This is a genomic window from Streptomyces sp. NPDC107654 (assembly GCF_055639035.1).
Genome location: NZ_JBVKBI010000007.1, coordinates 1 through 41,951, shown reverse-complemented (window position 1 = coordinate 41,951; position 41,951 = coordinate 1). Strand labels below are relative to the sequence as shown.

Sequence of the window (41,951 nt, the reverse complement as noted above, 5' to 3'; positions counted from 1 at the left end):
TGACCATCGCCTCCCGGTACTCGTCCCAGTCGGGGTGTTCGCCGGCGATGTTGCGGTAGTACTCGACCAGGGGCTCCACCGAGTCGGGGGCGTCGACGACCTCGGCCGTGCCGTCGACCTGGACCCAGGGGCCGTTCCAGTCGTCGCTCAGGACGACCAGGCTGACGCGGGGGTCCCGCTTGGCGTTGCGGGTCTTGGCCCGCTCCGGGTAGGTGGAGACGACGATCCGGCCGGAGTCGTCCACCCCGCAGGTCAGCGGGGATGCCTGCGGGGAGCCGTCGGCCCGGCGCGTGATCAGCAGGGCGCGGTGACGGGGTCGTACGAAGTCCAGCAGCTCGTCCAGCGATACACGGGTGTTGGTAGCGGTGTTCGGTGCCATGACAGCACCCTAGGGGCAGTGGCTGCCCCTGTGGGTGACCCTGTCGTGCCTACGCCTGGGGGAGCGAGTCCCCCTGGACCGCCTGGATGTCCAGCTCGACCCTCAGCGTGGTGCCGATGGCCGCGATGCCCGCCTGGAGGACCTGGTTGTAGTTCATCGCGAAGTCCTCGCGGTGCAGTTCGGCGGTGGCCCGGAACGCGGCCCGCGTGCCGCCCCAGGGGTCGGCGCCGGTGCCGAGGTAGGCCAGGTCCAGGTCGACCGGTCGTACGACCCCGTGCATGGACAGCTCGCCGTGGACCGTCCAGCGGTCCGAGCCGGCCGCCGTCACACCGGTGGAGCGGTACGTGATCTCCGGGTGGCGCTCGACGTCGAGGAAGTCCCCGGACTTCAGGTGCGCGTCGCGCATGCCGTTGCCGGTGTCGACGGACGCGGCCCTGATCACGGCCTCCACCCGGGACTTGGTGACGTCGTCCGGCGCGATCTCGATCGTGCCGCCGAACTCCGTGAACCGGCCGTGCACGCTGGAGATCCCCAGGTGCTGGGCGACCGCGGCGACGGAGGAGTGCACCGGGTCGATGGTCCAGGGCCCGGGCGGCGGCAGTTCGGTGCCGCCCTGCCGGGCCAGCGTCACCGTGCCGACCTCGGCCCGGCCGCTCGCGGTGACGATCGCGCTGGACGCCGCCGGCGCGTAGCCCACGGCGGTCACGATCACGGTGTAAGCGCCCGGCGCCAGCTCGGTGGCGTCCCGTACGGCACCCTCGGCGTCCGCCTCGGCCCGCAGCACCTGGGTCCCGGTCATGTCGGTCACCGTGACGACCGCGTGCGACACGGCCCATCCGTCCCGCGTACGGATCTTCGCGGTCAGTCCCATCCCGTTTTCTCCCTGCAAGGTCTTACAAATCGGTCGTATGACACCGGCCCGTGGCGGGCGCGCCCTCCGCTCAGGCGCGCACCGCCACGGGCCGGGTGGGGACTACTCGCCGGGGTGGGCGAGTTCGATGTCGTGGCCGTCGACGCCGGGACCGGACACGGTCAGCGCGGTGGCCACCGGCGGGTAACCGGTCGCGATGACGGTGTACTCGCCGCCGTCCAGGTCGGTGAAGGCGTACGCCCCGTCCGTCCCGGTGGTGGCGGTGCCGACCACGTTGCCCGCCTGGTCGACGAGGGTCACCCGGGCGTCGGCCAGCGGGCCGTGCGGGGCCCGGACGACACCCTGGAGCCGGGCGCCGGCGTCCAGGTCGACCTCGACGCGGGTGACGCCGGTGGCGCCGACCTCGACCGGCAGGGCACGCGGCCGGAAGCCGCTCGCGTTGACCGCGACGGTCACCGTGCCCGGCACCAGGTCGGTGAGGGCGAAGTCGCCCTGCTCCCCGGTGGCGGCGGTGGCCAGCAGGTCACCGCGCACGTCGGTGACGATCACCATCGCGTCCTTGACCGGCAGCGCGCTTCCCGCGGCCCGGACCACGCCGGTCAGCCCGCTGGTGCCGCTGAGCAGGATGTCGTACGACAGCGGTTCCCCGCCCACCACGACGGTGGAGGCCTGCGGCTGGTAGCCGTCGGCGGACGCGATCAGGACGTACGACCCGGTGCCGGGGGCGTCGAGGACGTAGGAGCCGTCGGCCTGGGTGACCGAGCGGCCCAGCTGGCGGCCGGACAGCGAGATCAGCGTGACCGCGGCCTGCGGGACCGGGGCGCTCTCGGCGCCGCGGACGTAGCCGTGCACCGGGGTGCCGCCGGTGGTGCCGGGCTCGGCGACCGTGGCGACGGCGCCGAGCTGCGTGGCCGCGGTGGCCGAGGCGCCGTTCTCGCCGAGGACGGGGGCGGCCCAGCCGGGCACCCGCTCCGGGGCCGGAGCCTCGGTGGCCGTCTCGGCGGCGACCGGGGCCTGGGCCTCGGCGACGGCCGGCGCGGCGGCCGGGTCGGTCACGGGGGCCTTGGCCTCGGCGGTCTGCGCGAGCGCGCCCTGGGTCCTCAGCGGGACCTCCTTGATGAACAGCGTGATCAGGAAGGCGACGGCGGCGAGGCAGCCGGCGATGAGGAAGACGTCGGCGATGCCGTGGCCGTAGGCGCTCTCCAGCAGCGTCCGGATGGGCGCCGGGAGCTTGTCCATGTCCGGGATGCTGTCGGTCGAGCCGGAGCTGTGCGCCATGGCGGCCTGGTACTTGGGGCTCAGCGCGGAGACGCCGTCCTCGACGTAGTGGGTGATCCGGCGGGACATCACGGCACCCAGCGCGGAGACGCCGACCGCACCGCCGAGGGAGCGGAAGAAGGTGACCGTGGAGCTGGCCGAGCCGAGGTCGGAGGGCGCCACCTGGTTCTGCGTGGCGAGCACCAGGTTCTGCATCATCATGCCGATGCCGAGACCCAGCAGGGCCATGAAGATGGCCATCTTCCAGTAGTCGGTGTCGTACCGGATGCCGCCGAGCAGCAGCAGGCCGGCCGTGACCAGGACGCCACCGCTGACCAGCCACGCCTTCCAGCGGCCGGTGCGGGTGATGAACTGACCCGAGACGGTGGAGGAGACGAACAGACCGCCGATCATCGGGATGGTCATGACGCCCGACATGGTCGGGGACTTGTCGCGGGCCAGCTGGAAGTACTGGCTGAAGAAGACGGTGCCGGAGAACATCGCGACACCGACGAACAGCGAGGCGAGCGACGCCAGCGTGATCGTGCGGTTCTTGAACAGGCGCAGCGGGATGATCGGCTCGCTCGCCTTGGACTCGACGAGCACGAACAGCGCGCCGAGGACGATCGAACCGCCGACCATCGCGTAGGTCTGCCAGGACAGCCAGTCGTACTTGTCACCGGCGAAGGTGACCCAGACCAGCAGCAGGGAGACGGCGGCGGAGATGAGGGTCGCGCCGCCCCAGTCGACCTTGACCTCCCGCTTGACCACGGGCAGGTGCAGGGTCTTCTGCAGCACGATCAGCGCGATGACCGCGAAGGGGACACCGACGTAGAAGCACCAGCGCCAGCCCAGCCAGGAGGTGTCGGTGATGACACCGCCGAGCAGCGGGCCGCCGACGGTGGCGACGGCGAAGGTGGCACCCAGGTAGCCGGAGTACCGGCCGCGCTCGCGCGGGGAGATCATCGCGGCCATGACGATCTGCGCCAGGGCGGACAGACCGCCGACGCCGATGCCCTGGAACACCCGGAAGGTGATGAGCATGCCGGGGTTCTGGGACAGACCGGCCGCCATCGAGGCGACCACGTAGATGATCAGGGCTATCTGGACGAGAGCCTTCTTGCTGTACAGGTCGGCGAGCTTGCCCCACAGGGGAGTGGCCGCGGTCATCGACAGCAGGGCGGCGGTGACCACCCAGGTGTAGGCGGACTGGCCGCCGCCGAGGTCCCCGATGATGTGCGGCAGGGCGTTGGAGACGATCGTGGACGACAGGATCGCCACGAACATGCCGAGCAGCAGCCCGGACAGGGCCTCCATGATCTGCCGGTGGGTCATCGGGGCGTCGCCGTGGGAGCCTCCCCCGTGCTTGGCGTGAGCCCGCACACCGGCTGGTGTGGTCGTTGCCATGGGCTTCCTTCTCTTACGTGCTTGCGGGTGTACGGGTGGTCTCTTCGGATACGGGTTCGGTGAGCCGGAGCGGGGCCGAGCGGCAGTCGCCGAAGGACGCGCGCAGGCGTGTCATCAGCCGGATCAGCTCGCCGACGTCCTCGTCGGTCCAGTCCGCGAGTCGTTCGGCCAGCAGATGCGTGGTCCGCCGGGACAGCTCGTCGAGCCGGTCCAGGCCCGCGGGCGTCAGGCGCAGGATGCGCGAGCGCTTGTCCGCGGGGTCCGGGTGCCGCTCGATCCAGCCGCGTGCGGCGACGTGCGCGACATGTCGGCTGGTGACCGACATGTCCACGGCGAGCAACTCCGCGAGCTTGCTCATGCGCATGTCGCCGTGGCGGCCGAGCAGGGTCAGCACGGCGGCGGAGCCGGCCGGGCAGTCGGGCGGCAGGATCCGCCCCATGTCCCGTTTCACGGCTCCGACGGCACTGAGCTGACGCGCCAGCTCTTCAAACTGCGCCCGCTCGGCCATCACACCTCCCGTATCGTTGCTTAGGGCAACCATAAGCGTGCTTGGTTGCTGCAGGCAAACAAATCCGGGGGGCTGGGCGCAAAAAGTTGGCAAAGGCGAGTATTGCGTTCGTAAATATGCAGGTGACTGCGGGCGCCGTGCCCCCGTCTGTCCCGGTGGCCCCGCACTTGGGTCGCTCACCGGGATTCGCTAGGGTCTCGGGGCATGGCTAACACCCAGGGCCCCCAGGGCAATTACGACCCCGCAGGCAGCACCCAGATGTTCCGCGCGTTCGTCGACGAGGCCCCCCAGGGGCGGCAGCAGCAGGCGGCCTCCTCCGGCCCCCGGGCCGGTCTGATCATCGGCGTCGTCGTGGCGCTCGTGGTGATCGCCGGCGTCGCCTGGCTGGCGATGAAGTAGGACTCAGTCCCACTCGACGGAGACGTCCCGCGTCTCGATGTGCATGCCGAGCGGCACCCGCCAGGCATCCACGCACACCGTCCACGCGGGGCTCCTGCGCGCACCCGGCGCCAGCGGCACCGGCAGCTCCACGGTCGACTCGACCGTCCCCCAGTCGACGCCGAGCGCGCCGATGACGTGCGTCCCGAGCGTCACCGACCCCGAACGCACCGCCGTCCCACCTGTGTTGTGGAAGTCGACGGTCACCTTCTGGCACCAGCGCCGGTCGGTGTCCTCGGTCGCCGGGTCGCCCCACGAGAGATCGGCCTGCGCCGGCGCCGGTGTCGTACGGCTCGGAGCGGGTCTCGACGGGGCGGGCGGTGACGTACGACCGCCCGGGCCGCCGCGGGGTCGCGGGACGCCCGGGGTCTCCTCGGCGGTCGGCGCCGAGGCCGGTGCCGGTTCCCGTGCCGACTCCGATGCCGGGGCCGGCGGTGATGCCGGCCTGGCGGAGCGGGGAGCGCCGGGGCGGGCCGGTGCCGCGGGGCCGGTCCCGCGCGGCTGCCGGTCGAGCGGCACCAGGGCCACCGACCCGGACGGCGCCACGGCCGTCGGGCCGCCCTGCCCCGCGCCGACCGCGGTGTAACCACCGCCCGGACCGCCGCCACCGCACGCGACCAGCACCCCGCCCAGGCCGACGACGGCCGCCGACACCGCTGTGAGCATCCCGGTACGCAGCATCCGGTCATGGTGACCGACGCGGCGTCAGATGAGAACCCCGGTGCGGGCAGCGCCCCCGAAGGGGCCGCCCTTCCGGCGGAGCGGCTAGTCGGAGATCAGTCCGTCCCGCAACTGTGCCAGGGTCCGGGTCAGCAGCCGGGAGACGTGCATCTGGGAGATGCCGACCTCCTCGCCGATCTGCGACTGGGTCATGTTGGCGAAGAAGCGCAGCATGATGATCCGCCGCTCCCGGGGCGGGAGTTTGGCCAGCAGCGGCTTGAGGGACTCGCGGTACTCCACGCCCTCCAGGGCCGTGTCCTCGTAGCCGAGCCGGTCGGCGAGCGAGCCCTCGCCGCCGTCGTCCTCGGGGGCCGGCGAGTCGAGGGAGGAGGCGGTGTAGGCGTTGCCGACCGCGAGGCCGTCGACCACGTCCTCCTCGGAGACGCCGAGCACGGCGGCCAGCTCCGTCACCGTGGGGGAGCGGTCCAGCTTCTGCGACAGCTCGTCGCTGGCCTTGGTGAGGGCCAGGCGCAGCTCCTGGAGCCGGCGCGGAACCCGCACGGACCACGAGGTGTCGCGGAAGAACCGCTTGATCTCGCCCACGACCGTCGGCATCGCGAAGGTCGGGAACTCGACGCCCCGTTCACAGTCGAACCGGTCGATCGCCTTGATCAGGCCGATGGTGCCGACCTGGACGATGTCCTCCATCGGCTCGTTGCGCGAGCGGAACCGCGCCGCCGCGTAGCGGACCAGCGGCAGGTTCAGCTCGATCAGGGTGTCCCGGACGTAGGCCCGCTCGGGGCTGTCCTGGTCCAGCGCGGCCAGGCGCAGGAACAGCGAGCGGGACAGGGTGCGGGTGTCGAGGTTCGCCGTGGCCTGCGCGGCCGGGACAGCTTCGGCGGCCGGGTCGGCGGCCGGGGACGGCACGGCTTCGAGGGCCGTGACACCCTCGAAGCCGTCGAGGACGTCGAGAGCGTCGAGCTCCTTGGGCGCTGCCTCGCTCTTCGTGGGCGTCAGCACCTTCGAGCTGCCCTGGTCTGCGGACATGCCACCCCCTTTGGGTCGCGGGACGGTCGCGGCGGCGCCGTCTCTTTCCGAGCGACGCAGCCCTCACCTGAATACCGGAGCCGGAGCCACGGCAAACGCGCTTCCCGCAGAATGTCACATGTCGGCAACGCGCTGTACCGACATGTCGACATGTGAGATCCGAATCGCCCCTGGAAACAAAGGGACTGACGGCTTTTCGGCTGCCAACTGTCGCAACCGCGCTGGTGAGCGATTCGCTCGTGCCGGTTACCGCTCGATCGGGTTTGCGATGCAGCGGCGCACGGGCCGTGCTTCCGTGCGCCCGCCATGCATCAGGAGGCCGGCCGTCTGCTGCCGCTACGCGTCGATCCGATTTGCGGAACGCAGCCGTTGGAAGCTACGGGCGAGCAGACGTGAGACATGCATCTGGGAGACGCCGAGTTCCGCGCTGATCTGTGACTGGGTGAGATTGCTGTAGTAGCGCAGAAGAAGGATTCGCTGTTCTCTCTCGGGGAGTTGGACGAGGAGGTGGCGGACCAGGTCGCGGTGTTCCACGCCGTCCAGGGCCGGGTCCTCGTAGCCGATCCGGTCCAGCAGGCCGGGCAGCCCGTCGCCCTCCTGGGCGGCCTCCAGCGAGGTGGCGTGGTACGACCGTCCCGCCTCGATGCAGCTGAGCACCTCGTCCTCGCTGATCCGGAGCCGGTCGGCGATCTCGGCGGTGGACGGGGAGCGGCCGTAGAGCGTGGTCAGGTCCTCGGTCGCGCTGTTGACCTGTACCCACAACTCGTGCAGCCGGCGCGGGACGTGGACGGTGCGGACGTTGTCCCGGAAGTACCGCTTGATCTCGCCGACCACGGTGGGCATCGCGAAGGTCGGGAACTGCACCCCCCGGTCCGGGTCGAAGCGGTCGATGGCGTTGATCAGGCCGATGGTGCCGACCTGGACGACGTCCTCCATCGGCTCGTTGCGGGAGCGGAAGCGGGCGGCGGCGTAGCGCACGAGCGGGAGGTTCGCCTCGATCAGCGCCCCCCGTACCCGGTTGTGCTCCGGCGTGCCGGGGGTGAGCTCCTTCAGTTCGGCGAACAGCACCTGGGTCAGGGCCCGGGTGTCCGCGCCGCGGCGCTTCTCGGGGGCCGGCGGGGTCGGAGTGGGCGCCTCTTCCTGGGGCGGCGCAGTACTGGCCGACACGGTCAACGCCACCTCTTCATCGGTCAATCATCCGTCAAAAGCGGTCATAGCATCACAAGACATGTGCACTGTGTGCAAGCACCCGATAACCACGTGTTGTGGTTCAAACACCGACGGTTTGGGGTAGCAGTGCCGCAAAAACCGCTCTGCCGGAACGGCGCAGCCCCCCGCCGGGACGGCGGGGGGCTGCTGTGGCCGTGGGGGTGCGGAGCTACTGGCCGTCGATCTCGTAGTCGGCGATCACCCAGGTGGAGAACTCGCGCCAGAGCGCGACGCCCGCCTGGTGGGCCGGGTGCTCCAGGTAGCGCTTGAGGGCGTCGGCGTCCTCGACCGCCGAGTTGATCGCGAAGTCGTAGGCGATCGGCCGGTCGCTGATGTTCCAGGCACACTCCCAGAAGCGCAGTTCCTCGATCCGGCCGCCGAGGGCCCGGAAGGCCTCCACGCCCGCCATGACCCGGGGATCGTCACGCTCGACGCCCTCGTTGAGCCTGAAGAGGACCAGATGGCGGATCATGGGGTGTACCTCAGCTCTTTCCTCCGTCGGCGACCCAGGTCATGAAGTCACCGACGGCCTTGGCCGCGTCCGATATGCCCTCGAAGCCTATCTGGACGTAGTCGGCCGCCTTGGCCGGGTCCGTGATGATCACGTACAGCGCGAAGACCACGAGCACGTACACGGCGATCTTCTTGGCGTTCACCGCCACCGCGGCCTCCCCTGTGCCAGTGCCCCGAGGGCCCCCTGCTGCCGGCCGCGAGTGTAACCTCCGGACCTCCCCGCGGGGCCGACAGCCCGCCGCGGCGGGGGTGTTGTGGTCCGGAACGCGCGAAAGGCCCCGCCGGTCGGCGGGGCCTTTCTGCGAGCGGTAGCGGAGGGATTTGAACCCTCGGTGACTTGCGCCACACTCGCTTTCGAGGCGAGCTCCTTCGGCCGCTCGGACACGCTACCGAGGGAGACCTTACAGCACCGGGGCCCGAGGTTTGAAATCGGTATTCACCGGTTCCGGAAGAACTCCGTGAGGAGACGGGCGCAGTCGGGGGCGAGCACGCCCTCGATGACCTCCGGGCGGTGGTTGAGCCGCCGGTCGCGCACCACGTCCCACAGGGAACCGGCCGCGCCCGCCTTCTCGTCCCGGGCGCCGTAGACCACCCGGTCCACCCGGGACTGGACGAGGGCGCCCGCGCACATCGTGCACGGCTCCAGGGTCACGACCAGCGTGCAGCCGGTCAGCCGCCACTCCCCGAGCCGGGCCGCCGCCCGCCGGATCGCGAGGACCTCCGCGTGGGCCGTGGGATCGCCGGTGGCCTCGCGCTCGTTGTGTCCGGCACCGAGCACCGTCGTACCGTCCGGGGACAGCACGACGGCGCCGACGGGGACGTCCCCGCCCCGGACGGCCCGTTCGGCCTCCGTGAGGGCGAGCCGCATCGCGGCCCGCCAGGGGTCCCTCACCGGGTCCGGCGCGTCCTGCTGCGGAAGCTGCTCCGGGGGTCGTTCCCGGGCCTGTCGCGTGTCCTGTTCCGGGGCCTGCTCTTGGGCCTCTTCCGGGAGCAGCGGGTCCTGTGGCGCGGTCAGCGGACGGTCTCCAGCACCTCCGAGGCGCCCAGGGCCTCGGCGATCGTGTTCAGCGCGTCGTCGGCGTCCAGGGCGCGCAGCTCCTTCTCGCTGATGCCCAGGTCGTCCAGGATCTCGCTGTCGCCCACCGGGCTGTGCGGCACCGCGTCGGCGTCGCCGCCCTCCTCCTCGTCGTCCTCGGACTCCCCGTCCTCGGTGCCGTCGAGGTCCAGGGCGTCCAGGTCCGGGCCGTCGTCCGAGCCGGGCTCCCGGCCGAGCAGTTCGTCGGTGAGCAGCAGCTCCCCGTAGGCGCTGCGCTGGGCGGCGGCGGCGTCCGAGACGTAGATGCGAGGGTCCTCCTCGCCGTCCACGCGGACGACGCCGAACCAGGCGTCCTCCTGCTCGATCAGGACGAGCACTGTGTCCTCGTCGGGAGAGGCTTCCCGGGCCAGGTCGGCCAGATCCGACAGGGTCTCCACATCGTCGAGCTCTGTGTCGCTCGCTTCCCACCCGTCTTCGGTGCGCGCGAGCAGTGCGGCGAAGTACACCGTGACTCTCCCACTGGTCATAGGCGTGCCGGTTGGGGGTCCCCCCGGCGGAGGTACATGGGCGGAGAGAGCTGGGCTCCGAGCCCCACCCACTCGGAATCGTGGCAGAAACAAGGCGTCCAGGGGACGTCTTCGGCCCCCTGTGTCTGGCTGTTTCGATCGCGGATCCGTGATCGGCTCACCAGCGCGCTCATTGCCACCACCTGCGGATCGTACGCGGCTTTTCCCCACGCTCACGCACGCCCCACCTCACCAACACCGGTGCGGTCGGGGAACTTCCGCGGCCCGCCGGGCGGGCCGGGGCTACCAGCGGAACGTCCGCATACGCATCGCGTGGCGCAGCCGGGCGGCCTTGGCGCGCCGGGGCTGGACGCGGGCGCGCAGCTCCCGGGCCTCTGCGAGATCGCGCAGGAACTGGGCGCGGCGCCGCCGTCGTTCCGTCTCGGTCTCGGGCTTGTCGGGGTCGGGCCGCGCGGACCGTGCGGCGGGGCCGGCCCTGTGGCCGGTGGCCCCGGAGGCGTCCGCGGGCGGGTCTGGCAGGTCGGACACGTCGCACCACCCCACTCACGTCCCCTCCCACTTTCCCCCGGTCGGCCGGTTTGACGCCAGCGCGAGGGCGGGGTCCGCCGCAGGTACCGTTAGGGGCATGCGTCTCCATGTCGTCGACCACCCCCTGGTCGCTCACAAGCTCACCACGCTGCGCGACCAGCGCACCGACTCCGCGACCTTCCGGCGGCTCGCCGACGAACTGGTCACCCTGCTCGCCTACGAGGCGACCAGGGACGTGCGCACCGAGGCCGTCGACATCCAGACGCCGGTCGCGCGCACCACGGGCGTCAAGCTGGCCCGTCCGCGCCCGCTGGTGGTGCCGATCCTGCGGGCCGGTCTCGGCATGCTGGACGGCATGGTCCGGCTGCTGCCGACCGCCGAGGTGGGCTTCCTCGGCATGATCCGCAACGAGGAGACGCTGCAGGCGTCCACGTACGCCTCGCGCATGCCGGAGGACCTCTCGGGCCGCCAGGTGTACGTCCTCGACCCGATGCTGGCCACGGGCGGAACGCTGGTCGCGGCGATCCAGGAGCTGATCAAGCGCGGTGCGGACGACGTGACGGCCGTGGTGCTGCTGGCCGCGCCCGAGGGGGTCGAGGTCATGGAGCGGGAGCTGGCGGGCACGCCGGTCACCGTGGTCACGGCGGCGGTGGACGACCACCTCAACGAGCTGGGATACATCGTGCCGGGACTGGGTGACGCGGGGGACCGGCTCTACGGCGCCGCCGAGTAGCCACGCGTCGCTCCTCAGCGGCTCTTCTTCTCTTCTTCAGCAGCTCTTCTTCGTGGTGGCGGCCGGCTGCGGTTCCGTCAGGGCCGTCAGGGCCCGGTCGGCCGTCGCCCGGTCGGCCAGGCCCTTGAAGGCGTCGCCGATGACGAGGTCCACGTCGGTGCCCTTGCGGGTGTCGGCGCGCGGGTCGGCGCCGGCGAGCTGGGTGGCGAGGACGCGGAGTGCCGTGTCCTGGGCCGCGGGGGAGCCGAGGAGCATCCCAGTGCCCTTGACCTTCTTGTCGTACTGCTTCGACGCGTTGCCCACGGTGCCGACGCGGAAGCCCCGCTTGCGCAGTTCGTCCGCGGTGCTCTTGGCGAGCCCGGCGCGCTTGGTGGCGTTGTAGACGTTGACGGTGATCCGGCCGGGCTCGGGGAGGCGCTCGGCGCGGGTCGCCGCGGCAGCCGCCGCCTTGGTACGGCAGTGGGCCGCCGGGCCGGTCGCCGTGGAGTCGCCGGCGCCGCCGGTGAAGACGTCGATGAGCTGCAGGGTGCCCCAGCCGATCAGGCCGAGGACGGCGACGGACGCCACCACGGCGGCCACGAGCCTGCCGTGTCGCCGGGGCGGACGCATCCGCGGGTATTTGTCCCCCGTGATCCGGTACTGGCCGCCCATGCCAGGGGGAGTCAGCATGCTCATGAGCGCAGCGTAGTGCGCCCGAGCGGCGATGCCTATCAGATGATCAGTTGATGCCGCTCAGCGGAACCCGAAAGGGCCAACGGCCCTGTCGCGCCGCGTCAGTCCAGTTCGAGCACGCGCGCGTGCAGCACCTGGCGCTGCTGGAGGGCGGCGCGGACCGCGCGGTGCAGACCGTCCTCCAGGTACAGGTCGCCCTGCCACTTCACGACGTGCGCGAAGAGGTCGCCGTAGAACGTCGAGTCCTCCGCCAGCAGGGTCTCCAGATCGAGCTGCTGCTTGGTGGTCACGAGCTGATCGAGGCGGACCGGGCGCGGCGCGACGTCCGCCCACTGCCGGGTGCTCTCCCGGCCGTGGTCGGGGTACGGCCGGCCGTTTCCGATGCGCTTGAAGATCACACGGAAAGCCTACCGGTCAAGACGTTCCGGGCGCAGCCATGGCGGGGCAGTGCGACGCTTGAAAAGATGGAGCAATTCGGGCATACGGGCTACTACGGGAACGGGGACCGGGGATGAGTGACAGCGAGACCGCGCCGCCCGCGGAGCCCCGGGGTGCTGCCGAGGCGCCCCAGGCGGCTTCCGCACTGCCCGCCGAGGCACGGAAGATCGCCTCCGGTTACGCCTTCACCGGACCCGCGCTCGACCTGGGCGCCCTCCTGTGGGACGGGCGCTGCCACGCCGGCGCTCCGGTCCGCGTCCCGCTGTCCGTGCTCAACCGGCACGGCCTGGTCGCGGGCGCCACCGGCACCGGCAAGACCAAGACCCTCCAGCTGATCGCCGAACAGCTGTCGGCGCAGGGCGTACCGGTGTTCCTCGCGGACATCAAGGGCGACCTGTCCGGCATCGCACGGCCGGGGCAGCGCAGCGACCGGGTGAGCGGGCGGTCCGGCGAGGTCGGCCAGGCCTGGGCCCCGGCCGGCTACCCGGCGGAGTTCCTCGCCCTCGGCGGCCTCGGCCACGGCGTCCCGGTCCGGGCCACCGTCACCAGCTTCGGCCCGGTGCTGCTGGCCAAGGTGCTCGGGCTGAACCAGACCCAGGAGCAGTCCCTCGGCCTGATCTTCCACTACGCCGACACCAAGGGCCTGGAGCTGATCGACCTCAAGGACCTGCGCGCGGTCGTCGCCTTCCTCACCTCCGACGAGGGCAGGGCCGAACTCAGGGACATCGGCGGCCTCTCCAGTGCCACGGCCGGGGTGATCCTGCGCTCGCTGACGGCCTTCGAGGCGCAGGGCATGACGGACTTCTTCGGCGAGCCGGAGTTCGACACCGCCGACCTGCTGCACACCGCGGAGGACGGCCGGGGCGTCGTCTCGGTCCTCGAACTCCCGGCGGTGCAGGAGAAACCCCTGCTCTTCTCGACGTTCCTGATGTGGCTGCTCGCCGACCTGTTCCACGACCTGCCCGAGATCGGCGACGTCGACAAGCCGAAGCTGGTGTTCTTCTTCGACGAGGCCCACCTGCTGTTCCACGGCGCCTCCAGGGCGTTCCTGGACTCGATCACGCAGACCGTCCGGCTCATCCGCTCCAAGGGCGTCGGCGTCTTCTTCGTCACCCAGACCCCGAAGGACGTGCCCGGTGACGTCCTCGCCCAGCTCGGCAACCGCGTCCAGCACGCCCTGCGTGCCTTCACCCCCGACGACGACAAGGCCCTGCGGGCGACCGTGCAGACCTTCCCCAGGTCGGCGTACGACCTGGAGGAGCTGCTCACCGGTCTCGGCACCGGCGAGGCCGTGGTGACCGTGCTCGGCGAGAGCGGCGCCCCCACTCCGGTCGCCGCCACCCGGCTGCGCGCCCCGGAGTCCCTGATGGGCCCGGTGGACGCGGCCGAACTGGACCGGGCGGTGCGCGCCTCCGCGCTCCACGACCGTTATGCACAGGCTGTGGACCGCGAGTCGGCGTACGAGCGGCTGAGCGCGGCCCGCCCGCAGGAACCGGCCCGGGAGCCGGAGCCGGAGCCGACCGCCCGGCCGGCTCCGCGCGCGCCGCGGGCTCCGCAGCCTGCCGGGGAGGAGTCGTCGCTGGTCGAACAGGTCGTGCACAGCCCGGTGTTCAAGTCCCTGGCCCGCTCGGTCGGCACCCAGCTCGGCCGCGAGATCACCCGTTCGCTGTTCGGCACCGCCCGGCGGAGGCGGTAGCCGCCTCCGCCGGTGCCGGTCAGCGGTCCTGTCCCTCCGGTGACCGCTGGGGTTCCGGCGTCCGCTGCTCCGGCCTGGGGGCCGTACCGCGCCGGGCCTCCGCGCGCAGCAGGGCGCGCAGGACGGCGTAGGGATCCTTGGGCATGGCTGAGCTGCTCCTTGCGTCGAACCGACCGACCTTGCGGGGACGCGGGCCGGTCAGCAGCGCAGCACCACCGTGCGCAGCAGGGGCGTGGTGCGCGGCACCCGCGGGGCGGCGGGACGGGGGCGGGCCGCCGGGCGGGCGGGCGCCGGATCGGGCAGGGGCGCGGGGCGCTCGGGTAGGTCGGCCCGGTGCAGGGCACGGGCGGGCGGCCGCAGCGCCGGGTCGAGGAGGTCGTGCTCGGCGGTCTCGGCGGCCACGACGACGCCGGCCGCGGCCTGGGCCGGCACGTGGGCGCCGGGCATCCACACGGCGAGGAGCAGCACGAGCACGCGGAGCCAGGTACGGCTCCGGGGCGTGCTCCTGATCCTGCTCACGGCTGCTGTCTGCCCGGAACGGACGGCCGGGGCAGCACCCGGGCACGAGAACCGCCCGCTCGGCGTACCTGGGGGCGTCGGGGTTGACGGCCGGGACGGGGCTGCTGGTCGGGGCAGGGCTGACGGTTGTCTCGGGGCTGCTGGTCGTGGCAGGGCTGACGGTTGTCCCGGGGCTGCTGGTCGTGGCAGGACTGACGGTCGTCACGGGCTGACGGTTGTCGCAGGACTGACGGTCGTCACGGGCTGACGGTCGTGGCAGGGCTGACGGTCGTCAGAGGCTGACGGATGTCGCCTGGACGGCGGCTGTCACAGGGCCTGCGGCACCCCGCGGGCCCGGCTGCGGATGCCGAACGCCGTGACGATCTCCACGATGCCCACCACGATCAGCCAGATGCCGCCGACGAGCGTCAGCACCGCGACCGACCGGAACGGCGAGTCGATGAGGACGATCCCGGCGACGAAGGTCAGGATCCCGAGGAGGACCTGCCAGCCCCGGGCGGGCATCCGGGAGTCGTGCAGGGCGGCCAGGGTCTGCGTGATCCCGCGGAACAACCAGCCGATGCCGATCCACAGGGCGAGCAGCAGGATCGACTGCATGGGCCCGCGGAAGCAGAACAGGCCGAGCAGGATCGACAGCGCGCCGCTGATGAAGGCCAGGACGCGCAGCGAGGTCGCCCGGTGCGTGCCGAACGCCGAGACCAGCTGCAGGATCCCGCTGTACACCAGGTAGACGCCGAACAGCACCCCCGCGGCGAGCAGGGAGGCACCCGGCCACACCAGCACCAGGATCCCGAGCACCAGCGAGCCGATCCCGGTGACCAGGACGACCTGCCAGGCGGCCCGGGACAGGGCGTGCAGCGGCCCCTCGAACGGCGGCTCCGGCTCGTGCCGGCCGTGGGGCTCCGCCATGGGGTGGCCGGGGGGCGCCTCCGCCGCGTGGACGCGTCGGTCGTCGTACGCACGGTCCCGCTCCGGACCGCTGCTGGGTATGTCGGTCATGCCCCATGTTCGGACCGGCGGGGGAGCAGTGGCCATCGGGGTGGTCCGGACGGGTGAGGGGCGGTCCCCCGGTGGCCTTACTCCTCAGCGGACTTGGCGGACTTGGCGGAGGACGCGGAGGACGCGGAGGACGCGGTCTGCGCCGGCTTGGCCGCTTTCGCCGCCGCCTTCAGCTCCTGCTTGTGGGCGCGCACCTTGGCCAGGGACTCCGGCCCGGTGATGTCGGCGACGGACCGGAAGGAACCGGGCTCGCCGTAGGCGCCGGCGGCCTCCCGCCAACCGGCGGGGGCGACCCCGAGCTGCTTGCCGAGCAGGGCCAGGAAGATCTGCGCCTTCTGCTTGCCGAACCCCGGCAGCTCCTCCAGCCGCCGCAGCAGCTCGGTCCCGCTGCCGACGCCCCGCCAGACCGCCTCCGCGTCACCGTCGTAGTGCTCGACGAGGTACTGGCACAGCTGTTGTATCCGCTTCGCCATCGAGCCGGGATAGCGGTGCACCGCGGGCTTCCCGGAGAGCAGCGCGGCGAACGCCTCCGGGTCCATCGCCGCGATGTCGTGCGCGTCCAGGTCCGCGGCACCGAGCCGGTCGGCGATGGTCCGGGGCCCCTTGAACGCCCACTCCATCGGGACCTGCTGGTCCAGCAGCATCCCGGTCAGCGCGGCGAGCGGGGAGCGTCCGAGCAGCGCGTCGGCCTCGGGGTCCTGGGCGAGGTGCAGGGTGACGTCCATGGGTCGATGGTCCCGCGCGCGCGACGGCTCCGCCCGCTCAGCCCGCGCGCCAGTACCCCAGCGCGTGCACCCGCTGCTTCGGCACGCCCAGGTCCTTGCGGACGCAGGAGGCGAGGGCGCGGGTGGTCGCCGTGTCACAGGCGATCCAGATGTACGGGTGCGGGGTGCCGGCGAGGACGGCGGGCAACTCGGTGCGTACCCGTTCCAGGAGGCGGCCGCCCGCGTCCTCGCGCGGTACCGCCCGGATCTCGTGCCGGTCCGGTGCGGCGCGGCTGGGCAGCCCGGACGGCTCCCCCTCGAACCAGACGGTCGCCGGGGCCGGACCCAGCGCGCCGAGCAGGGAGTTGATCGCGGGCAGCGAGGCCGGGTCGCCGATGGCGACGAGGTGGGAGGGTGCGGGGTCGGGGTACTCGAAGCCGGTGCCCTGGACGGTGGCCTCGACGGTGTCGCCGGGCCGCGCGGCCCGCGCCCAGTCGGAGGCCACGCCCTCGTGCAGGGCGAACTCCAGCGCGAAGGTGCCGGCGGCCGGGTCGGGGTCGACCAGGGTGTAGGCGCGCTGGTGCGGGCGGCCGTCGGCGGAGAACCACAGCCGTACCGTACCCACATGGTGGGGTGGACCCCGGTCGCGGCGAGCAGTCCGCCGTCCCGGAGCCGGAGCCGCCGGTAGCGCGGGGTCACGTCCTCCGCGTCGAGCACCGTCAGCACGAAGTCCTTGGCGCGCAGCAGTCTGAGGACCGCTCCTTCCCAACCCCGCCCCTGCCCCATGACCCCTCCATCGTTCGCGTACGATTCCGCCGCAGATAACTTAGGCAAGGCTAACCTAAAGCGCAGAGTGCAGGAGATCCCCGGGTGACCATCGAGACGTACCGCGACGCCTGGGGCATCCCCCACCTGAAGGCGTCCAGCACCCGTGAACTCGCCCGTGCCCAGGGCCGGGTCACCGCCCACGACCGGGCCTGGCAGCTGGAGGTCGAGCGCCACCGCGCGCAGGGCACCTCCGCCTCCTTCCTCGGCGCCGAGGCGCTCTCCTGGGACGTCTTCGCCCGCCGCGCACGGCTCGACGACACCGCCCGGCGCTGCTTCGCCGCGCTCGAACACCGGGACCCGGAGACGGCGGACTGGGTACGGGCGTACGTCGACGGGGTCAACGAGGGCCTGCCCGCCGGCGCCCGCCGCGCACCCAAGTTCCCCCGCACCGGACTGGCCCCCGGACGCTGGCAGCCCTGGACGCCGCTCGGCGTCTGGCTCGCCACGCACATCCTGTTCGCCGGCTTCCCGGCCAAACTCTGGCGCGAGCAGGCGATACGGCACCTCGGTCCCGGGGCCGTCGGCCTGTTCGCCACCGACGGGCCCGGTACGGCGGGCAGCAACGGCTGGCTGCTGACCGGCGACCGCACCGCCACCGGCCACGCCCTCATCGCCGGCGACCCGCACCGCTTCATCGAGGACCCCGGCGTCTACCAGCAGATCCACCTCTCCTGCCCCGAGTTCGACGTCGTCGGTCTGGCCGTGCCCGGGGTCCCAGGCATCGCCCACTTCGGGCACACCGGCACGGTGGCCTGGGCCATCACCAACGCCATGGCCGACTACCAGGACCTCTACCGCGAGCGCCTGCGCCGCACCGGCGCCGGCATCGAGGCCCTCGGCCCCGACGGCGCCTGGCAGCGGGCCGCCCGCCACACGGAGACCGTGGAGATCGCGGGCGAGCCCCCCGTCGAGATCGAGATCCTGGAAACGCCCCGGGGCCCGGTGATAGCCGGCGGCCCGGAGGGCCTCGAGGCCACCGCCGCCGCCCCGCTCGACCGGCCGCGGCACCGGCCCCGGCCCCTGGACGGGACGCCGGGCGAGACGCCGGCCGAGGCCCCGGACGAGAGCCCGGACGCGGTCGCCGCACGCGGCTTGCGGGGGCTGCGGGGACACAGCCCCGCGGCGGCCGCGTCCCCCTGCGGACTCGGAGCGGCCGACGGCCGGGGCATCCCGCCGGGACCACCCGCACCCGGCGGTGAGAGCCGCACGGGTGGTGCGGTGGGGAACGCACTCCCGGCCGGAGCCGAGGTCGGGCTCGGGGCTGGAGCCCATACCGATACCGATACCGAGACGGATACCGATACCGGTGCCGATGCGGATGTCGGCACGGATGCCGAAGCCGATATGGGTACCGAGACGGATACCGGTTCCGGAGCAGAGGCGCTCGCCCTCCGCTATCCGCCCCGCGTCACGGAGGACCTCGGCTTCGGCGCCCTGCTCCCCCTCCTGCGTGCCCGCACCGTCGCCGACGTCGACCGTGCCCTGGACGCCTGGACCGAGCCGGTCAACGTCGTACAGGCCGCCGACACCGCCGGAGGCACCCTGCACCGGGTCGCCGGCCACGTCCCCGCCCGCGCCGAGGCCAACCGCCTCGCCCCGGTCCCCGCCTGGGAACCCGGCCACGAGTGGCACGGCGCGCACGAGACGCCGTACGCCCGTCCGGCCCACGACGACGGCATCGCGGTGATGGCCAACGCCCGCGGTCCGGCCGCCCCCCTCGGCGTCGAGTTCGCCCCGCCCCACCGCGCCGCCCGCATCCGCGCCCTGCTCGACACGGGCCACACCTGGACCGCCGACGGCATGCCCGCGATCCACACCGACACCCACCTCGGCTCCGCCGCACCCCTCCTGGACCGCCTGGCCGCCCTGACCGGCCTCACCCCGGCCGCCGCGGCCCTCCGCGACCGCCTGCTGGCCTGGGACCGCCGTATGGAGGCGGACAGCACCGACGCGGCGGCGTACGCGGCGGTGCGCGGAGCGGTCGTACGCCGCCTCGCCGCGCACCCGGCCCTCGCCCCGCTCGCCGAACCCCCGGCCTACCCGGACGTCCTGCTCCCCTGGCTGGCCCTCGTACCGCGCGTCGGGTACGCCCTCGAACACCTGCTGCGCGCCGAGGACCTGTACGGCATCGACCGCGCGGCGGCCGTCCGAGCCGCCCTGGAGGAGACCGCCGCCGCGCCCCCGGCCGGCCCCTGGTCCGCCACCCACCGCCTGGCCCCCTGGAGGGCACTCCCAGGGAAGGCCACGGACGGACCCGGTCTCGGCGGTGACCACGACTGCGTGCTCTGCGCCTCGGCCGTCCCCGGCCTCACCGACCGCGCCGCCCGCGGCCCGGCCGCCCGCTACGTCTGGGATCTCGCCGACCGCCGGAACAGCCGCTGGGTGGTCCCCTTCGGTGCCGACGGCGTACCCGGCGCGCCCCACCACCACGACCAGCTCCCCCTGTGGCTCAGGGGCGAACTGGCCCCGGTGATCACCGACTGGACCCAGCTCACCCCCGAACACTCCGAGGAATCCGATGACTGACCTGTACGTCCAGCACGTCGACGGCTACGGCACCGTCCGTGTCCGCGTCCTCGACCCGGAGGGCGACGCGGATCTGGTCCACGCCTGGGTGAGCGACGAACGCGCCTCCTTCTGGGGCATGAACGGCCTCACCAAGGCGCAGGTCACCGAGATCTACGCCCACATGGCCACCCTCGACACCCACCACGCCCACCTCGTCACCAAGGACGGTGAACCGGCCGCCCTGTTCCAGACGTACGAGCCCGCCGCCGACCGGGTCGGCGAGTGTTACGACGTCCGCCCCGGCGACCTCGGCGTACACCTCCTCCTCGCCCCCGCCGGCCCCGGCGGTACGCACCCCGGCTGGACCTCCGCGCTGCTGAAGGCGGTCACGGCGTACGCGCTGCTGGTCCTGGACCGCCGGCGGATCGTCGTCGACCCGGACGTGCGCAACGCCAAGGCGATCGCCCGCTTCGAACGCCAGGGCTTCCGGCGCGGCCCCGCCGTCGTTCTCCCGGAGGTCGACCTGCCCGACGTGTACCTCCCCGAGAAGCGCGCCCAACTGGCTTTCCTGGAGCGGACGGTAGCCTTCCCCGAGTGACGACGCCCGACGAGCTGATCGCGCACTACGGCCTCGAACCCCTCCCCCGTGAGGGCGGCCTGTTCCGGCGTACCTGGGCCGGGCCCGAGCGGCCCGACGGCCGCCCCGAGGGCACCGCCATCGTGGCGCTGCTCACCGCCGGCGACTTCTCCGCCCTGCACCGCCTGCCGTCCGCCGAGACCTGGCACTTCTACCTCGGCGACCCGCTCCGCCTGCTGCTCCTCGACCCCGACGGCACCACCCGCACCCCCGTCCTCGGCCCGGACCTGCGCGCCGGACAGCAGCCCCAGCTGACCGTGCCGGCCCGCACCTGGATGGGCGCGCGGGTGGCCGGGGGCGGCGCGTGGACGTTCTTCGGCTGCACCATGGCCCCCGGATTCACCTACGCGGACTACGAACACGGCGACGCGGCCGACCTCACGGCGCGTTATCCGTCCGAGGCCGCCCTGATCACGGAACTCTGCCGCCCATGACTCCCCTGCTGACAGGGCAGACCGCCCTGGTGACCGGCGCGGGCGGCGGCATCGGCCGTGCGATCGCCCTGCGGTTCGCGGAGCAGGGCGCGGCGGTGGCCGTGCACTGCCGTACGGCGCTCGCCGCGGCCACGGCGGTCGCCGAGCGCATCCGGGCGGCGGGCGGCCGGGCGGTCGTACTCCGGGCGGACCTGACCGACGAGGCCGCCTGCCACCGCCTGATCGAGGAGACGACGGCCTGGTCGGCCGGCCGCCTCACCGCGCTCGTCAACAACGCGGCCGTCCAGCCCGTGCAGCCGCTGGGAGAGATGACGGCGGGGGACTGGCGCACGGTCGTCGACACCGACCTCACCGGCGTCTTCGCCTGCACCCAGGCCGCCGCCGCCCACATGCGCGCCCACGGCGGCGGCACCATCACCCACATCGCCTCCATCGAGGCCGGCCACCCGGCTCCTGGCCACGCCCACTACAGCGCGGCCAAGGCGGCGGTGGTCGTGCACGCCCGCGCGGCGGCCCTGGAGTACGGCCCCGACGGCATCCGCGTCAACACGGTCTCGCCCGGCCTCGTCGACCGGCCCGGACTGGCGGAGGCCTGGCCGGACGGCGTACGGCGCTGGCTCGCCGCCGCCCCCACCGGCCGGCTGGGCCGCCCCGAGGACGTCGCCGACGCCTGCGTCTTCCTGGCCTCCCCGCTCGCCTCCTGGATCACCGGCCACGACCTGGTGGTGGACGGCGGAGTGACGGCCCGTCCGACCTGGTGAGCACACCGGCGTCTTTCCCCGTACCCATAGGGAGGACGGTTGCCGGGTGAGGGCGAGACGGAGGCTGACGAGGTGCTGCAGACGAAACCCCGACGACCGCTACGACCCGTACGACCTCGACGCCCCCGACGACCCGTACGACCACGCGCGGGAAGGCTCGCGGGCTCCGTGCTCCTCCTCCCCACCCTCCTGCTCGGCCTCCTGCTCGGCCTCCTCCTGGGCACGGCGGCCCCCGCCTCGGCCCACGCCGTCCTGCGCGCGTCGGCCCCCGCCGACGGCACCGTCCTGCGCACCGCCCCCCGCCAGGTCACCCTCACCTTCACCGAGTCCGTCGGCCTGCTGACCGACTCCTTCCGGATCTACGACCCCGGCAACCACCGCCTGCGCACCGGCCCCGCCGGCCACGCCCCCGGCCGCTCCGACACGGCCCGCGTGACCCTCCCGGCCCGGCTGGCCACCGGCACGTACACGGTCGCCTGGCGGGTGGTGTCGGCCGACAGCCACCCGGTGTCCGGCGCCCTCACCTTCTCGGTCGGCGAACGCACGGCCGCCCCGGCGGCCCCGCCCGCGGACCGCGCGGAGAACCGCGCCACCACGGCCCTGCACACCATCGCGCGCTACCTCGCCTACCTCTCCCTGGCCCTGCTCCTCGGCACCGCCGCGTTCACGGCGTACTGCCGCCCGCCGGTCACGGCCCACCTGCGCACCCCCGCCCTGGCCGCCACGGCCGCACTCCTCGTCTCCACCGCCGCCCTGTACGTGCTGCGCGCGCCCTACGAGGAGGCCACCGCCCCGACCACCGCCCTCTCCCTCTCCGCCCTCACCCACACGGCGGCCACCCGCCCCGGCCGGCTCCTGCTGCTCCGCCTGGCGCTGCTGCTCCTGGCCGCGGCCGCCGCGACCGTCCTGCGCCGGCGCCGGGCGAGGCTGCCGCGCCGCGTCACCCTCACGGCCGCCGGGGCCCTCGCCGTGGCCCTGTCCCTCACCTGGTCGGCGTCCGACCACGCCTCGGCGGGCATCCAGGTCCCGGCGGCGATCACCTCCTCCACCCTGCACCTGCTGGCCATGGGGGCCTGGCTGGGCGGCCTGGCAGCGCTCCTGTGGACCCTGCGGCGCACCCCGGAACCGGCGGGCCTGCCGGCCTCCGTCCCGGCCCGCTTCTCCCGCCTGGCGTCCGTCTCGGTCACGGTCCTGGTGCTGACCGGCGTCTACCAGTCCTGGCGCGGCCTCGGCTCCTTGCAGGCGCTGACGGACACGACGTACGGCCGTACCCTCCTGGCCAAGCTGGCGGCGGTCACCGCGCTCCTCCTGGCGGCGGCCTGCTCCCACACCTGGACCACCCGCCTGACCCGGTCCGCCGGCCCCGCTGCCCCTGCCCCCGCTCACCCCGCCGCCCGACTCCCCGCCCCCGTCTCCCCTATGGCCACCGCATCCACCCCCAGCCCGGCCCCCGCCGCCGCTCGCGTCCCCGGACCGGCCCCCGGCCCCCCGCTCCCCGGCGACCCGCCGGCCGACCCGCCCCCGCACCCACCCGCCACCCCCACCACTCCCGCCCTCCCCCTGCGCCTCCTGCGCCGCTCGGTCCTCCTGGAGGCGACGGCCGCCATGCTGGTCCTGGCCCTGACCACGCTCCTGACCAGCACCGTGCCCGGCCGCGCGGCGACGGAGTCCGCCCGGTCCGCGGCCTCCCCGGCGACGGGCATCCCGACCGCCTCCGTCACCACGATCCCCTTCGACACCGGCGCGCCCGGCGGCCACGGCAAGGTCCAGATCACCCTGGACCCCGGCCGGGTCGGCACCAACACCGTCGAGGCGGTGATCTACGGCCCCGACGGCGGCCTCTCCACCGTCCCCGAACTCCGCGTCACCCTCACCCTCCCCACCGGGCGCGTGGGCCCCCTGGACACCAGGCTCACCGATCGCGGCGGCTTCTGGTCCACCCCTTCCTTCACCCTCCCCCTCCCCGGCACGTGGACGATGAAGGCCACCATCCGGATCTCGGAACTGGACCAGGTGACGGTCTCCGCGCCGGTGCGGGTGACGCGGTAGGCAGGTCAGGTCATCTCCCTTTTTGGAACCGCGGCGGCGGCCCGCATTGGGTTGCCGTGCGCGTCCGGTACGGCCGTCACGACGCCGGTGACCGTGGGACTCGCCCAGGAGTTCGACATGGCGGGGAGCAGTGGCACCCACCACTACGATCTCGGCTCCTCGCAACCCAACCAGGCCCCGCTCCCGGGCCCCGGCGACAGCAGGGACGGACGCACGGACCCGGGCCGAGAGCAACAGCAGGGCCGTACGACGCACAGGTCACCCGGGAGGACGGCCGTCCGATGAACGACGCCCACGACAGCGCCGGCGGCCACCGCCGGTCCCACACCGCCGGGGCGGCCCTCGGCGCGCTGGCCCTCCTGGGCGCCCTGGCCGCGACCGGCTGCTCCGCCCCCGACTCCGGTACCGGCCCGTCCGGTGACCGCGCCGTCAGGCGGACCTCGGACGACAGGTGGGTCGAGGGCGTCACGCCGGGGTGGATGAGCGGGCACATGGGCGTCGACATCCCGGCGGGAGCCCAGGACGCGCGGGCCGGCTACCAGGTCACCTCCCGCTTCGACACCGGTGTGCTCACCTTCACGCTCACCAGGTCCCAGACGCGGACCTTCCTGGCCGCCCACCCGCCGGCCGGCGGACTGCTGGAGCCCACGGCAGCCGTCACCGACGTGCGCACCCACGACTTCAGACACCTGGGCGTGCCGGAACCGGAATCGTTGAAGAAGGGCATGCGCTACGGCTCCGTCTGCCCCGGCACCGACCCCGAGCCCACCGCGAGCCCGGACCCGCTCGCCGACCCGTATGGCACCTCGGACACCGGCTGCGTCAGCTTCTACGCCCACGACTACGCCCCGGACCACACCCGCATCTACCTCCGCGACCACTACGAGCCGGGCGTCAGCCCCCTCCCGACGACCTCGCCCAGGTCCTCATCCGGCCACTGACCGGCCTCCACAGCCCTTCACCGACCCGTTGACCGGCCCGCACCGGCCGCAGGCCGGGGAGGGGCCTGACGGACATACGCCAAGGGCCGGCCACTTCGGGATCCGGCCCTCTGGGCCGGCGGATACGAGATCGAACTCGTGAGGGGTCGCCCCGCATGCGCTTCCCACTGTGAGCGTGGCGGTACGAGGCGTCCCTCGGAGTTCGCGGGTCAGGTCAGAGCGGTGCGTGCACGCCGGTGAACAGTGGCGGCCGTCGGTGCGCTGGACGAAGACCAGGGCGAAGCGCCCGGGCTGCAGCGGGAAGACGTCGAGCTGCGCCGGAAGGGGCGTCTCCTCGATGCCCGCCACACCGCCGCGACCGTTCTTCTGATCCCCGGCGTCCCGGATGACGTGCGCCCGGTAGAAGAAAGTGACGGGAGTCACGCTCCGGAAAGTCGTTCGGCAAGTCGGAGAGGCGCTCCGGGCGCCGCCCGGCACCGAAGAGCATTCCGACTGAGACGGGAGCCGGGGCGGACAACGTCGAAGGGCCCCACCGCGAACGGTGGGGCCCTTCGACATCGTGCCCGGTGAGGCACTGGCGGAGGATACGAGATTCGAACTCGTGAGGGGTTGCCCCCAACACGCTTTCCAAATGTTCGCCTGAGGGTCCGGGAGTGATCAGGAGTGTCCTGACCTGCGGCGGAGCGTGATGCTGGGCAGTTGCTGGTCGGCACCGGACGGGGGTGAATGCAACCAGAACTGCAACCAAGCCAGGCTGCTTCGGCTGGTCAGAGGGAGCGGACTGGTGCGCTGCGCGCCGCCCAATGTGCCGGTACCCCTCTGTCCGGATGTACTCCTAAGGGCACTGCATGGGGGCGACGCCAACGTGGCTCGAAGGGGGCTACGAGAACCAGACGGAGCCCCGGGCATGGGTGCGCCCTCGTCGTCAGCTCTGCGGCATGCGTGCCTCGTGTGACCAGACCAGTCCTGAGGGGATTCGCTTACCGGTGCGGTAGGAGTACGACAAAATAGGCTGCGTCACCTTCAACCTGCAAGGGAACGCTGCATGCCCTCGAACTCGACGCCCCGACACCAGGGGCGCCTCGAACTCACCTGGACCGACAAAGACAAGACGCTCCTGTCGACCGGGGACGGCAGGTACGACTACACCTTCGTCGACCCGTCGGACTACCGGGTCTCCGAGGTCCGGCTCCTCCACGAGGTCGATCGAGTCGAGGCACCGACGCCCGTAGACCGTCCCGCAGACCTCCCAGTCCCGACCCACGACAACCTCCTCATCACCGGCGACGCCATGCACGTGCTGGACGCGCTCGCCAAAATTCCGGCATACGCCGAGAAGTACCTGGGTCGGGTCAAGTTGGTGTATATCGACCCTCCGTTCAACACAGGTCAGGCGTTCACCAACTACGAAGACAACATCGCGCACTCGATCTGGCTCACCCTGCTGCGAGACCGGATCCGCCAGATCAGGCCGCTGCTGGCGGATGACGGGTCCGTGTGGGTGCACCTCGACCATGCGGAATCGCACAGGTGCCGAGTCGTCCTCGACGAAGAGCTGGGGGAGAGCAACTTCGTCGCCGAGGTCGCCTGGCAGAAGGCGGACTCACCCCGAAACGACACCAGGCTGCTTTCGACGTCCCAGGACACGATCCTGGTGTACCGAAAGTCCGAGTCCTGGACTCCAAACAGGATGCCCAGGCTTGCCTCCTCGAACACGAGCCGCTACCAGTCACGTGACGGAGACCCCGTGCCGTGGCGCGACGGGGATGCCACCGCCGGCAAGGCGGCCACAAACCATCCCATGGTCTATGCGATCCAGCACCCCGTCACCGGGGGCCTTATGTACCCGACAGCGGGCCGCTGCTGGGGAAAGGCGCAGTCGTGGATGCTGCAGCAGATGTCGGAGTATGCGCCCTACGAGCTGCGTGACATTGGCGACGAGGCAGAGCGCGCACGCATCTGCGGGACAACCCCAGACAAGGTCAAGGCCGGCGTTCCGGCGATCATGCTGGCGGTCCCCGTAGAAGAGGCAGCCAAACTCGCCCGCGCCCGTTACGACGCTGGGCACTGGCCCGACATCGTGATGCTCGGCCTCCGGGAACGCATCCAGCGCAAGAAGCACCTGGAGGACAACGGCCGCGTTCCCGAAACACTCTGGCTGGGAAGTGAAGTCGGAGGAAACCTTCGCGGGAAGATCGAGATCAAGGCTCTGTTCCCCGACGAGCACCCGTTCGCGACGCCCAAGCCGGAAGCGTTGTTGGCCCGCATCATCCACATCGCCTCTAATCCCGGCGACATCGTCCTGGACTGTTTCGCCGGATCAGGCACTACTGCAGCTGTCGCCCACAAGATGGGCCGCCGATGGGTGACCAGCGAACTGCTGCCTGACACCGTCGCCAGATACACGCTCCCCCGGCTCACCAAGGTCATCAATGGCGAGGACCCGGGCGGCATCACCACCGTCACCGAGCGCGTCTCGGCAGTCGGTGACGACGAGGACGGCGAGCGCGGCCTCCCCGACGGAATGACGCCAGACGAGGCACACGAGTTCAACCGGCTGCTCACCAAGGTCACCAAGGCCGCCGGGCCAGAACTCGACGCCGGCACCATCAAGGCCCTTAAAGCAGCCACCAAGACCAAGAACGTCAAGAACGTCAACTGGCATGGCGGAGGTAGCTTCACTCACCTCCAGGTCGGCGAGTCCATGTTCGTCGAGATGAGCGGCATGGTCCTCCTGGCCGACTGGGCCGTCCAAGGCGCTCTGGCCGAGGCGATGTGCGCACAGCTATCCGTCCCCTACAAGCCAGAAGACATTTTCGCAGCCAAGCAGGGCCGCTCCCGTTACGTCGTCATCGACGGCATGGTCGGCACGGGCACTGTCGCATCCATCGTCGACAGGCTCGCCGAGGACGAGGTCGTCGAGGTATGGGCCACCCAGATCCAGGACGGTGCCGCTGAGGCGTTGAAGCAGGCCCGCCGCGGATCGCGACTCGAACTCATTCCGGACAAGGTTCTCGACAACTACCGGCGCAAGTCAGCCCGCAAGTCGCCGTTCGGTGCCGGTCGCTCCGCGGTGCCGTCGCCCCGGGCCACCGATGAACCGGCCGAGACCACCACCGTTGCTTCCGCGACCGAAAGGGAGACCGCCTGATGGGCCAGTTGCAGTTCCAGCCCGAACTTCTGGCCGAGGTTGCTCACCGCCTCGACCTGCGTGAGCCGAACCGCAAGGCCATCGAGTCGGTGATCCTGCGTACCTCCGACCACTACGACGTGCAGGAGAAGACCGAGCCGTACGAGTGCATCGTGGACTCGGCCACCGGAGTGGGAAAGACCTACGTCATGGCCGGGCTGATGGAGTACCTGGCCGGAGCTGAGAACCCGGTACGCAATTTCCTGCTGCTGGCGCCCGGTCGGACAATCCGAGACAAGTCGGTCCTCAACTTCACTGCCGGCAACTCGAAGTCGCTGCGGCACATGCTGCGATCCAACCCGTACGTCATCACAGCCGACAACTTCGACGCGCAGGCCACACGCATTGCGATCGACGATCCGACAGTCACGAAGCTCTACATCTTCACCGTCCAGGCCCTGACCTCGGCTACAGGCGAGGGCCGTGCAACGCACGTGCCTCTGGAAAACCTGGGCATGTCCTTCTTCGACCATCTCGCGCGGCTCGATGACCTCGTCATCTTGGCTGACGAGCACCACTGCTACCGAGGGCCGGCGTTCTCCCGGACCATCCGAGACTTGAGGCCGGAACTCGTAGTCGGCATGACAGCCACGCCCGTGAGAGTGGACGAGTCCCTCGTCGCATTCCGCTACCCGTTGGCCGCCGCTATCGCTGACAAGCTCGTCAAGACTCCCGTGATGGTGGCCCGTCGCGACGACCGCTCTGACGTGGAGACCAAGCTGCTCGACGGCGTCAATCTGCTGCGCTACAAGGGTCAAGCCGCCGACGCCTACTGTGATGAGAACGGCCTGACCCGTGTGAACCCGGTAATGCTGGTCATTGCTCGGAGCATCGAGGAAGCAGAAGAATTTCAGGCAGTCCTCGATTCTGGCAGCTTCGACGGAGGCACGTGGGTCGGAAAGACGCTCCTGATTCATTCGAAGTTGACCGGGGATGCCAAGGAAAAGGCTCTGGCAGATCTCCAAGCCGTCGAGGACCCTGACTCGCCGATCCGTATCATCATCAGCGTCGGCATGCTGAAGGAAGGCTGGGACGTCAAGAACGTCTATGTGATCGCCTCCATGCGGGCATCGGTCTCGGAAGTCATGACCGAACAAACGCTGGGCCGCGGTATGCGGCTCCCGTTCGGCAGGTACACGGATGTCGAGATCCTCGATACGCTCGAAATCCTGGCCCATGAGAAATACAGCGAGCTTCTGGAGAAGCGGAAGGTCCTCAACGAGGCGTTCATCGACTACGGCACCTATGCAGAAGTTCGGCGACTGTCCGATGGCAGCTCCGTAGTCCGCCAGAAGACGGTAGAGAGTGACGCGGAGGTCATTGGACTCCCCGAAAGTGATGCTCGACCGCAGGCCGCCAATACCAGCCAGCCTCAGGGGGCCGCAACCAGCCAGACGGGAACGATCCCAACTGTGCAGGATCTGGCGACGGTAGTCCCCCCTCAAGGGACCTCCGCGCCAGGTGCGTCGAATGGGCCAGGCGTCGTGGACGTGGAAACCCGCACGCGGGAGGCAGCGGAGGCTGCCAAGAAGACCTCTACGGCGGTTCGCTACGACCCGCTGCCTGACCGAGAACCCATCCTGATTCCAAAGCTGATCTCGGTACCGCAGTTCGTCGCGGTCAGCCTTAACGACATCGTCGATTATGGCCCGTTTGAGCGGCTCGGCCGCACCCTCACCGCCGACTATTCCGCCGAGTTGAAGCGGACGAAAATCGTCGCCAGTCACGACGGGCGTAAGGTTACGACGGCGACCGAGACGGCCAACGACACAATAGTCTCCGCGTTGCCGCTCGAAATCCCCCTCTCGGTTACGAGGGAGGCGCTTGTCCGTCGCGTTATGTCCGTCAAGGGTGTACCGAACCGTAAATTGGAAGTTGGGGCTGCCGAACGCATCGTGGACCACCTCATTGAGGCGATGGGGGAAAAGGCGGCAGACCACCTCTCCGCTTTTGTTGACCGGTGCGGCCAGCGTCTCGCTGCTGAGGTGGCAAAAACCCTTCGAGACGTTACCCAGGCCCAGGTCACATACGACGACGACGTGGAGCTTGTTGCGCTCAACAAGACACGCGAGACGCGTAAGCGCCAAGTGGCCGGCCACGCCGATGGGTCGTTCGATAAGGCGATCGCATTCAACGGCTGGAGCAAGAACCTCTACAGCCATGCCTGGTTTGACACCGCACCGGAGTTCAAGGCAGCCAACGCCATCGACAGCGGCACGAAGGTGGTCGTGTGGGCGCGGCTGCACATCAACGATGTACCCATCAAGTGGACCTCAGAGGGGCGCGAATACAACCCTGACTTCGTCGTCATCGAAGAGGTGGACGGGCAGCGCATCGGCTGGCTTGTTGAGACGAAGGCAGACAAGGACATGACCTCTGCCGAGGTGGTTGCCAAGCGCAAGGCAGCCCGGAGGTGGGCCAACACCGCGAACTCCTCACCTGACGTCGACATCACGTGGAAGTACCTCCTTGTGGGCGAGCAGGATGTCGAAGATGCGCAGGGATCCTGGGAGTTCCTGAAGGGCTTCGGCCAGTAGGCGGAACAGCATGTAGCCGGGCGATGGACGCTCGTCGCCCGGCTACGAGAGCTGCTTCTCCGCGTACACGATGGCCGTGAAGGAACCCTCAGTCAGGCCAACGAGGCCACCAAGCAGGTCCGACGACCTTGCGGCTCGATCTCTGTAGGGCTGAGAGCCCGGTGTCAGTGGCAGGTGGTGTGATTGGGTGCATCGCCGTTCGTCGTTGCCTGCGGAGGCCCGTATGAGTTCACGCATGCTGCTTCCTCCTCCACGCGAGCCCAAGAACACACCAGAGCGAGCGCGACACCTCGCGCTGCTTGCGCGGATCAGCAACGAGCAGCGAGAGGCTGGGCTGCTCCCTGACGAAGTCCGGTGTGGCCGGCCTTTGGCAGATGGTGTCCGGCTCTGCAAGTCCAGGCCAGTGCCGGGCCTCGCCGGATGTGCACGCCACCTCGACGACGAGGAGTGGCAGGACACTGTTGACTACCCACACGCGTACTTCCGCGACGTCTACGGGGGCTGCAGGCCCATGACTGTCAAGCAGCAAATCGAGCAGAGGCTCGGGGAGGCTCAGCCACCCGCCTGCCACTCGTGGCCTTACCTCAGAGCGGTACCTCTGCCTGATGAAGACCCGGTCCTGCTGTTTGTCGGTTGGCACGCTGACCGCTGCGCAGGTTGCGGTCACCCCTTTCACGGAGACGTGGTGGTCGATCACTGCCACGAGTCCGGTGAGGTTCGCGGACTGCTGTGCAGCAGGTGCAACACCGCCGAGGGGACTGCGCCGCCGCGGCACCCTCGATGGTTCCGGTACCGGGCTCTTCCGCCTGCGCTGATCCTCGGCTTGCGGCTTCAGTACGGAAAGGCGCTGCGCAGGGGCATCGATAAGGCCCTCGCCAGTGCGAAGGACTCGGCAGAGCACGGGTAGGCACGCCGTGACCGCTGTGCAGCTGGGGCACAGCGCCGCGGTTACCGCGTCCGCCAGGTAGACCGCCGGCTCCGTGAGCCGGCGTCTTGGGTGCCTGGTGGCGGTCCCGCGTCTCTGCGAGACCGCCACCAGCGTTACGCGACAAGCGCAGGCTGCGCCCGGCTTCCTGCCTTGGTCAGCGACCCGACCTCTCCCACAGCCACACGATCACCGTGGCGGCCGTGCAGCCCAGCGCCTTCGCCAGGTCGTTTCCGACACCGGCGTCGTAACCGGCCACATAGCCGGCAGCGACAGCGGCCACCAGCACGTTGAGCCTGGGCGGTCGCTCGCTTCCGGCCAGGAAGACGCGCATACTGGTCACGGTTCTTCTCCTCATTCGACGGGTTGGACCATCCGCCGGAGCCCGGAGATCTGTGGTAGGTGACACGGGGTCCGGCGGAAGCTTTTTTGGCTATGGCTCGTCGCTGCTGCTCTGTTCCAGCGCTGGCGGCTCCTCGGAGAGGTCGGCGCTGACCATTGCACCGAGCTTCGCCGCGAGTTCGCGACGCTGCCGGTCCGGCAGGCTGCGGTATGCCCGCCATGCCAGTTCGGCCGGCGAGCTAGGTCGGCGGTCCATCGCGATCCAGGCCAGGAGAAGCGCCCGCTCATTCGGGGAGAGCTTCTCCATGCGCTCCCAGGCTGCTTCCGGATCCTGCGCTCGCAAGACGCGGTCTGGCGCCAGGATCCGCATCTCCGCCATTTCGGATCGCCGCTGCTGAACGCGAGGCGTTCGTCGTGCGCCAGGCTCCCAGACGGGTTCGCCGGCTCGGACGAACCGACACTCGTGCGGCCTGAGGAGCGCGTCGTCTCGGTTGGTCGCGATCTCCCAGCCAAGGAGCCGCAGGTCGCGGACACGACGGTCGATCTGCGCCACGTCGGGGAAGGCTGCCCGCAACTGCTCTTTCGTGTAGATGTTGCCTTCGCCCACCTCGCTGACCAGCCACAGAGCGGCTCGGACCATCGTCCCCATCTTCTGGTTGGTCCAGTCGGGCAGCTCGGCTTCTGCCATCACGTACACCTCCTCTGGCCGCCTTCGTAACCCCAGTAAATCATATTCGGCGTGGTTCGGCGACTTTTTCGGCGAGATTCGGCGAGGTTCTAGGCGGAGCTAGGCGCGGGTGGGCGCCTAGCTCCGCCGTGCACGTCGGAACACGCAAACCCGGTGGGGTGTCGACCTATGGCCGACGCCTCACCGGGTTTCGGGGGTAAAAAGTGACGCTTAGTCCGGGATATCTCCGTACCTCTGCGGGTTCCTGGCGCGATCCACAGCCTGTGCACAAGCTTCGGTGAACGCCACGGCAACAGCTGCCTCGTCGGTGCCGCGGACTTGCGCCTCGACTTCCTGGCCAGGGCGGCGGCTGGTGTGCCAACGGACCGGCAGATCCGTGTAGAGGTCGGTCTCGAACTCCCAGGCAGGAACTGACCGTTGCTCGTCGCCGCCTACGTTCAACCGGATCCCGCCGGGCAGGAAGGCGGCATGGGCGTGATGAACGATGCGGCGGTCGGGCATGCGGTCGCGAATGGCCGACAAGCCGCCGGCCCCTTCGCTCTCCCACCTGTGCCGTGCCCACTCCTCGACTCCGACCGGGTGGCCGGGGTGGTCCGATCCCCACTGAGAGACTACGGATTCGGCATGGTCACGGTGCAGGAACGGGACACGGCGCTCGCCGAGGCGCGCGACGTACACGGTCGCCTGACCCGATGCAGGGTTGCGGCTTGGGGCAGGCAGAGAGCCGCCCTTCGGCGGTCGGATCGCCTGCGTCGCCGCACCCCACAACAAGCCCCCGACCTTCGCAGCCGTCTGCTGCAGCACGGGGCTGGTGAGGTGCTGGTAGCGACGACGCATCCGTGCTGACTTGCCGGGCTCCCAGCCCATGATGCGGTCGACGACCGCGTCGGAAACGCCGAGGATCAGCAGCACGGTCGCGGCGGTGTGACGGGCGTCGTGCAGGCGGCCGTCGCGGACCTTCGCTGCCCTCAGCAGGTCCTTCCACCGATGAAAGTCGGTGTTGGGGTTGAGCGGCTCGCCAGTTGGTGAGGTGAAGACGTACCCCTTCTCCACCCACAGATCGCGAGCACGCATCCGCTCGCGCTCCTGCTGCTCCTTGTGCAGACGCAGCAGCTTCAGCAGCTCTTCTGGCACACCGATCGGCCGTTTGCCGGCGCGGGTCTTCGTGTCCTTCGTCTCCCGCCGGATGTTGATCTTCTGCGGGCAGTAGCCGGGCTTGCGTCCGCACTTGTCGCCGCAGCCGTGCTGGTAGCGCGGCCGCAGGCGGCCACGGCGCACGAGGATGACGCCCGCGTCGAAGTCGACGTCCTCCCACTTCAGGCCGAGGACCTCGCCCTGGCGGAGACCGAGGGCGAGCGCGATGACCCAGCGGGCGGTATTGCGGTGCTTGTCCGCTTCGAGGAGGAGGCGCTGGACCTCCTCGACCGTGTACGGCTCGACCTCCTCCTCTTCGACCTTGGGGGCCTTGGCGATGGAGGCCGGGTTGGTGGTCAGGTGGCGGCGCCGTACGGCTTCGTTCAGTGCCGTATGGGCCGTGCGGTGCGCTTGGTGAGCGGTGCCGGCGGCGCTGCCGTTTGCCTGCATCTTCTGGTAGAGGCGCTCCAGGTGCTCGGGCTCCAGCTTCTCCAGGCGGTGGGCGCCCAGACCGGGGATGAGGTGGCGGTAGACCGCCACGCGGTAGCCGTCGATGGTGTTCTCGGAGACGCTGGGCGCGGCGATGTTCTCGACCCAGTGGGTCAGCCAGGTCTCGACGGTCCAGGACTGGCCAGCCTTTGGGACGCCCGTCGAGTCGCGCTGCCTCTCCATCTCGCGCACGGCCTTGGTGACCTCGGGGCGAGTCTTACGGCTGATGTGGCGGCGGTCAGGGTTGCCGTTGTCTTTGACGCCGACGGTGACGTAGCCGTGCCACCGGCCGTCCTTCCCGAGGAAGATCGAGGAGGCACCGTTGGGCTGACGGGACGTGCGGGGCTTCTTCGTCTGTGCCATGCGCGCCCCGCTCAGGCCGCAGCGCCGAAGTCTGTGGCCCGGTAGCGGCGGGCTAGGAAGTCGCCGAGGGCCTCGGCGGGTATGCGGCGCAGACTGCCGATCTTGACGGAACGTATCTCCCCGGACGAGACGTACTCGTACATCTTCGTCCGGCCGATGCCGAGGCGGCGGGCGGCCTCCTCGACGGTCAGTCCGACGAGGGTGGGGTCGCCGGGTTCGTCACCCCGTTCGGCCATCAGGGCGCGCAGGGCCCCTTCGGGGACGCCGAGCAGCTGGGCGATCTGGGTGACGGGCAGGGGGAACTCGGGCAAGAGGGCTCCTCACCCCGGTCACGTATGGAGCGCCAACTCCGCAGGGACCGGTCGTGGTGGTGGGTGGTTGGGCGGTTGCGCAGACGCGCGTGAGGATGTGCCCGCGTGAGGGCGCTCGGTGTTCGCAGCACCGAGGCCCCTGCGGCAGGTGGCTATTTGTCAGCCGTGTTGGGGTCTTTGGCCGCCGGGAAGTAGTCGCCGAGCCAGCGGATCAATCGGCCGCTGGCTCCCTTGTGGCGGTGGAAGTCGCCGTTGGATGCCACGTCCAGTTCGTGGGCCAGCAGGTGGCGGACCATGAGGTCCTGGTCGGGATGGGCCTGGGTGTACTCCTTGAGCTGGTCCTGGACGCCGTCCATGGACTTGCCCAGGGCGCGCCATTCCTTCCACAGCTCGACGTACTGGCCGACCAGCCGACGGACAACCGGGTTGGCCATCTGCCCTGGTGGGCTGGCGAGTTCGTCGAGGGTCATGTCGAAAACCTTGCAGAAGCCGAGCGCCTCGTCCGTGTTGATGCGGCGGCGTGGCTTGCCGCTCTCGATGCGCCAGATGGCGGACTGGCCGATGGGGTGGCCGGCCTCGGCCATCTTCTCGGCCAGGGTGACCGTGCTCCAGCCGCGCGCCTCGCGTTCCAGCTTCACGCGCTCGGCGATGTTGTCCTCGACCGGTGGCCGCGTGTTCGCCGCGCGTGCTTCGTCCTCGCCCTTGCCGCTGGTCATGCTCACCTCCTCAGTCGCGTTGGTCGTCCGGGCGGGGCCGTAGCTGTACGGCCCCTGGGGTACACAACTAAACATCATTCGCGAGCCGAATGCAAGTAGATGTTTCCCGAATGCGCTGGTAGGATGGTGCCGTCCACCGGTGAACACAGGCGGACAACGCAAAAGCCCCCGGTGCTGCGAACACCGAGGGCGAAGCGGAGATCCTCACAACCGCCCAACCATGACGATCTGGACCGGTGGCCGGAGTTGGCGCTCCATATGGCCCGCCGGGAGAGGAGTCCTATGGCCCAGAGTACGGGCCTCACGTCGGACATGCCATCCCACTTCGAGTACGGCCCCCTGCCGTCTCCGAACGATCCTGGTCCGGCTGTCTTCAACCTGGACGCCGAATGCGCGGTGCTCGGTGCCTGCATGCACCACAGCCATGTCATCGACACCGTGCGTCCGGTCCTGGGCGACAGTGCCTTCTACCGGCCCGCGCACGACACCATCTGGCGCGCGATGCTCGCCCAGCACCGCGAGGGCAAGCCGACCGACCCGATCGTCCTGACGGAACTGCTCGAGCAGCAGGGCGACCTGAAGCGTGTCGGCGGTCCCGCCTACCTGCACCAACTCGCTGGGGCGCTCTACGACGCCGGCAGCGCGGAGCACCATGCGGAGATCATCCGCAAGAAAGCCGACCTGCGCCGCCTGCTCGCGTCCGCCGTCCGCACCGTGCAGCGCGCCCAGGAGCCGGGCGCCGACCCCGACGCGATACGCAGCGAGATCGAGGCGGAGGTGCGCGCCGAACGCGAGCGTGCACTCACCTCTGGCCACGGCCGCCTGAACCGCTTCGCCGTGGACGGATGGCACTTTGTCAAGGAGACGGGTGCGAACGCCGAACCGCTGTGGGGCACGCGTGAGAAGACCGTCTGGGCGCCGGGTGAGAGCCTGATGATCGTCGGCGCACCGGGTGTCGGCAAGACGACCCTGGCCCACCAGGTGGTCTTCGCCCGCCTGGGACTGCAGGAGACGGTCCTGGAGATGCCGGTCGCCCCGAGCCGACGGGTGCTCTACCTGGCGATGGACCGCCCGAAGCAGATCGCCAAGGCCATGGACCGCCGCGTCTTCGCCACCGACGAGAAGATCCTGCGCGAGCGTCTCGTCGTCTGGCAGGGCCCGCTGCCCGCCACCCTCGACAAGGAGCCCGACCTCCTCGCCGACCTTGCCGCCGCGCACCGGGCCGACACCATCGTGATCGACAGCCTCAAGGACGCGGTCAGCACGATGGTCGACGACAGCCTGGCCGTCGCCTTCCACAACGCCCGAATGCGCGCCCTGCGCAACGGCGTGGAGATCATGGAGCTGCATCACCAGCGCAAGGCCACCGCCGACGCACCACGCGGCCAGCGCCCCAGCCTGGACCAGGTCTACGGCTCCACCTGGATCACCGCCGGTGCGGGCAGCGTGCTCTTCATCAGCGGCCGGGCAGGCGACCCCGCGGTCACCCTGCACCACCTCAAGACCCCCACCGGTGAAGTCGGCCCCCTGGACGTCACACACGACCACGTGCGCGGCACCACCACGGTCGACCCCACCAAGGACCCCGCCGTCCTGCTGCGCAACGCCCCAGGCGGGCTGACCGCACGCGACCTGGCGGCCGTCCTGGTCGGCGGTGAGCCCGAGCGCGCCGACGTGGAGAAGGCACGCCGCCACCTGGCCCGCCTCGTCGACAGTGGCCTGGCCACCAAGGCCGATGGGATCGCCGGAGGAGCCGGAGGCGGGCAGCAGACCCGCTACTACGCCTCCGCACGCCACCTCACCGCCGTCGGCTGACCTCCTCGCCGGCCCGCGCCAAGCGTTCACGCGACCGTACACGCGGCCCTCAGGCGTAGACGCCCCGGAAATCCGCTCACGGCGTCCACGCTGACCGCAAAACCGCAGGTCAAGCGATCACGCGAGCGCCCACGCCGTACACGCGCCAGGGCGATCACGCGCGGGGCCCCCTTTTAGAAGGGGGCCCGCGTGCACGCCCCCTGCGTGCACGCCCCTCACCCCTGCACCACAAGCCCCACCGCACCACCCCTGGAGAGACCTGACGTGCCCTCCCCTGCCCCGACAAACCCGGCCACCGAAGGCGGCACTGCCTCGCTCCTGCCGCACTGGGCTCCCAGCCCCGCGATGGCCGTGGCGCTTGTTGCCCTGCTCGGCCTGGTCGCCCTGTTCACCGCGTGGATGAAGCGCTGGCAGCACCGCTGGCCGTCCGGCACCAACCGCTGGCGCGGGGCCGTCGCGGTGCCGGTCGCGGCCGTGGCCGCGCTCGGCTGCACCGCGTACAGCGCGGACACCAGCTGGCGGTTCGCCGCCGACTACCTCGACATGGGCGGCACCGCCGAGCGCGTCGCGATGTTCGCCGCCGCCGAGCTGGCCCTGTTCGCCACCGCCCTGATGGCCCGGCAGAACCTCAACGGCCCGAAGCAGGCTCCCGGCCTGCCCGGCATCCTCACCTGGGTTATCACCGCCGTCCAGGTTCTGCCCGCCTACGCCGAGTCCGGGCTGGTCGGTGGCACCGTGCGGGCCTTCGTCGGCCCGGTGATGGCCGCGATGCTGTGGCATCTGGCCATGGGCATCGAGCTGCGCCACCGCACCCCCGACGCCGCCTCGCACAGCCTGGCTGCCGTCCTCGTCCGCCAGGCCCGCGAACGCCTCCTGGCCCGGCTCGGCATCGCCGACCAGGACGCCGATGCCGCCCGCCTCATCCGCGACCGCGCGCTGAGCGAAGCCGTCGCCCTGATTCTGCGCGCCGAGTCGATGACCGACCGCCAGCGCGGCAAGCGACGGGGCCGACGTCTGACGGAACACCTGCACGAGGCCCTGGAGCGGGCCGGCGTCGACGGGGATCCGCTCCAGGACGAGCTGCTGCTGCGCAAGCTCGCCACCCGCAAGCAGGCCCTCGGCCTCGCCTCCATCACGCTGCCGCCGCGCTGGGAAGTCCCGGCCTGCAACCCCGCCTGGGAAGGCGGGCACAGCCGCCCGCGCTCCGTCCGCCCGGAAGCACTGCCGCGGGCAGAGGACGCTGCCCGCCCACACCCGTCAGAGCCGGGTGACGACGAGGTGCCTACGGCTGCCCGCCCGCAGCCTGCCCGCCCGGGTCCCGGGCTGTCCGCACGGGCAGAAGTCGAAGACAGCCCGGCGCCGACGGGCAACAGCGCGGGCAGCGTGTCGGGCAGGCGCGAGCGGAAGGGGGCTGCCCGGAAGAAACGCGACCCTGGCAAAGCCCGTGCCTCCGACGAGGTCATCCTCAAGCACGCTCGCCGCATCTATGAGGAGACCGGCAGCGTCGGCCGCGACCGGGTCGAGGACGCTCTGCGCGCCGTCGGCTACACCGTCTCCAGCGACGGCGTCGGACGAGTCGTCCGTGAGTTCAAGGCTCAGCTCAAGGCAACGGCCGGCGATCCGCTCCGCTGATCGTCGCAGCACCAGCACTCCCAACCAGACCCCGACCCGAAGGGCCCCATGCACACCCCGCACAACGAAGACCGCACCACCCACGAGGAAGCCCCGCCGATCACCCCTGCCCCGTCGCCAGCAAGTTGGAGGTCCGGACACTCCCCCGCGGGGGGAGCGCCCGAACCCGACCCCGCCCCGGGGGTGGCGGGGCCCGTCCGGCACCAGGGGGCATCGGACGGGAAGGCTGCGACCGAGGGCGGACCGCAGCCAGGCAAGGCCAGCCGCAAGGACAAGGCCAGGAAGGGGAAGTCGCGTCCGCGTGACAAGAAGCAGCGCCCCGCCCACAGCGTCCGCCTCAACGAGCTGGAACTCGCCATCATCCAGGCCGGCGCCGACCACGTCGGCATGAGCGTGGCCGGGTTCATGGCCCACTCCGCGCTGGCCGCCGCACGCGACCAGTCCCGCACCGCAGCGGCCATCGCCACCGAGCGAGATGTCCTGACCGCGCTGTTCGGTGTGCGCCGTCAGCTCGGCTGGGCAGGCGGCAACGTCAACCAGATCGCCAAGGCCCTCAACTCCGGTGCCGTCGGCGCACCTCACTTCGCCGCCGCCCTCGCCGACCTGCAGCGTGCCGCACAGGCCGTCCAACGGGCAGCCGACAGGGTCGCCAACGGGCAGGAGGGCGAGACAGCTTGATCCCCAGGATCCACCAGCAGGGCAGCAACACCCTCGGGCTCCTGCACTACCTGTACGGCAAGGGCACCCACGAGGAGCACATCGACCCCCACCTGGTCGCTTCCTTCGACGGCATGGCCCCCGACCCCGGCCGCGACCCCTCGGTCACGAAGAAGGACCTCCAGCACCTCCTCGACCAGCCCCTGTCCCTGCTCGACGCGGGCCAGCGTCCCGACAAGCACGTCTGGCACTGCTCGGTGCGCGCCGCGCCCGACGACCCGATCCTGTCCGACGAGCAGTGGGGCGACATCGCCCGCCGCATGGTCGCCGCCACCGGCATCGACCCCGGCGACGGCGCCGGCTGCCGCTGGGCCGCTGTCCGGCACGCCGACGACCACATCCACATCATCGCCACCCTCGTCCGCGAGGACGGCCGCCGCCCCGACCACCACCGCTCCGGAAAACGCGCCCAGGCCGAGTGCCGGCTGATCGAAAAGGAACTCGGCCTGCACCAGGTCGCGCCCGGGGACGGCACCGCCGCCAAGCGCCCCACCAGCGCCGAACGCCGCAAAGCCGAACGCCAGGGCCGGGAGCGCCCTGCACGCGAGGAGCTGCGGGAGACCGTACGGCGCGCGGTCGCCGGCGCTGGCAGCGAGGGGGAGTTCTTCGACCGGCTGGCCGCCGCGGGCCTGCTGATCCGCAAGCGCATCGCGCCCTCCGGCGACCTGCTCGGCTACAAGGTCGCGCTGCCCGATGACCGCAACGGTGAGAAGGAGCCGGTGTTCTACGCGGGCTCCACGCTCGCACCTGATCTGTCCCTGCCCCGCATCCGCGAACGCTGGACGCTTCCCGCCGAGGACGCTTCGGCGGACGGCTCTGGGCGGGAGCAGCCCGTTCTGCCGGAGGTGACAGGTCCCGCGTTCGCGCGGCGTCGGGCCAGCGCCGCTACCTGGCAGGCGTTGTTGGTCATCGACCAGGGCGACGACGGCGCGGCAGCGGCGCAGATCGCCGCTGCGGGTGAGGTGCTGGACGCGCTGGCCAAGACCTCCGCCGCCCACACCCGCGCTGAGCTGCGCGAGGCGGCCTTCGTGTTCGAGCGGGCCAGCCGCTCCCACATCAGGGCCGTATGCGGGCACGACCGCGCCCTGCGCCAGGCCGCCCGCGACCTCGCCCACAGCGGACCCGCCCTGGGCCGCGGGGAAGACGGCGCCACCACCGCCATGCTCATCGACATGGCCTTCTTCCTCGCCATCGCCGCAGCGAACTGGCACGCGAAGAAGGAGCACGCGCAGCAGGCCGCCGCAGCCCAGCAGGCAGCCGAACACCTCCGCGCCGCCTACCAAGCCGCAGCAGCCCAGCCGATGGCCGTCCTCCGGCAGCGAGGCCAGCGGTTGGCGCCGCGTGTTCGGCAACGGCACGCCGCCCTGCTCCAACAAGTGCTGCCGGAGCTGGCCGAGCGCATCCACGCCGAGGCCGGCTGGGCCGCCTTGGCCGCCACCCTCGACGACGTCCGGAAGGCCGGCCACGACCCGGCCGTTCTGCTGGCCGACGCCGCCCGACGACGTGAGCTCGACACCGCCGACTCCATCAGCGACGTCCTGGTGTGGCGCCTGCGCCGCAGCGCCCACCTGCTCGCCCTACCCGCAAGCCCCGACAAAACGGCCACCATGGGCACTCGGCGCACCGCGCCCCCGGCGCCCGTCACGCAACCGGCCACCAGCGCCGTGAACGACCCCAGCCGACGGCGCTGACCAGCGAAAAACGGGCGGAACATAGCCGACGATCGGCGGTTGGCCAAAAGCACGATCCTCCGGACGATTGGTGCCGAGAAGCCCCACAACATGCCCTTGGCACCCTCGTCCCCACCTCAGTCAAGCGCGCGTCACCCCCGCCGCCCGCCCACGCTCAGCAACCACCCTCCCGCGAGCACCCCGGTTCTCGCAGCCCACACCTCCTCGACCAAGGCACCCGCACGTCATGCCCCGAGCACCACCTGCCAGCTCACCCCGAACCGCTCACCAGCACAAACCGATCTCACGACACCACACAAGGAACCACCCGTGCCCTCCTCTATTCGCCCCGAAGTCGTCCTCCTCATCACTAGGTTGGACTTCAGTCACCCCGACATCCGGACGCGCCCGTACCACCGCGACGGGCGCCCGTTCACCCGCGCCGAGCGCGACCTGCTGGTCACCTTCACCCCGGAGGAAAAGGCCGCCGCGCAGGCGCAGATACAGCTCGAAGCCGAATGGCAGCGTGAACTCGACGACATGAAGGACGCCTTCGTCGACCTGCTCATGAAGTACTTCGCCAAGCTCCCCAAGGGATCCGTGGTCAGCGATGCCGTCGCCATCATGACCGACGAGGACTATGCGGAGTTCGAACGCCTGGCCGAGATCGTCACTGCGGAAGACACCCTCGAATTCCGCGCTCTGCACGAAGGAAGCTGACCGGCCGCACGCCAACGGCGGCCCACCCGGAGGGCTTACGAAGCCGGGCCTCCCCTGGAGGGGAGGCCCGGCTTCTATGCGTTGGATGGCCCTCAGCTGGCTGGAGCGCGCAGGAGCCGATCGCGTGTGCTCTCCGGCAGTACCCGGCGCAGGACCGGGGCGCTGGAGCTGAGGGAGTCGGCGAACGCGGCGACGAGGTCGTGCGGCACGCTGCTGCTGAACGACGCGGCCCACAGGTAGCCCGCGCCGAGTACCGGCGCGGCCCACGCCTGCCACCCGGCCAGGGCCGCCTCGTCCGCCTCAGCCACTAGGACTTGTCCGGCCGATCATGCCCGGAGCCAGATGACGAGGGTTGCGGCGGTCGCGGTCCCGAGGAAGACGTAACCGCGCTTGTCGTATCTGG

41 protein-coding genes, 1 tRNA gene and 2 pseudogenes are annotated in these 41,951 nt (G+C 71.0%); 17 read left to right on the top strand and 27 right to left on the bottom strand.

Features of this window, described 5'->3' with window-relative positions; all coding sequences use genetic code 11:
• From ACZ7N4_RS14655 to ACZ7N4_RS14640, 4 genes are all read right to left on the bottom strand, one after another.
• The coding region (locus ACZ7N4_RS14655) for a PPOX class F420-dependent oxidoreductase (protein ID WP_471358125.1) at positions 1–379 on the bottom strand (379 nt) is incomplete at its 3' end.
• A gap of 49 nt (positions 380–428) precedes the next feature.
• Positions 429–1,250, bottom strand: a complete 822-nt coding sequence (locus tag ACZ7N4_RS14650; RefSeq protein WP_471358124.1) for a YceI family protein — start codon at positions 1,248–1,250, stop codon at positions 429–431.
• Positions 1,251–1,352: 102 nt separating this feature from the next.
• A complete protein-coding gene (locus ACZ7N4_RS14645) occupies positions 1,353–3,842 on the bottom strand; it encodes an MFS transporter (protein WP_471358782.1) in 2,490 nt (829 codons plus the stop codon).
• An 85-nt stretch (positions 3,843–3,927) separates the two neighbouring features.
• The gene (locus ACZ7N4_RS14640; protein WP_471358121.1) at positions 3,928–4,422 is read right to left on the bottom strand and encodes a MarR family winged helix-turn-helix transcriptional regulator; all 495 of its coding nucleotides are present in this window, start codon (positions 4,420–4,422) and stop codon (positions 3,928–3,930) included.
• A 204-nt stretch (positions 4,423–4,626) separates the two neighbouring features.
• On the opposite strand from ACZ7N4_RS14640, the gene ACZ7N4_RS14635 reads away from it, so the two are divergent.
• The gene (locus ACZ7N4_RS14635) at positions 4,627–4,821 is read left to right on the top strand and encodes a hypothetical protein (protein WP_471358118.1); all 195 of its coding nucleotides are present in this window, start codon (positions 4,627–4,629) and stop codon (positions 4,819–4,821) included.
• A gap of 3 nt (positions 4,822–4,824) precedes the next feature.
• Here the strand turns inward: ACZ7N4_RS14635 and ACZ7N4_RS14630 are convergent, their stop codons facing one another.
• The 9 genes from ACZ7N4_RS14630 to ACZ7N4_RS14590 all read right to left on the bottom strand — a co-directional run bounded on the left by ACZ7N4_RS14630 (position 4,825) and on the right by ACZ7N4_RS14590 (position 10,380).
• Positions 4,825–5,541: a hypothetical protein gene (locus ACZ7N4_RS14630; RefSeq protein ID WP_471358116.1), complete on the bottom strand. Its 717-nt coding sequence runs from the start codon at positions 5,539–5,541 to the stop codon at positions 4,825–4,827.
• Between the two features lie 84 nt (positions 5,542–5,625).
• The gene (locus ACZ7N4_RS14625) at positions 5,626–6,567 is read right to left on the bottom strand and encodes an RNA polymerase sigma factor SigF (RefSeq protein ID WP_471358113.1); all 942 of its coding nucleotides are present in this window, start codon (positions 6,565–6,567) and stop codon (positions 5,626–5,628) included.
• A gap of 336 nt (positions 6,568–6,903) precedes the next feature.
• Positions 6,904–7,740, bottom strand: coding sequence for an RNA polymerase sigma factor SigF (locus tag ACZ7N4_RS14620; protein ID WP_229896015.1), 837 nt, complete (start codon positions 7,738–7,740; stop codon positions 6,904–6,906).
• A gap of 205 nt (positions 7,741–7,945) precedes the next feature.
• Positions 7,946–8,248 (bottom strand): Dabb family protein, encoded by a 303-nt coding sequence (locus ACZ7N4_RS14615; protein WP_471358110.1) that lies wholly within the window; start codon positions 8,246–8,248, stop codon positions 7,946–7,948.
• Positions 8,249–8,258: 10 nt separating this feature from the next.
• Positions 8,259–8,438, bottom strand: a complete 180-nt coding sequence (locus ACZ7N4_RS14610) for a hypothetical protein (protein WP_059249927.1) — start codon at positions 8,436–8,438, stop codon at positions 8,259–8,261.
• Between the two features lie 157 nt (positions 8,439–8,595).
• Positions 8,596–8,680, bottom strand: a tRNA-Ser gene (locus ACZ7N4_RS14605).
• 45 nt (positions 8,681–8,725) lie between these two features.
• Entirely contained in the window at positions 8,726–9,157 is a 432-nt protein-coding gene (gene tadA, locus ACZ7N4_RS14600; protein ID WP_471358779.1) for a tRNA adenosine(34) deaminase TadA, read from the bottom strand.
• A 143-nt stretch (positions 9,158–9,300) separates the two neighbouring features.
• A complete protein-coding gene (locus ACZ7N4_RS14595) occupies positions 9,301–9,831 on the bottom strand; it encodes a tRNA adenosine deaminase-associated protein (protein WP_471358776.1) in 531 nt (176 codons plus the stop codon).
• A gap of 303 nt (positions 9,832–10,134) precedes the next feature.
• A complete protein-coding gene (locus ACZ7N4_RS14590; protein WP_471358107.1) occupies positions 10,135–10,380 on the bottom strand; it encodes a hypothetical protein in 246 nt (81 codons plus the stop codon).
• A gap of 97 nt (positions 10,381–10,477) precedes the next feature.
• On the opposite strand from ACZ7N4_RS14590, the gene upp reads away from it, so the two are divergent.
• Positions 10,478–11,113, top strand: a complete 636-nt coding sequence (upp, locus tag ACZ7N4_RS14585; RefSeq protein ID WP_103817752.1) for a uracil phosphoribosyltransferase — start codon at positions 10,478–10,480, stop codon at positions 11,111–11,113.
• Between the two features lie 36 nt (positions 11,114–11,149).
• Here upp and ACZ7N4_RS14580 read toward each other — a convergent pair whose 3' ends face one another.
• Together ACZ7N4_RS14580 and ACZ7N4_RS14575 are read right to left on the bottom strand one after the other, a co-directional pair.
• Positions 11,150–11,788, bottom strand: a complete 639-nt coding sequence (locus ACZ7N4_RS14580; protein WP_471358104.1) for a LytR C-terminal domain-containing protein — start codon at positions 11,786–11,788, stop codon at positions 11,150–11,152.
• 98 nt (positions 11,789–11,886) lie between these two features.
• Complete coding sequence (locus ACZ7N4_RS14575; protein WP_004943146.1) at positions 11,887–12,183, bottom strand: type II toxin-antitoxin system VapB family antitoxin; 297 nt, start codon at positions 12,181–12,183, stop codon at positions 11,887–11,889.
• Positions 12,184–12,296: 113 nt separating this feature from the next.
• On the opposite strand from ACZ7N4_RS14575, the gene ACZ7N4_RS14570 reads away from it, so the two are divergent.
• Positions 12,297–13,919: a helicase HerA-like domain-containing protein gene (locus ACZ7N4_RS14570; RefSeq protein WP_471358101.1), complete on the top strand. Its 1,623-nt coding sequence runs from the start codon at positions 12,297–12,299 to the stop codon at positions 13,917–13,919.
• Between the two features lie 19 nt (positions 13,920–13,938).
• Here ACZ7N4_RS14570 and ACZ7N4_RS14565 read toward each other — a convergent pair whose 3' ends face one another.
• The 5 genes and pseudogenes from ACZ7N4_RS14565 to ACZ7N4_RS14545 all read right to left on the bottom strand — a co-directional run bounded on the left by ACZ7N4_RS14565 (position 13,939) and on the right by ACZ7N4_RS14545 (position 16,927).
• The gene (locus tag ACZ7N4_RS14565; protein ID WP_471358099.1) at positions 13,939–14,064 is read right to left on the bottom strand and encodes a hypothetical protein; all 126 of its coding nucleotides are present in this window, start codon (positions 14,062–14,064) and stop codon (positions 13,939–13,941) included.
• Between the two features lie 53 nt (positions 14,065–14,117).
• Positions 14,118–14,438, bottom strand: coding sequence for a hypothetical protein (locus ACZ7N4_RS14560; protein ID WP_471358097.1), 321 nt, complete (start codon positions 14,436–14,438; stop codon positions 14,118–14,120).
• A gap of 306 nt (positions 14,439–14,744) precedes the next feature.
• Entirely contained in the window at positions 14,745–15,437 is a 693-nt protein-coding gene (locus tag ACZ7N4_RS14555; protein WP_471358095.1) for an HdeD family acid-resistance protein, read from the bottom strand.
• Between the two features lie 77 nt (positions 15,438–15,514).
• Positions 15,515–16,162: an HhH-GPD-type base excision DNA repair protein gene (locus ACZ7N4_RS14550; protein WP_471358093.1), complete on the bottom strand. Its 648-nt coding sequence runs from the start codon at positions 16,160–16,162 to the stop codon at positions 15,515–15,517.
• A 37-nt stretch (positions 16,163–16,199) separates the two neighbouring features.
• Positions 16,200–16,927, bottom strand: a pseudogene (locus tag ACZ7N4_RS14545) (siderophore-interacting protein).
• Positions 16,928–17,011: 84 nt separating this feature from the next.
• On the opposite strand from ACZ7N4_RS14545, the gene ACZ7N4_RS14540 reads away from it, so the two are divergent.
• From ACZ7N4_RS14540 to ACZ7N4_RS14505, 8 genes are all read left to right on the top strand, one after another.
• Positions 17,012–19,495: a penicillin acylase family protein gene (locus tag ACZ7N4_RS14540; RefSeq protein ID WP_471358091.1), complete on the top strand. Its 2,484-nt coding sequence runs from the start codon at positions 17,012–17,014 to the stop codon at positions 19,493–19,495.
• Positions 19,488–20,075 carry a GNAT family N-acetyltransferase gene (locus tag ACZ7N4_RS14535; RefSeq protein WP_471358087.1) on the top strand — a complete coding sequence of 196 codons (588 nt, stop codon included), beginning with the start codon at positions 19,488–19,490 and terminating at the stop codon, positions 20,073–20,075. The genes ACZ7N4_RS14540 and ACZ7N4_RS14535 overlap by 8 nt, the downstream gene beginning before the upstream one ends.
• On the top strand, positions 20,072–20,548 hold the full coding sequence (locus tag ACZ7N4_RS14530) for a cupin domain-containing protein (protein WP_471358085.1): 477 nt from the start codon (positions 20,072–20,074) through the stop codon (positions 20,546–20,548). The genes ACZ7N4_RS14535 and ACZ7N4_RS14530 overlap by 4 nt, the downstream gene beginning before the upstream one ends.
• Entirely contained in the window at positions 20,545–21,309 is a 765-nt protein-coding gene (locus tag ACZ7N4_RS14525) for an SDR family NAD(P)-dependent oxidoreductase (protein ID WP_471358083.1), read from the top strand. Before ACZ7N4_RS14530 ends, ACZ7N4_RS14525 begins: the two co-directional genes overlap by 4 nt.
• Positions 21,310–21,477: 168 nt before the next feature.
• Positions 21,478–23,358 carry a copper resistance CopC/CopD family protein gene (locus ACZ7N4_RS14520; protein ID WP_471358081.1) on the top strand — a complete coding sequence of 627 codons (1,881 nt, stop codon included), beginning with the start codon at positions 21,478–21,480 and terminating at the stop codon, positions 23,356–23,358.
• A gap of 281 nt (positions 23,359–23,639) precedes the next feature.
• Entirely contained in the window at positions 23,640–24,299 is a 660-nt protein-coding gene (locus ACZ7N4_RS14515; protein WP_471358077.1) for a hypothetical protein, read from the top strand.
• A 1,045-nt stretch (positions 24,300–25,344) separates the two neighbouring features.
• Positions 25,345–27,450: a site-specific DNA-methyltransferase gene (locus ACZ7N4_RS14510; RefSeq protein WP_471358075.1), complete on the top strand. Its 2,106-nt coding sequence runs from the start codon at positions 25,345–25,347 to the stop codon at positions 27,448–27,450.
• The gene (locus tag ACZ7N4_RS14505; RefSeq protein WP_471358072.1) at positions 27,450–30,026 is read left to right on the top strand and encodes a DEAD/DEAH box helicase family protein; all 2,577 of its coding nucleotides are present in this window, start codon (positions 27,450–27,452) and stop codon (positions 30,024–30,026) included. The genes ACZ7N4_RS14510 and ACZ7N4_RS14505 overlap by 1 nt, the downstream gene beginning before the upstream one ends.
• Before the next feature lie 229 nt (positions 30,027–30,255).
• Here the strand turns inward: ACZ7N4_RS14505 and ACZ7N4_RS14500 are convergent, their stop codons facing one another.
• Complete coding sequence (locus ACZ7N4_RS14500) at positions 30,256–30,729, bottom strand: hypothetical protein (RefSeq protein WP_471358069.1); 474 nt, start codon at positions 30,727–30,729, stop codon at positions 30,256–30,258.
• Here ACZ7N4_RS14500 and ACZ7N4_RS14495 point away from each other — a divergent pair.
• On the top strand, positions 30,709–30,933 hold the full coding sequence (locus ACZ7N4_RS14495) for an endonuclease domain-containing protein (protein ID WP_471358067.1): 225 nt from the start codon (positions 30,709–30,711) through the stop codon (positions 30,931–30,933). The two genes, ACZ7N4_RS14500 and ACZ7N4_RS14495, sit on opposite strands and share 21 nt — an antisense overlap.
• A gap of 175 nt (positions 30,934–31,108) precedes the next feature.
• Here ACZ7N4_RS14495 and ACZ7N4_RS14490 read toward each other — a convergent pair whose 3' ends face one another.
• The 5 genes from ACZ7N4_RS14490 to ACZ7N4_RS14470 all read right to left on the bottom strand — a co-directional run bounded on the left by ACZ7N4_RS14490 (position 31,109) and on the right by ACZ7N4_RS14470 (position 34,994).
• A complete protein-coding gene (locus ACZ7N4_RS14490) occupies positions 31,109–31,294 on the bottom strand; it encodes a hypothetical protein (RefSeq protein WP_471358064.1) in 186 nt (61 codons plus the stop codon).
• A gap of 90 nt (positions 31,295–31,384) precedes the next feature.
• Positions 31,385–31,981: a hypothetical protein gene (locus ACZ7N4_RS14485; protein WP_471358062.1), complete on the bottom strand. Its 597-nt coding sequence runs from the start codon at positions 31,979–31,981 to the stop codon at positions 31,385–31,387.
• Between the two features lie 210 nt (positions 31,982–32,191).
• Positions 32,192–33,967: a tyrosine-type recombinase/integrase gene (locus tag ACZ7N4_RS14480; RefSeq protein WP_471358059.1), complete on the bottom strand. Its 1,776-nt coding sequence runs from the start codon at positions 33,965–33,967 to the stop codon at positions 32,192–32,194.
• 11 nt (positions 33,968–33,978) lie between these two features.
• The gene (locus ACZ7N4_RS14475; RefSeq protein WP_471358057.1) at positions 33,979–34,278 is read right to left on the bottom strand and encodes a helix-turn-helix domain-containing protein; all 300 of its coding nucleotides are present in this window, start codon (positions 34,276–34,278) and stop codon (positions 33,979–33,981) included.
• A 152-nt stretch (positions 34,279–34,430) separates the two neighbouring features.
• Positions 34,431–34,994, bottom strand: coding sequence for a helix-turn-helix domain-containing protein (locus ACZ7N4_RS14470; protein ID WP_471358056.1), 564 nt, complete (start codon positions 34,992–34,994; stop codon positions 34,431–34,433).
• Between the two features lie 282 nt (positions 34,995–35,276).
• On the opposite strand from ACZ7N4_RS14470, the gene ACZ7N4_RS14465 reads away from it, so the two are divergent.
• The 5 genes from ACZ7N4_RS14465 (at position 35,277) to ACZ7N4_RS14445 (ending at position 41,548) form a co-directional block, all read left to right on the top strand.
• Positions 35,277–36,809 carry a DnaB-like helicase N-terminal domain-containing protein gene (locus tag ACZ7N4_RS14465; RefSeq protein WP_471358053.1) on the top strand — a complete coding sequence of 511 codons (1,533 nt, stop codon included), beginning with the start codon at positions 35,277–35,279 and terminating at the stop codon, positions 36,807–36,809.
• A gap of 345 nt (positions 36,810–37,154) precedes the next feature.
• Positions 37,155–38,441 carry a hypothetical protein gene (locus ACZ7N4_RS14460; protein WP_471358051.1) on the top strand — a complete coding sequence of 429 codons (1,287 nt, stop codon included), beginning with the start codon at positions 37,155–37,157 and terminating at the stop codon, positions 38,439–38,441.
• A 183-nt stretch (positions 38,442–38,624) separates the two neighbouring features.
• Positions 38,625–39,119: a plasmid mobilization protein gene (locus ACZ7N4_RS14455; protein WP_471358048.1), complete on the top strand. Its 495-nt coding sequence runs from the start codon at positions 38,625–38,627 to the stop codon at positions 39,117–39,119.
• Complete coding sequence (locus ACZ7N4_RS14450) at positions 39,116–40,849, top strand: relaxase/mobilization nuclease domain-containing protein (protein ID WP_471358047.1); 1,734 nt, start codon at positions 39,116–39,118, stop codon at positions 40,847–40,849. Before ACZ7N4_RS14455 ends, ACZ7N4_RS14450 begins: the two co-directional genes overlap by 4 nt.
• Before the next feature lie 309 nt (positions 40,850–41,158).
• A complete protein-coding gene (locus tag ACZ7N4_RS14445; protein WP_471358044.1) occupies positions 41,159–41,548 on the top strand; it encodes a hypothetical protein in 390 nt (129 codons plus the stop codon).
• A 92-nt stretch (positions 41,549–41,640) separates the two neighbouring features.
• Here the strand turns inward: ACZ7N4_RS14445 and ACZ7N4_RS14440 are convergent.
• Positions 41,641–41,859: pseudogene (locus ACZ7N4_RS14440) on the bottom strand (SPDY domain-containing protein); the annotation flags it as partial.
• Positions 41,860–41,951 lie beyond the last annotated feature (92 nt).

Coding starts and splice junctions, on each gene's coding strand:
- ACZ7N4_RS14650 (WP_471358124.1), bottom strand. CDS start 1,250: ATGGGACTGACCGCGAAGATCCGTACGCGGGACGGATGGGCCGTGTCG.
- ACZ7N4_RS14645 (WP_471358782.1), bottom strand. CDS start 3,842: ATGACCCACCGGCAGATCATGGAGGCCCTGTCCGGGCTGCTGCTCGGC.
- ACZ7N4_RS14640 (WP_471358121.1), bottom strand. CDS start 4,422: ATGGCCGAGCGGGCGCAGTTTGAAGAGCTGGCGCGTCAGCTCAGTGCC.
- ACZ7N4_RS14635 (WP_471358118.1), top strand. CDS start 4,627: ATGGCTAACACCCAGGGCCCCCAGGGCAATTACGACCCCGCAGGCAGC.
- ACZ7N4_RS14630 (WP_471358116.1), bottom strand. CDS start 5,541: ATGCTGCGTACCGGGATGCTCACAGCGGTGTCGGCGGCCGTCGTCGGC.
- ACZ7N4_RS14625 (WP_471358113.1), bottom strand. CDS start 6,567: ATGTCCGCAGACCAGGGCAGCTCGAAGGTGCTGACGCCCACGAAGAGC.
- ACZ7N4_RS14615 (WP_471358110.1), bottom strand. CDS start 8,248: ATGATCCGCCATCTGGTCCTCTTCAGGCTCAACGAGGGCGTCGAGCGT.
- tadA (WP_471358779.1), bottom strand. CDS start 9,157: ATGCGGCTCGCCCTCACGGAGGCCGAACGGGCCGTCCGGGGCGGGGAC.
- upp (WP_103817752.1), top strand. CDS start 10,478: ATGCGTCTCCATGTCGTCGACCACCCCCTGGTCGCTCACAAGCTCACC.
- ACZ7N4_RS14580 (WP_471358104.1), bottom strand. CDS start 11,788: ATGAGCATGCTGACTCCCCCTGGCATGGGCGGCCAGTACCGGATCACG.
- ACZ7N4_RS14570 (WP_471358101.1), top strand. CDS start 12,297: ATGAGTGACAGCGAGACCGCGCCGCCCGCGGAGCCCCGGGGTGCTGCC.
- ACZ7N4_RS14565 (WP_471358099.1), bottom strand. CDS start 14,064: ATGCCCAAGGATCCCTACGCCGTCCTGCGCGCCCTGCTGCGCGCGGAG.
- ACZ7N4_RS14555 (WP_471358095.1), bottom strand. CDS start 15,437: ATGACCGACATACCCAGCAGCGGTCCGGAGCGGGACCGTGCGTACGAC.
- ACZ7N4_RS14550 (WP_471358093.1), bottom strand. CDS start 16,162: ATGGACGTCACCCTGCACCTCGCCCAGGACCCCGAGGCCGACGCGCTG.
- ACZ7N4_RS14535 (WP_471358087.1), top strand. CDS start 19,488: ATGACTGACCTGTACGTCCAGCACGTCGACGGCTACGGCACCGTCCGT.
- ACZ7N4_RS14525 (WP_471358083.1), top strand. CDS start 20,545: ATGACTCCCCTGCTGACAGGGCAGACCGCCCTGGTGACCGGCGCGGGC.
- ACZ7N4_RS14515 (WP_471358077.1), top strand. CDS start 23,640: ATGAACGACGCCCACGACAGCGCCGGCGGCCACCGCCGGTCCCACACC.
- ACZ7N4_RS14510 (WP_471358075.1), top strand. CDS start 25,345: ATGCCCTCGAACTCGACGCCCCGACACCAGGGGCGCCTCGAACTCACC.
- ACZ7N4_RS14505 (WP_471358072.1), top strand. CDS start 27,450: ATGGGCCAGTTGCAGTTCCAGCCCGAACTTCTGGCCGAGGTTGCTCAC.
- ACZ7N4_RS14485 (WP_471358062.1), bottom strand. CDS start 31,981: ATGGCAGAAGCCGAGCTGCCCGACTGGACCAACCAGAAGATGGGGACG.
- ACZ7N4_RS14480 (WP_471358059.1), bottom strand. CDS start 33,967: ATGGCACAGACGAAGAAGCCCCGCACGTCCCGTCAGCCCAACGGTGCC.
- ACZ7N4_RS14470 (WP_471358056.1), bottom strand. CDS start 34,994: ATGACCAGCGGCAAGGGCGAGGACGAAGCACGCGCGGCGAACACGCGG.
- ACZ7N4_RS14465 (WP_471358053.1), top strand. CDS start 35,277: ATGGCCCAGAGTACGGGCCTCACGTCGGACATGCCATCCCACTTCGAG.
- ACZ7N4_RS14460 (WP_471358051.1), top strand. CDS start 37,155: ATGGCCGTGGCGCTTGTTGCCCTGCTCGGCCTGGTCGCCCTGTTCACC.